A 41393-nucleotide genomic window follows, 5' to 3' on the forward strand; every position below is an offset into this window, starting at 1 on the left:
GTATATGGCGATCGGTGTGCTCGCCGCGCTGCGCGAGGCGGCCGCCACCGGGCGGGGCCGGCGCGTCGAGGTGTCGCTCGCCGAGGCGTGCGCCTCGCTCCTCACCAACCAGGCGATGAATCATCTGATCGGCGGACTCGAGCCGCGTGCGTCGGGCAACACGCACCCGAACGTCGCGCCGTACCAAATCATCGAGGCTCAGGACCGCCCCATCGCCATCGCCGCGACGAGCGACGCCCAGTTTTCGAGCCTGTGCCGGGTCGTAGGTCTGCCGGAGCTCGCCGGGGACCCACGGTTCTCGTCCAACGAGCGGAGGGTGACGAACCGTGAGCAGCTGGAGGGCATCCTCGCCGGCTGCTTGCACAGCCGCGCTGCTCGCGACTGGGTGCCAGAGCTGAACGAGGCGGGGGTCGCCGCCGCGCCCATCAATACCGTCAGCGAGATACTGGCGGATCCCGACACCCGCACCGGCCTCGTCGCCGAACTGCCCGACGGCACCCGTCAGATCCGGACCCCGATCCGGCTTGAACGCGACCCGCTCCCGCTCGCCTCGCCCCCGCCCGAGCTCGGCGAGCACAGCGTCGAGATCCGCGAGAGGCACGAAGCCGCTCGCCGGAATATCGCCGATCTCAGGCGCACTCTCGATCACGAAGGGCCGCTTTATGCGGTGAATGGAGACTCATAGTTCTGCTCAAGGGTTGGCAATAAGCCAATCAGTATGTACTCTGCTAAATTAGATTACTTGGAGAACTGGTCGATCCCGAAGCGGTCTGACGAGCGCGGCGAAAGACCGCCGGGCGGTCTGCCGTGGGTCGGGCGCATATTGAGCACGCGATCGCGAACACACAAGGAGTGGAGGGGCTAGGTGAACTGCGGTCTAGGTGACTCGAACCGACTGCTGAGCGTCTTGGACCTCCGAATCGTGTTAGCACCTGCAGGGTTTCGAACGTCCTACGACGTTGACCGGCGTGACGGGAAGTCGCGTCGAGCATGAGTGCCGTCTTTCTGACTACACCACCCACCTTGGGCTGGCGCGCGTGATGAGGCTGAAGTGAATTGAGCCTCGCGAGCTGTTCTTCACCTGGTGCCCCTGCAAGGGGTGCTCGGTTGGTCGCGATTTTGACCACGGTCGACCAAGTGCTATCGAGTGCCAGCAATGCCTTGATGGCTTTCGTATTGGCGCAGGTATCGTCGGCGGGACAATTTGGGATCATCGCGCTGCTGATCACCATTGTGGCCGGCGGCACGGGATTCAATAGGGGGGCGCTGGGAACACCCCTGCTGCTGACCAGCAATCTGAAGAAACGACAGATAATTGCAGAGTCAGAATATGCCGTCACGTGGTCGCTGTATAACGGCGTTCTCGGCGGAGTTCTGATTCTCACCATGGGCGCAATCTTTCATCACCCGTGGATAGGGCTTGCCTTCGCCATCGGTTTACCTGCCGTGCTGGCACAGGATGTCTTGCGTATGACCGCGATAGGGCTGGGTAGGCCCATCTTAGCTGTAGTGGCCGACGGGCTATGGGTTGCGTCGATGCTCGGCATTTTTGTTGCAAACCTCTTCGGTGTTCGTGAACCGGCTGAATTTTCGATTTATCTGTGGGGATTAAGTGCGCTCATTTCTGCCGCGATATTGGCATTGAACTTGAGCGTTGCGCCACACCACTCCGGGATCCTCGACTGGTGGCGGACCGACTGGGCGGCGAGGGTGCGCTACGGAAGCTTTTACTGCATCGGTCAAATCGGTGCCGTCTTCATCACCCTTGCAGCGGTGTTGACTGCCGGCAGCGTCGCTGCGGCGGGGATCCGAGGAGCGCTTACGCTGTTCGGCCCCATTGCGACGTTGTTATCGGCGATGCCAATGGTGTTCATACCGCATGCAACGCGCACCGGCAATTCTCGCGCCGATCAGTGGCGCCTGCTGAGTAAGACATCGTTGGCGACTTCTGTGCTGACGCTGGTTGCGGCCGGCTGCCTGATGGCTGTGCCGGCGAGGGTGGGGGCGGCGATTCTCGGTGCCAGCTGGCAAGAGACGCTTCTGGTGATTCCCTATATCGGTGTTGCGTGTGCGGCGATGTGCTGGGCGACGGGTTGCTTCACCTATTTCGCAACTCAAAGTGCGAGCAGGACGGTTTTCTGCTTCAACATGCTGCTCGTTGGTCTGCAGGTGGCGACGTGCTTCGCTGCAGGTTTGCTCTTTCGGAGCGCAGTCGCAATCGCCATTTGGCTGGCGTCCTCTACCTGCGTGATTGTGCTGGTCGGGGTGCGGTGGGTGCACCGTTCTATCCACGGTGTCGCCGAGCCTTCTCGCCCATCGAAGATGACCGTTTGATTGGAGGCGCCATGTTACTTGTCCCCGATGGTGTCCGAACTTTTCGCCGCGACGTTCGCACATATGGCCTGATGTGGTGGATGCGTTGGATCTTTCTACACCAAGTCGTAGTGCCGCTCATGAAAGCGTATCTAAGCCCTGGCAAGCCCGCGGGCCTTGTGCGGCTCGGCACCGAGCTCTGCGGCTGGTGGCTTCCCGAGTTCATCCTCCGGCCGGAAGCGATCGCATACTGCGTCGGCGCAGGCGAGGACATTTCGTTTGACCTGGCGCTGCACGATCGGGGAATGCGCGTAGTGACGATCGACCCGACGCCGCGCGCGGTGTCTCATCTGAAGGCTGTAGCACCAAAGAGTGACCGCTTTGCTTTCGTGCCTGTCGGATTGTGGGATACGGCCTCAGAACTGCGGTTCTATCACCCGCGCGACCCAGCAATAGCGGCCTGTTCCATTGTTAATCTCCAGGGTACGTCAGAATACTTCACAGCGAAGGTCGACACATTACGGAAACTAATGGATGACCTTGGCGATAATCACATCGATGTCCTCAAGTTGGACATCGAAGGCGCTGAGCATCGAGTTATCGAATCCTTTATTACAGATGGCATTAGGCCGGTAGTGCTATGCGTGGAGTTCGATCAACCTGTACCCCTTCGTAGGGTGCTGCGGTCGATTCGGCTACTCCAGCAGTCCGGATACCGGCTCGTTCGCATTGAGGATTGGAATTACACCTTTGTATCAGCTGTCACCGGGTGGCCGTCGAGAATTCGTAATAAAAGCGGTTCTGCAAATGTCCAGATACGACATAAAGCTCACGGCGACCGTTCGCCGTTGTGGCACAGCGAGGAGTGAAATGGCCAGATGCCGGAAATGTGTCGGCGAGCGCGCGAAGACCGGAGTGGCAGTCCGGTGAAGCGAGCCCTCATCACGGGGATCACCGGGCAGGACGGGTCCTATCTCGCCGAATTCCTGCTGAGCAAGGGATACGAAGTCCACGGGCTCATCCGTCGAGCCTCGACATTCAACACGTCGCGAATCGATCACCTCTACGTTGATCCGCACGAGGTCGGAGCGCGATTGTTTTTGCACTACGGCGATCTCACCGACGGTGCACGCTTGGTCACTCTGCTGAGCACCATCGAACCCGACGAAGTGTACAACCTTGCGGCGCAGTCGCATGTGCGCGTCAGCTTCGACGAACCGGTGTATACCGGTGACACCACGGGCACGGGATCGATCCGGTTGCTGGAAGCCGTTCGCGTTTCCCGGGTGCAGTGCCGCTTTTATCAGGCGTCATCGTCGGAGATGTTCGGCGCAACACCGCCCCCGCAGAACGAGGAAACACCCTTTTATCCGCGATCACCATACGGCGCGGCGAAGGTGTACTCGTACTGGGTGACACGCAACTATCGAGAAGCGTACGGATTGTTCGCGGTGAACGGCATCTTGTTCAACCACGAATCACCCCGGCGTGGCGAGACTTTTGTGACCCGCAAGATCACGCGCGCGGTGGCACGTATCAAGGCCGGCGTCCAGGCGAACCTGTACATGGGAAATCTGGATGCGGTGCGCGACTGGGGATATGCACCCGAGTACGTCGAAGGAATGTGGCGGACGCTGCAGGCTCCCGAACCTACCGACTTCGTTCTCGCGACCGGGCGCGGTTTCACCGTACGCGAGTTCGCCCAGATCGCCTTTGAACACGTCGGACTTGACTGGCAGAAGTATGTGAAGTTCGACGAACGGTATCTGCGGCCAACCGAGGTGGATTCGCTGATCGGTGACGCATCGAAAGCGGCGCAACTGCTCGGCTGGAAGGCTTCGGTGCACACCGCGGAGCTGGCCCAAATAATGGTGGACGCGGACGTCGCCGCACTCGAGTGTGAGGGCAAGCCGTGGATCGACAGGCCGAATTTTGCCGATCAGCCATGAGGGCATCAGTTGGCTCGCTTGACCGCTCGGCTCCGGTATACATCGCCGGACACCGCGGGTTGGTCGGGTCCGCCCTCCTTCGCAGGTTTCGAGCAGAAGGATTCACAAATCTCCTTGTGCGACCAAGATCCGAACTTGACCTGACGGATCGGGCCGCCACGTTCGACTTCATTCACGAAGCACAGCCCGAAGTCGTCATCGACGCCGCCGCCCGAGTCGGTGGAATTTTGGCAAACAGCACCTACCCCGCCGATTTCTTGTCCGAAAACCTGCAGATCCAGGTCAATCTGCTCGACGCTGCCATGGCTGCCCGGGTACCGCGGCTGTTGTTTCTTGGCTCCTCCTGCATCTACCCGAAGTTCGCCCCCCAGCCGATTCCGGAGAGCGCCCTGCTCACCGGGCCGCTGGAGCCGACGAACGACGCATATGCGATCGCGAAGATCACCGGCATCCTTCAAGTACAGGCGGTCAGGCGTCAATACGGTCTGTCGTGGATCTCTGCGATGCCGACCAACCTGTACGGACCGGGTGACAACTTCTCCGTAACCGGATCACACATGCTGCCCGCACTCATCCGCCGCTACGACGAGGCTAAAGCCAGTGGGTCACCTGAAGTGACGAACTGGGGCACCGGAAAACCACGGCGCGAGTTGCTGCACGTTGACGACTTGGCGAGCGCGTTGTTATTCCTTTTGGAGCATTACGACGGGCCCGATCACATCAACGTCGGTACCGGGATCGACCACAGCATCGAAGAAATCGCGCAGATGGTGGCCGCAGCGGTGGGCTACAACGGCCAAACTCGTTGGGATACCAGTAAACCGGACGGCACGCCGCGAAAACTTCTGAACATTTCCGCCTTGCGTGAGGCGGGATGGCAGCCCGCAATTTCACTGCTCGAGGGCATTGAGACGACATTAGCCTGGTATCGAGCAAACGCCGGCGCGGCACGGAAATGAGCGTAGCCGGCCCGGCAGTTCCGATCGGTGGCGCACTGCTGGCGCGCAAAAGATGCTGCGCTACCCGACTTTTGAGGCCGAAGCCGTTCGGCCGTCCGGGTGTATCCATCCCGGCGCTTTCTGGCTGGAGGGTCGGTTAAGTGCGGATCTGCGTTGTTGGTATCAATTATGAGCCGGAGAAGTCCGGTATCGCCCCGTATACAACTGGAATGGCTGTCGGCCTGGCAGCTCGAGGGCACGATGTCGAGGTTCTCACTGGGCTGCCGCACTACCCGGAATGGCGTGTCGACTTGCCGTACCGCGGGTTATCCGGGACAGCGAAAGTAATGGACGGCGTCGTGGTGCGACGGTTCGCCCACTACGTACCCGCGAACCCGACGACGCGCAGCAGGGTGGTATTCGAGAGCACCTTCGGCGCCCGGGTGGCGTCAGCGCGCTGGGACAAGCCAGAACTCGTCCTCACGGTCAGTCCCTCGTTGATCGCCAGTGCAATGGTCATCACGCGGTCGAAGTTGGCCAAAATTCCGGCGGGCCTAGTCGTGCAAGACCTTTACGGCAAGGGCGTCGTCGAGACGGGCGCCATGTCTACCACTATGGCCGCGCCGGCGGTGCGGTTTGAAAGTGCGGTCCTCAAGCATGCGACGGGCACGGCCGTGGTTCACGACCGCTTCGCGGACGCGGTGGTCAAGATGGGGGTAGACCGCAAGCGAGTCACCGTCATACGAAACTGGGCACACATCGAACCACCAACCAGCGCCGTGGACACTGCGGAAGTGCGCCTGCAGCACGGCTGGCAACCGCAGGAGCGCATCGTTCTGCATTCCGGAAACATGGGCGCGAAGCAGGGTTTGGACAATGTTGTCGCAGCAGCACGACTGGCAGACGATCGTGGACTCAACATCAGGTTCGTGCTCTTGGGCGACGGGAACCAACGAAGGTTACTGCAACAGTCGGCCAAAGGTGTCCAGCGGATCGAATTCAAGGAGCCGCTGAAAGCCGATGATTATCGTCAGGTGCTGGCCTGCGCCGACGTCTTGTTGGTCAACGAGCGCCCGGGCGTCGGTGAGATGGCAGTACCGAGCAAGTTGACGTCCTACTTCTCCGCCGGTCGCCCAGTCCTAGCTGCGACTGACGTCAACGGTGTCACCGCTCAGGAGATCCGCGACGCCGGGGCAGGTGTCGTGGTCCCATCCGGCGATCCTGTGGCTCTGCTCGACACGGCGGTCGATCTAGCCGACGACATCGAAGCCGGCAGCCGACTTGGGATCTCCGGCCAGCAGTACGCTCGCCGCCTACTGAGTTCGGAACGTGCGCTCGACGAATACGAGGACTGGTGCTACCGGTTGAGGGGAAAGCTCGCGGATTGAGCAAACATCGACATTTTCACAAGCATTCTCCGCTCCTAGTCCAGACGAGAATTTGCCGTCTTCAAAAGGGTCTCTGCGGCGTGTCGGTGGCGGCGCAATCCCAGAACTCAATCGTCCTCGCGGGCGGCAAGGCGCTGGAACAGTGCGCGCTTTCCATCCGGTGGCAGCCGCTGCTCGTCGAAGTTTCTCTCGTGGTCTGCGGTCTGCCCTGTGCTGCTATCCCGGATTTACGGATGCGCACAAGTGAATCGAAGACCTTTAGTGTTACAATACCCTGATGTGGTAACGTAGAGTATGTTTGTCGGCCGATTCACCTGCTGGGGCTCGCAGGACTACCGAGGGATTGCTCTGGTTTGGGCAGCAATCGGCGGACGGAGCGGTAGCTCGAAGTGCTGAACGTCGACCTTGAGAAGAGCCGGCTGTACGAGTTTCGGGGCGGCCAAGAGGTTGTCGAGCGTCCGAACCTTAACGCACTCGTCCCAACCTCGTCAGTGGCGGGAAGGCCGACATTTGGCGTTCTCCACCGGGTAGGCGACACACGCAGATAGGGGGTTGCTTATGCTCGATCGCAACGTCTTGAAGCCGTCGGCCGGCCAACGTTTCCGCCCGCGCTCGATTCTTCTGCTGAAATCGTCGGCACTTGCGGTCTGCGTTTTGCTGGCTGTCGTCATCTCGTTAGGGACATTGGGCACAAAAACACTCAGCCGCGCAGAAAACGCGAATGCCTGCCCGGCGCCGCAGGCAGTGGTCGATGACTTCTCTGGTCCCGCAGGTGCCTCGCCCAATCCGCAACTGTGGAGTCACCAGCTGGGCGCCGGTGGCACGGACGGCCAACTGCAGGCGTATACCAACAGTCCGCGCAACGCGTCACTGGATGGCAACGGCAATCTCGCGATCGTCGCAATCAAAGAACCCATTTACATTGCCGGGTTCGGCACGTTCGACTACACCAGCGCCTTCCTCAACACGCACGGACATCTCGACGTCTGCTATGGCACTGTCGCCGCCCGCATCAAGCTACCCGCCGCCGGGCCCGGCCTTCGGCCGGCGTTCTGGCTGCTGGGCTCTGACTTTGCGACGGTGGGTTGGCCGCAGTGCGGTGAAATTGACATTTTGGATACGGCGTTGCCTACTGGCGGATCTTCGATTCACGGTGCCGGTGGGTACGATCTGCCGATCTATGTGCCGTCCGACATGGGTACGGACTGGCATGAATACGCTCTGGATTGGCGGCGCGACGAGATCACCACCAGGATTGACGGAAATGTTTTCGCTTCCTGGACGCCGGAGTCGCTGCCGCCCGGCACAACGTGGACGTTCAACGATCATCCGATGTATGTGATCCTCAACATGGCTGTCGGCTCCTTGGGAGCTATGCCAGACGCTTCGACTCCGTTCCCGGCCACGATGCTGCTCGACTGGGTGCGGTACACCCCCGCAAAATGACGCGGGGCAACGCGGCGGCTGAGTTGGCTGAGCTCGCCACGTCAACCGACTGCCCGGAAGGACGGTGGGAGCTCGTCACCACGAGTACGGCCGCGAGCAGTTGCAGCCAGCCTTGCTACGTCGCGGGGGTGACTTTCGACTGATGAAAAGCGCGACGACTGCGACCGTGGCGTCGAAGGATATTCCGGGCGCTGTGGCGTTCCCGCCGTGGCTGTCGAAGACGGCAGTGGGCTGCTTCCTGGTGGCATCCTTCACGGCGACATGGGGCGGAATTTATGTCGGCGGAATCCAGACGGCAGACATATTTCTTGTTCTTACGTTCATTATCACCCTGGCAATGGTAGTGTTCGGAAATTTGAGATTTGTTATTCCCTGGTGGCTTTGGGCGCCCGGTGTTGCGCTATTTATGTGCTTCACTGCACTGATATACAGCCCTATTCCGGATACTTATTTCGGGCTGCGGTATCAATACGCTTCGATTCTCGCCACCGAGCCGTCGGGCGGCGTCAAGTCGGCGTTCTGGCTTGTCGGCCTGCTGGTCGTGCCGATCGCAGCCATCGCATGTACCGCACTGGATACGAGGGTGCCCAAGTGGATCGTGGCTTGGTTCCTGGCCGGTGTTGCCATTTCCAGCTTGATCGCGCTGACCGATCTCACCAACCTCACCCATGTCTCGCGCGACCTCACCACGACCTTGCGGCCGGGGCATCAGTTCGACAACAACCGGCAAACGGGTTTGACTGACCATCCCAATACGCTCGGCCTAGTCTGCACCATCGCGGTACCGTTCGCCGTCCACTTCATCAGCGAGTCGCGACGTCGCTGGCTGCCGTGTATCGCGCTGGTGCTGCTTTGCGGCGGTGTAGTGGCGTCCGGGTCGCGAGGCGCCCAAGTGGTCTTTCCGGCCGCATTACTCGCCGCGATCCTCGTTTCGCCACATAAGAAGAAGGTCGTGGGATGGTTGGCGGCCTCCATCACCGCGGCGATTCTCGGTGGCTTGACCGCTCTGGCGGAGTTGGCGCCCGGAATTCTCGACAAGCTGTTTCGGTTCGACGAGAACCGTTCCAGCGTTGGTAGTAATGCAGAGCGTACGGAGCTTCATGCACAAGCATGGAACGATTTCAAAAGCTATCCTATTTTTGGGATCGGCATAAAGCACATCACCGAAGCGCACTGTATTTATCTACAAATGCTGTCGACCGGCGGTAGCGTTCTTGTCGCAGGAATGCTCATATATTGGTTCGGCACGTTGCGATCGTGTTGGCTGGCAAAGCGCAGCGGCGAAGCGCTGGGGGCCTATCTGATGTTGTCGGTCATCGTGTTGCTAGTCATTGATGTGCTGGAGAATCATCTTACCGACCGTTTCCTGTACTACACGATAGGTTGCGCGGCGGCCCTCGCGGCCACTACGGGGTCGAGACACCGGCAAGCCACGTGACGGCGGCGGCGGGCTGGCTTCGTTCCGGTTGCCGATCAGCGCCGAGTGAGGACGCGCGGATGCTGTTTGATGACCGGTCTGCGTTCGGCGGGTGCCAGAAGTCGGCGCCCTTGCTGCCGTTGATCGCCGCGCGGATCCTCATCACTGAATCGACTTAGGATCGCGCAAAACCACGGCGCTGAGCGCGATGACACCCGATTGTCCGATCAAGATCGAAGAGACGCCATACGGACCGTGGATTGCTCACCGCCACAACGGTATCATCCCGGACTTCGGCGAGGGCGACTCTGAGTACTACACCGGCTGACGGGTTATCAAGTCTTCCGACCGGAAGCCGCGATCGCGAAGGTATTGCTGGGAAAGTATTTGGCTCCGATTGCCTGAAGGAGCGCTGACTGCGTAGAGAAGTAGCGGTCCACTTCCACGTCGGCAAACCGAGCCTGCAACAACTCGGTTAACGCACCTTCGTCAACGCCCTGTCGGACGACGTGATATTCGACGAGGTCCGACGGGGACTCATCATAAGTCCCTCGCAACCGTCGCCACCGGGTGCGCAGCCCGCGCTTGAGATTGCCCTGCGTCACCCGCCAGGCAAAATACGAGCTCCACGACAAGATTCGCGCCCGTCGGCTCTGGCGCGGATACCACAACGGATCCTGGAACGTCAGCAGGATGCCGCCCGGCCGAAGCACCCGGTCGCACAAATCAGTCACCGTCTTGATGTAGTCAGGAATATGGTGAATCACCGAAATCATCAGGATGAGGTCAAACTGCGTCCCGTCCCGCAGCGGCGCACGTCCGTCCGCATCGTAGATTACTCGGACCTGCGGATTGCTGCCGAACTTGCGCTTCAGCAAGTCATAGCTCGCCTTCGACATTTCCGTGACAGTCGGGGCGCCACCCGCGTCGATGACGGTCTCGGTGAAGTGTCCGTGACCAGCTCCCACTTCCAGAACCGTGCACGACGGTTGTCGCTTGAGCACCTCGGTGACGGCGCAACGGATCTTGCTGTCGAGGCGCTCGCGCAAAGGTTGTCTGAAATGCGGTTGCCCTACGGCGTAGTCGTGCTCTTTACCGTGAAAGCTATCTTGTAGGCGCGCGACCGCCTCTTGCTCTCGATCGCCTAGACTCATCGGGCTCCCGATTCCGTCGCTTGTGATACTACAAATAATTAGTTACCGCGTTCTGGACATAACGCACTCAATTCGTGACAATACATGCAGCTCTTCCCAGTTGAGGTCAATCTCGGTTGGGCGATCGACGGAAAGGCCCATGCCGTCGCGCATCTAGGGAGTTCAGCATGGCAGCGCGATTACCGCTGCCAAGGCGGCCGCTCGGGACACTCGCTGTCGCCAGCCGTGGAACAGAGTTCGCACTGCAGCTTTCTCACCGGCGGGACGAGTCTATGGAGCCCGGACGTCGACCGGGTTTTCGAGCCATCGGGCCACGATCCCTACGGGCAGGCCGAGCACGGCCAGAGCCCCGCGGATCGGTAGCACCCCGTACGTGCTGTTTCGCTTCGTCGATGACAGCTCAGCAGCGATGTGGCCCTGAGGATTCGACGTCGATTTGAGCTCGGGGTGCCTGCGGGGTAGTTGCGCCCTCGGAATCCTTGACCGCTAGCCGCACGTTTCTTGAGTGGCGGCCTTGATCATTGCGAACTCTTGAACAGGGAGATGTACTACCACGCCGCGAGCGATATCGGGTCGTCGCGTGGCACTGCTCGCATGATCAGGGCGCGAGGCCAGTGGGAGACATTGCGAGAAGATGAGGCGCGCACGGGGCAGGTGATAACGCCAACTGACCACGACGATCCGCTTCCAGTGCCGTTCGACGCAAGCGCGCGGGCCTGCAGTGCTTCCCCTCGAGTGGTCGCCGGAACCCGGTGGCGGCATATGACAGCAATGTCTCCGCGGCGACTTGCGCAGCGCTGCATGACCGGATCGTCAGCTGGATTCGGGTCAGACAGCACCAGTGTGCCCGCGGAACCTGACGAGCCACCCTAAGGCCGTATGATTCGCGCCCGTCATGTTCTTCGCAGAGGACGATGACGGCGCCGGCGCGCTGCTGCGGATCAACATAGATCCGTCCCACCACAAATACCCGCTGAGGCCGGCAACGACGGGCACCGCCACGAGGGCGGTGGCCGCGGAGGTAACTACGCGGCTAAAAATCGCTGCTGTGCCGCTGTTGCGCTTGCCCACCGTGTGAGGGTGGCGGCGACCCTGCGTCGCGGGGCCGATCATTCGGGCCACGTTTTTGCGAGACCAAGCGGTGTCGCTGCTCCTCGAGGACACAGTGTGCCTGATCGCCTCAGCATCATGACGCCAGCAGCCAAGCCGGCCAACGGGTCCACAACCGCACGATCAAAGCGGCGGGACGCTGCGGCCATCCCCGGTATCCGATGTATCAGTGCACCACCGCGGCAGGCGCAACACTAACCAGCAGCGAAAAAGGGCTCCCGCTGCACATGCCATCTGCGAGACTGCCAGCTGATCGCAACACCCGACAGCGCCAGCGGGAGAACCTGCACCGTGACCGGCGGCAAGCCATGCATCAAAGACTTGATTGTGACCGAAGGCGCGGTTCTTCCCGGTGTGCCCGCGGCGGCTGGTATCAGCCTCTCTCACGTTTAGGCGGTCGCACGCGCCACAATTCCAGCGGTACGAGCAGGGCCGCACGTTACGCTTATCGTCCGCGATAGCATCTCGTGGCGAACCTGTTACCATAGCTTTGGCACAAAAACGATACTTATAGATGTGTTTTCCTGGAGGAGCAAACCGGCTGTCGTATGATTTACAAGGGGGTAAGGATGCCAACCGTCTCGCATACAGCCACGCGAGACGTCATCACCGTTCTGATCCGTGGCTGGAAGCTCATCGTGGGCTGCGCGATAGCCTTCGGCCTGATTGCGCTGGCCGTGTCTTTGCTGCAGAAGCCGGTATACGAAGCGACCGTCACGCTATACGTGACTTCGGGAACAAACAGTCAAGGCACACCACCCACTCCCTATGAAGATGTGATGGGTGGATTGGGCAGGCTCTCGTCATACAGCAGATTGACCTACTCGGACAAGGTGCTGGCGCGCGCCGTGAAGGCTTTGGACCTCCATATGACGGTGGATCAGGCGAGGAACGCCGTGGGTTCTCATCTCGTGCCCGAGAGCCTGATGTTCACCGTCAGCGCCAGGAATCAGGATCGCGCAACGGCTCAGCGGTTTGCCAGCGCACTGGCCGACTCGATGATCGACACGGTCGCCGGGTTGGAAGCGCCTAATGGGGGCGGTCCGCCGACAACCAGGCTGACCGTAGTGACCCCGGCCACCCTCAATCCTAAGCCGGCGTCGCCGACCACGTTGATGAACGTGACGCTGGCGACCTTCGCGGGCGTGTTGGTCGCTGTGGCTGCCGCACTGGGCCGCGAGCGACTCAACAACACTGTCCGGGACGAGCGGGATATTGAGAAATTCGTCAGCGCGCGGCCACTCGGAAGCATCCCTCATGACAAAACTCTCCGCGCCGGACTGACCATCGACTTCGGCGTCCCGGCCGTCGCGGCGGGCGCATTCCGCCGCCTACGCACTGCATTGTCGGTCGTCCATTCGGAGCGTTCGCTTGCCACGATTTTGGTGACGAGCCCTCGCGAAGGCGACGGGAAATCCACTGTCGCACTCAATCTCGCAGCAGCATTCGCCGGAAGCGGCAGCACAGTAGTCCTAGTGGATGCAGATTTGGGAAACCCGGTGGCGGCAAGACACACGGGGAATGGCGAAGTGCCAGGGCTGATCGACGTTATAAAGAGCGAGGTTCCTCCGCTGCAGCTGTCGGCAATGGCAATCGACAGTTTGAAGGTCATTGGCGCCGGACGTGTCCGCGACGAGGATCCGGCCAGCTTACTGGCCTCCAGCGCGTGTGGGAAGTTTTTCAAGCAACTCAACCAGACTTTCGACTACGTGATCGTGGACTCTCCCTCGCTTCTCGACGGTCCTGAAGCGGAGGCTGTCGCATGTTGGGCTGATGGGGTTCTCCTGGTCGCCAGGCGAGGGAAGTCGAAAATTTCCGACTGTTATGCAGCTGTGACCCAGCTGTCCGACCTCGGCGCCGAACTGGTGGGTGTGGTGTTCAACGACGTGTGCCCACCCAGGGAACGTGAGCGACCAGCGCCACCACGTGCTGTTGGGCTGAGGCGGCGCTAGATCGCCACAACGCCCCCGCTGCCGCGCGTTAGTCCACACGAAACTTTTCGTCGTCAAACGGTATTGCCTGCGTCGTGGTCTTAGGGCGATCCCACCACTGATATTCCTTGATCTCTTTAATGAAACGCGCGGGCGTCCCGCCATAAAGGCCGCAGACCGCCATGTTGTCGCGATCCCTTGCCTTCGGAAGCAACGAACCGGCCGCGAGCACCGATCGCTCGGGCAGATATGAGTCCTTGAGCAGGATGCAGCCGGTCGAGGTCACCGCGTTCCTGCCCAAGACAATCCGACCGGGTTCCGTTTTGTTGTCGGCAAAATCGAGCTCGTGGCTCTGAATGATGCTCTTGATCCCGCCTACGGCTGCGAACGGTCGAAGGATGACCTGCCCGGAACAATCGACATAGTGGCGGTTCGTGAAAACCCCATACTCGCTAATTATTAGCTTGCCCACCAATGGGCTGTATCGCTGATACTCAGGGGCCGCGGTGAACTGATTGAAATTGCCGATGCTGCTCTGTGGGCCCAGCTCAATGCTGGCTAACTGTCGAAAAATGTTGAAGTTCATGATCGCCGCACGGTCGGCGATAGAAAAGGGCCCGCAATTGAGCACAAGGTTGGGCCCGAGGACGACATCGTGTCCGATGTGGTTGCCCAAAGACCTCAATGCCCACAGTTTGAAGCCGCAGCTGGGTAAGAGCCAGGCGATCAACGAGAGCCATTTGTTGGGTCGACGATCTGGCACTCCCGACCTCCTATCCCGCTGGTTCGATGTGACGACCCTATCAGTGCGGGCGCGTAGTGGCGTTCGTAGCGTACGCGGTCATCGAGACCATGCAGGTCGCGGTGTGAAGTCGCTCAAATATCTCCTTTTTCGCGTGCCGGCGAAAGGCGAACCGGCTGGATGATCGGCTTCGGTTGTATAGGCTCACCGCTGTGAGCGGTGTCATCGACAGGTCGTTCATCCAGGAGCACCAACTCGCCTCGGCGTGGCGATCGCGACAACACGAAAGTTGGTGACGATGCGCCTGCTCCAAGTGGCGGGCACGCTCAACCCAGCTTATGGAGGCCCGTGTGTCGTCGTGAATCAACTCACACGCACCCTGACCGATCTGGGCCACTCGGTCGACGTAGTCACGTTGGACCCTGCGTCCGCACCGTGGCTCAACGAACTGCCCGGACCTCCCCGCGGCTTCGGCCCCGCACTCGGAAAATACGGATACTCCAGGCATCTGAGTCGTTGGCTGGAGCGGCACGCGCCTGACTACGACGCCGTGACCGTTCACGGCATCTGGCAATACCAGAGCCGAGCGGTGCACGCGGCGTGCACCAAGGCACGAGTGCCGTATTTCCTTTTTATCCACGGGGCGCTGGATCCATGGTTCAGGGAGCGCTATCCGGGCAAGCACGCCAAGAAGACACTCTACTGGCGCTTTTTCGAGCACCGCACGCTTCGCGATGCCCAGGCCGTGCTCTATACCTGCGAGGAAGAGCGACGCCTGGCCCGGACCTCCTTCACGCCCTACCGGGCAAGGGAGGCCGTTGTCGGATTGGGGATCGAAGAGCCGCCCGGCGACCCTGCGCTGCAGTGTGAGGCTTTCCTGTCGGCGAACCCCCACCTTCGTGACAAGCGCATTCTGCTTTTCCTCGGCAGGCTGCATCCGAAGAAGGGGTGTGACTTGCTGATCGAGGCATTCTCACACCTATGCCATCGCGACGAGAGCCTGCATCTGGTCGTGGCGGGACCTGACGAATCAGAAACGGAGGCGGGGTTGCGGCTACTGGCCGATTCGCTTCAAGTGGCAGACCGCATAACCTGGATCGGAATGCTTAACGAAGATGCCAAGTGGGGCGCCTATCGAGCAGCTGATGCGTTCGTGTTGCCATCGCACTCCGAGAACTTCGGCATCGTCATCGCCGAGGCCCTTGCGTGCGGGCTGCCTGTCCTGATCAGCGACAAAGTGAATATCTGGTGCGAGATTGAGCGCTGCGGAGCGGGTCTTATCGAGGGCGACACCGCCGATGGCGCCACCTCGCTACTGGGCCGCTGGATGAACCTGTCGGACTCCGACCGCGCAGAAATGCGCCGGCGCGCCCGGGCCTGCTTCCTCGACAACTTCGAAGCACGCGGTGCCGCAATGGGATTCGTCAAGTCGATAGCCGCGACGATCGGCAAGGCCGGCGCCGCGTGAGGCGCTCGGCGAAGCTGTTTGCCATCCTGAGGGTGGCGCCGTACCGAGCCGCCCTTTTGCGGCATAGGGTTGCGGCGGCCGTCGAGCACGAGGAGGCGCTGGCGGCGTTGACGCTGCGGACGGTCGTCGACGTCGGCGCCAATCGCGGCCAGTTCGCGCTCTTCGCCCTGCACAGCTTTCCGGCTGCCAGGATCGTTTCGCTGGAGCCTCTCGCAACACCCGCCGCACGGTTCCGCCGCGTCTTTGCCAAGGAGCGGCGCGTCACTCTGCACCATGCTGCACTCGGGCCCGAGACCGGACAGTTCACCATGCACGTGTCGCGTCACGATGACTCGTCGTCTCTGTTGCCCATCACCGCCACCCAAGGACAACTCTTCCGGGGCACCGATGAGGTGCGCACCGAGACGGTCCGAACCGCCCCGCTATCTGAGTTTCTTGACGGCAACTCCATCCAGGAACCGGCGTTGCTGAAACTTGACGTCCAAGGTTACGAGCTTGAGGCGTTGCGCGCGTGCGGAGAACTGCTCGACAAGTTCGCCTACGTCTGCGCGGAAGGCTCGTTCATCGAGTTATACGAAGGGCAGGTGCTTGCCGACGACCTGGTTGCCTGGCTGCGTGAGCACGGGTATGAGCTTGTCCGCGGCTACGGAGCCGTCAGCGACGAGCACGGGCAGACCATCCAGGCCGACATGCTGTTCAAGAGGACTGATGACCGGCAGCGTGGCTCGCCACAGTGATGCCGGGTGGGTCTTTCCTTAATAGATCACTGGACCCGCCCGCTCTGGGCCCAGATTTCGGTGAACCCCACACGGGAATCCGTCGAGCCGTGGTTCGAAAATGCTTCGAATGTGGCGAAGGACCCTGCCCAGTCGGCGATCCGGTGATCCCGCACCATCTGGCGCAGGCCATCTGGTAGCTCGAGGTCTGCTCGCTCGCCGTTGATTCGGACCTGCGTTTTATAGACTCGTGTCCCGTCCTCTTTGAGAGGCACACGAAAATCCTGCGATCGCAACGTTTGTAGCCCACCTGGGACCGCACCATCGAACGGCCATACCCCAAAGCTCCAGAAATTCGGGGTGATGACCAAATGCACCGAAAACGGTGGGTGTAGCGCGGTCCGGGAAACAACCAGTGCCATTGCGCCCGGTGTCCCGCCCCGTGGGGTGAACGTCCAGCGAGCACCAATGGTCGTAATCGGCGCTCCTAGGCTAGCCGATGTGTAATAGCCAGCCGCACGGCCACTGAGCGTCGACTCGTCCGTCAGCTTGCCGCCCACAATTCTCAGTTTCGTGGAGGGGTCATCGGCCGGCTGGACCGTTAGCAAGGCTGGGCCCGGACCGAAGTTCGCGGGTGGCGAACCGTCCGGAAGGACCTGGAAATTCAGCCGCGCCTCACCGACGATGTGCAACTTGCTCACGTGCGACGGCAACTGCGAACTGCGCGTTCCGGCAATAATGAGGTAGGAAAGCATCAGCGCTTGGAGTCTTCGACGATTCAACGTCAAACACCGAGGGACATCAGTTGGCGTGCGCTGCATTCGGCGGTCCTGGCGAAACAGCTGGTATGCATCGACCTCTCGGGTCGTGACCAGGTACTTGATTTGCCCTTGCCGCACAGAGTGACTCGAGCATCATCCGCGCGAGCTTCTTCACCGCGGGCAGATCGAACAAGGTGGCATGCGCACCGCCAAGGCGATGCACGGTCAACGTTCCTTTGTGGAATTCGTCCCAGCCTAATGAATCCGCCTGCGCATCGGCTGCGGAGCCTTCGGTGACGAACAGGTGCATCGGCACCTCATGTCCAAGCTGCTGATAGCGGCATTCGATTTCTGTCGCGCCGCGATAGTCGAAGTCGACCTGTGGCCACAGCTCACCACGCCGAACCAACCGGAGCGCGGTTTCGCCGTACTTTGCCCACCGCTGACGCGCCGGCAGACGTCGTATCCGGCGAAGCCGCCATCGCAGCGTCAGCTGCGTCCACTGCAGTTCCACCATCGGTGGCGCCAGCGCATCGAGGATGCCCAGCCACTCGACTTGCTGGCCGGCGTCGACAGCCTGACGGGCAACTTCGTAGGCCACAAGCCCCCCGAACGAGTAGCCGACCAGTGCAAGTGGACCATCCGGCTGTCGGTTGCGGATCGCCAAAAGGGCTTGGCTGGCATGGTGTTCGATGGTTGAGGATAGGTCAAATCGCCCGCCTGGCTGCTCGGGGATCAACGCGTGTACCGGTTGGGCGGCACCCCACTGCGCCGAAAAGCGCCGCAGGCTCATCGACGACGACACTCCCGGAAAGATGAAATGCAGCGGTAAGGCGGACGGGACTTCGTCGGTCCTGCCAGGGCTTTCGGTATCGAGTAACTCGGCGACTTTTGCAATGGTCGTGTGGTTGTTGGCAAACGACGTAGGCGACAGCGCAACACCGAACGTCCGCTGAACATCGGAGATCAGCCGGGCCGCCAGGAGTGAATGACCGCCCATATCGAAGAAATCGGAGTTGACGTCGGTAACAGGCATGCCCAGCAGATCAGCCCACAACGCGGCTACGCGCCTTTGCGTGTCGGTGCGCGGACGCTGGGCGCCGATGCGGCCCGTTGCCGGCGCGGAGGGTGCCGGCAGTGCGGCTTTGTCCAGTTTCCCGCTCACAGTCTGTGGTAACGCGCTGAGGTGCACAAAAGCGCTGGGAATCATGTGCTCCGGCAGGCGGCGACGTAACCAATTACGTGCCGCGGCGTCGGTTGGGGACCCCGCCTCGCCGACGATGTACGCAACCAACCGCTGTTCGCCATTGGGCGCCTCGCGAGCGACCACTGCGCAGCATCCCACCTTTGGGTGTTCGCACAAGGTGGACTGGATTTCGCCCGGCTCGATGCGAAAACCGCGAATCTTGACCTGGTCGTCGTAGCGGCCCAGGTGTTGTATTCGTCCGTCGGGCAAGAATTTGCCGCGATCGCCTGTGCGGTACATTCGCCCGCCGACATGGAACGGATCGTCTCCGTACCGACGCGCTTGCTCGCCGGGGCGATTGAGATAGCCACGACCCACCGCGACGCCACCGATGGCGATTTCCCCGGGGACACCGACCGGTTGGAGTCGCCCGTGGGGGTCGATGACATACATCCGCACGTTCGGCAATGGCCTACCCACCGTGACGATGTCTGCCTCGGCGAGCCGCGCGACGCTGGCGATGACCGTGGTCTCGGTGGGGCCGTAGGTATTCCAGACCGCTCGGCACCGTCGCAGCAGCGCCCCAGCGAGCCCGTGGGTGAGCGTCTCACCGATAGACGCCGCTATGAGACGACGATCGCCACACCAGCCGGCGGCCACGACGGCCCCCCAGGTGGTTGGTGTCGCCATCATGTAAGTCGCACGGCTGTCTGCAATCAGCCGCGTTAGAGCAGCGGGATTCAGTGCCTGCGCGGCAGTGGCAAGCACCAGGCGTGCTCCGCGCGCCAGCGCACAAAAGATGTCGCCGAGCGCGACGTCGAAGCTAATGGACGCCACCGACAGTACGGTGTCGGAGCCAGTGACGCCGAACTCGCGAAACATGGTCTGCATCAGATTCGCTACGCTGCGATGCTCAATGAGCACTCCCTTCGGGCGACCCGTGGAGCCGGACGTGTAGATCACGTAGGCGAGGTCGGCAGGAGACGCGGTTTTTGACGGGGCAGCGCGGGGCGCGCGCGGCTCCACAGCGCGCAGGTTGATGACGGTGGTCGTGACCGCGTCGCCGCCCGTCGGCAGCTGACGATCGGTCAGAACGATGCTCGCGCCGGCGTCGTTGATGCAAAAGGTGTTCCGGGCGATCGGCTGGCACGGGTCCAGTGGCAGAACTGCAGCGCCCGATTTGAGAATCCCCATGATGGCCGCCACCAGGTCAGGAGTGCGGTCCATGAGCACCGCCACCACCGAGCCGGTCCCGGCGCCCGCCTCCAACAACCGCGATGCGATGACCGCCGCGCGATCGTCCAATTGCCGATACGTCAGCGTCGTGTCGCCGACCTCGACCGCTACCGCGTCCGGCGTGCGTTCGACCTGCGAGCTGATGAGTTCATGCACGCACTCGGAGTGCGACGAAATACAATCTTGGACAGCCAGATTCCGGCTGAGCCGACGTTGGCGCTCGTCCGAGGTAACCATGCCATTCAAAAAGATCGCTCAGGCGATGACGACGCCTTTCGGGCGGCCCGTGGACCCTGACGTGAATTCCATATATCCCCGGCAGGGATTGTTAACGGAGCAGCCAGTGTCGACCCGTCCGACCTCGTCGGCTCTTCAGCGAGCGCTTGCGACCACAGCTCCTTATATGACGGGCGCCCGTCCGGTGACGTCTGCGCGTTAGCGTCCGGACGCTCACCGGTGACCGTTTCCACACGCGCGACTACATCCATCGAGACAGGCCGTGTATTCACGAACGACATATGCTCCTCCGAACGCAAGCAGGCACCCCAAGAACAGGCCACCGGTAATCGCAGTGTTTCTCTAAAGGAGCTATTATACCGCAGGTGTATCTAAGACAACCAGTCACATACGACTAGTCGTAATACGAGCGTGATAGGCGACTTGGAGTTGGTCGACCACTATCACGACAGCTCGGTCGCCACGCCCACGGGAGTCCTGATCTGTTCAGAGCGCATCGCGCCAGCCGGTCCCATTCAAGGTCTCATCCACCACCCAGGCCCCACTTCACGGTGTTCCAGAATCACCTGACAAGTTCCATGCTGCCCCTGATACTCGCCACATCGACCGCCAGTACGCCCAATCCGGCTAACCGCCAACCAAAGCCGTATCCCGAGCTCACCGTGGCACACTCAGCGCATCCCCCCGGGATAGCCCATAATGATCGCTCTAGTCGGGAAAGCCTATGCTGCTAGTTTTGACTCAGCCCCGTTCTCGATTCGCTGAGCTGACGAGGCTATCCGGCGCATCGAAGTACGGGAGCCTACAAGTGAACGACCCGTTCTACAGCATCGCGGCAATGAATGCGCTCTTCTCGTCAATGGCGTGGTGTGCCGCCAAGGCTAATCTGTGGTCGATACTGACAACCTTGACGTTTGCGCTAATTTGGCCGTTCGTCAACGGGTTCCTAGAAGGAAACCTACTTCTCACGATCAGTCACAACCATGGAATAACGGTATCGGACTTGTTATCGGTCCTGGCAGCAGGGATCGCACTTACTCAGACGATTAGGATCCGCCGAGCCATGCGCCGCGATCGGTCCGCGACCGAACAGGGCAAAATTACCGAAAAGCTCTGAGCGACATGCTGGCCGAAGATCGAACTACGAAGTTTCGACGGGCTCCTAGTTTTGGTGCGGTACGAAAGTATAGTTGGAGTCCTCGATGCGAAACACCTGCGCCACGACCGTGGTCGAAATCGCGACGGAGGCGGCACAGTTCGCAAAGGGTCGTTTGCCAGCACGACAACGCTGCTGCGGACGCCGCGTTCGAAGTGTTGATGAACCTAGCTAGTCACCGGATCAAGTTGCGGCGCCTGCATCCTCAGCTCAGATATCAACTGATGCCCCTGTTGCCGGTATCGGGCGACGTTAGCGAGTTTGACATCTTCGTATCCACGCACCATATCCGGTAGTTCGGCGATGCGGACCGCGAGGGCGTGGTTTTCCGGAGCCATGACCACGGCGACAGCGTCCATCCACGCTCGGTACTCCACAATCAACTGCCGTTCCAATCGACGTATTCGGTTGTGGCCGAAGGGATCCAAAAAGCTGCCACGGAGAAACCGCAGGGTGGCGAGCGCCCGAAAGAACGGCCGCACCCATGGCCCCAAGGTGAGCTTCCGATTCATGCCCATCGCCCGCAGGAACGGCGGATGCAGCTTGTAGGACACGCGCGCGTTCGACCCGAATGCCTCGCGCACCCGAGCGTCGACCTCTTGGTCCAGGCAGAGTCGGGACACCTCGTACTCATCCTTATATGCCATGAGCTTGTGCAGATTTCGAGCGACACTCCTGGTCAGGTCGTCAAGGCCGGGCGCCTGCGTTGCTTCTGCGACACGAATCCGCTCGACGAACTCTGCGTAGTGTTGGGCGTATGAGCGACTCTGATAGGCGATCAGATCGGAGACGCGCACCGCGATGTCCTCGGCGAGCGGCGATTTGGGTACTGCCCGAACTATCGCTGCAATGCGACGGGCATCGTGCGATAAGGACTTGGGCCGAGGCTCTTCTCGCAATTGCGCGACGGCGGCGTCCAAATCGGCTGGTGCAGCGACGGCTTGCCGACCACGGCGGAATGCCTGCAGATTCTCTTGCACCTTAATGTCGCTGCCGCGAATGGCTTCCTCGATGTGCTGGGCGCGCAGGGGGAGTCTGCCGGTCTGGTACGCCGCACCCACCAACAGCATGTTCGCGAACTGATCCTGGCCGAACAAGGTGGTGGACAGCTTACGGGCGTCGAGGATGACGGCGTGCTTGGCGCACGTGGCCTCGAGTATCGGCGCTATCGCCTGACTGATTGCCGGGAACGCCGTGTCGGGGTCGACCACCATACGGCCGGTTGGCACCGCCGACGAAGAGATAACCGCAACCGTGCGGTGCGGATCGGCAGCGACCAGGTAGCGAGCCTCGGCCGCGACCAACAAATCGCAACCTAGGTACAGGTCGCATTGGCCCTCGCCGGCGCGGTGCGCCACCGCTGTTGATTGATCGAAGATCTTTATGTCGGAAACCACCGGTCCGCCTTTTTGGGCTAGGCCGGTCTGGTCCAGAGTCCGAACGTAGCGACCTGCAATCGTCGCGGCTGCGGCCAGTGTCTGGGCGACCGTGACGACACCGGATCCGCCGATGCCTGTGATTCGGGTGGTGTGCGGCTCGGCGGCCATTTGAGCCGGTTCGGGGAGATCAGCAGTCTTGAGTCCCCCCAACGCCACTTTGGCGGCGCTCGAGTGGCTGGGCACTATCGTCATGAAGGCCGGGCAATCTCCTTTGAGGCAAGAGAAGTCGAAATTGCACGATGATTGGTCGATCCGGGTCTTCCGACCGAACTCAGTATCCATCGGCTGAACCGACAGGCAATTCGACTTGGCGCCGCAGTCCCCGCAGCCCTCGCACACCCGCTCGTTGATCATGACGCGTTGAACGGGTTGATCTACTTTGCCGCGCTTGCGCTTACGGCGCAGCTCGGTAGCGCATTCCTGATCATGGATGACGACCGTGACACCAGGGGTGGCTGCCAGCGTCCGCTGCGCCTCGTCCAGACGATCACGATGCCAGCAGCGCACTCCACGTGGTAAATCTTTGCGACGGTAGCGTTTCGGGTCGTCGGTGGTGATGATGATCCGCGTGACCCCCTCTGCAAGCAATGCCCGCGCAAGATCTTTCACGGTGAGTGCGCCTTCGGGCTGCTGACCACCCGTCATCGCGACCGCGGAGTTGTAGAGGATTTTGTAGGTGATGTGAGAGCCAGCTGCGACGGCGGCGCGCACCGCGAGGCTGCCGGAATGATGAAAAGTGCCATCTCCCATGTTCTGGATCAAATGGGACTGGCGGACAAAGGGACTCATTCCGATCCACTGCGCGCCCTCGCCGCCCATCTGAGTCAGCCCGGTGACGCTGCCGACCTGTTTCTCGTCCATGAGTGTGACGAGACCGTGGCACCCGATGCCCGCGCCCACCAACGAGCCATCAGGCACTTTCGTCGACGAATTGTGCGGACACCCCGAACAGAAATAAGGGCTGCGAGTTATCAAGGGAAGCGCCAGCAGCGATTTCGTTGATTTGCGCCGGTCGAGCCACTCCCGGATAGAAGGAAGCTCACTGTGGCCCAGCAGAATTTCCGCAAGCACCGGAGCGATCGTGTCGGCGGTGAGTTCGCCGTTGATTGGGAAGACCGGGCCGTCCTCGATATTCCGCTTGCCGACGATCAACGGGCCGCCCTGACCGTGACCGTAAAGCAGGTCGCGGGCCGCGGTTTCAATGAAGGGCCGTTTGTCCTCCACCACGATGATTTTTTGCAGTCCTGTGGCGAAGGCATTCAGCGTGCGCGGCTCAATGGGGTCGATCATCGCCAGCTGAAGCAGGCGAACTCCGTGTTGCGCCACCTCTATATCGTCAAGACCCATCCGCCGCAAAGCCTCGCGGACGTGTAGGAACGTGGGTCCGCTGGCGATGATCCCGATTTGGTCGACCGCACCGTGCGCGGTGACGATGTCGAGTCTGTTTCGCGCGGCGTAGTCGAGTGCAGCCTGACGACGTTCGCCGTCGCGACTGCGTTCCAGAACTCCGAGCATTGGTTGCAACAACTTTGCCGTCACTACGTGGTCTACCGCGCGTACGGGTCCCACGGGGATTACGCGGCCGGGGGCGACATCGACCGTCATAGAGCCATCGGCAACGTCGGTCGATATCTTGAGCGCCACCCATAGGCCGCTGGCTCGTGACATGGCCGCGGCATGCACGCCAAGGTCCAGGATCTGTTGAGGGTCCGCGGGGTACAGCGTGGGAATGCCCAGATCGGCGAGCAACCGTTCGGATGCGCCGGGCACCGTCGATGACTTCGCTGATGCGTCGTCACCGACGAAGAGAAGAGCTCCGCCGTTGGCGGGCACGCCCATAAGAACGTTATGCCGGAACGCATCCGACGCCCGATCCAATCCTGGCGATTTTCCGTACCAGAACCCGATGACGCCGTCGACCGTGCATCCCTGCGACGCCGACGCGAGCTGGCTCCCCTGAACGGCCGTAGCTGCAAGCTCTTCGTTGACGCCCGGCTGGAAGATGATGCCGTACTCGTCCAGTAGGGCTCGGTGGCGGTCGAGCTCCATGTCGTATCCGCCCAGGGGCGAACCTTCGTAGCCGGATATGAAACCGACGGTGTTGCGGCCTACCCGCCGCTCGGCGCGCATAATCTCCACCGGTAGGCGTGCCAGAGCTTGTAAGCCTGTTAGCCGCACGAGGTCTGCCTGCGTCGGCGGCTTCAGATCGGCCATGGTCGGCGTCGACAACGTGCCCCCTCAGGGAAAAGATTTGGCTCTGTTTCAACTATCAATCAGTGTTCGTCTCGCCGGCTTCGTCGAAACGGGCAACAAATCGAAGCGCTGGCGAAGAAACGCGGCAAGGCGCAGCGGGATTGCAATAAGACTCAATAGGGCGAACGGCACATATTCGACGAACAAGAGCCAATGCCGTACGTTCAGGTAGAGTGCGCCCAGCACAAAATCCCGGCCGAAGGCGATCAGGATGTAAGTCGTGGCCAGGAAGAGCACTGGCCGCCACAGACGTCCCAGGTTGCGCGTTCCGATTCCGAAGGACAGCAGCACCAGCAGATAGGTGCCGAACAGTGCGGCCAGGAAGAACAACAAGATGCCGCCCTGCAGCGGAATCTGGACGATGACGACGCCCAGCCAGACGACCAACCCGATATGGGCCTGAAGCGCGGCGGCGAAGGCCAGGCCCAAGACTCGCGCCCGGCGCGCCAGCCCGGCAAACGCTGGGCCGAACAGGATGGCCATCGCGCCGCCGACATAGGAAAGCCAGAAGAAAAGAAACGACCAGCGCGCCGTATAGCGCACTGCCTGCCCGATGCCGTCGGGACCGGTGCCGTAACCAGCCAGAACAGCCACGGCAAGCGCGAGTGCGCCGCCGAGCGCGCCGACCATCCAAGCCCATGCCGGATCATGTCTGCGCGTCATCGCGCGCCCGCTGCCCCGGCTTTGCCGCCGCAGACTACGAGAACGACGGCCATTGCGTGGCAATCGGCGTGCGAAAGCGACAAAGACGAGCTGAGCCAGCCTTGGTGTTGTGCCCGCTCGGCGAGCGCTCCGCTCAGACGAAGCAGCGGCAGCGGACCATCCCGCGTCACCTCGATTTCGCGCCAGGGAAATGGCATGTCGGGTTCTGCGAAAGCCTTGATCACTGCCTCCTTGGCCGCGAACCGGGCCGCCAGTCTGTGCACCTGGCTGCGGCCTCGGCAGTCGCTGATTTCGCTCGCCGTGAAAACCTTGCGCAGGTACCGGTCTCCGAAAGCCGCCAGCGAGTCCTGGACATCCTCAATGGCCACGACATCGCATCCGACGCGGACGCGGTGCCCGTCAACCGTGCCGGGCAAGGTGATCATGTACTCGCCGTAATCGTCGCGGTGACACCGCATTTCCTGCACCGTTACGACTCTCTCCGGCGAGCCGACTGCTATCGCACGTGACATCACGCAGACGTCTTGATTAGGCCTTCGACTACCTGCGCGATGTTGTGTACGGAAGCAAAGGTGCACTTCTTGAGCACTTCATCGGGAAACTCGACGTCGAATGCAGCCTCGAGCGCAAGCATGACGTCCACCGACGCATGGGACGTCAGGCCGAGCTCGTAGAGGTCGGCTTGATCGTCCACCTCATGTGGATCGACGGCCATACGGCCATGAGCGGCTAAGACGTCACGAATCTGGGTCTGTATCACACGCTTTCCTCATATCTCTGCTGTCGGTCTACTCGTTAGCCGGTGTGTTGGGTCCTGCGAAGACTCCGTGGGCGGAACGTAGCTCCCGGTCGCCTTGAGCCGCTTGCGAGCGGCGCGGCGGTAACCGTAGAAGTCCGACATAAATGCCGTGCTGCCGTACAGCCAGTCCAAGGGTTCTCGCATGTCGTCCGCATAGCCGATGGAGTAGGAGCCGCGCTGATAGCCCATCAGTCTGAGCAGCCCCTCGGGAAGAGTGCGCGCGATCTCGGGCGGGCAGGCCAGATACTGGTTTTCCTCCTGCCGCAGCCAGCCGAGCGAATAGCCCACATTCATCCCGATCCGGCTGGTCTCGGTGGTGTTGGCGCCCGCGCCGTGGAATATCGAGCCCAGGTACACCAGGACCGAACCCTTGGTCATGACGGCCGGGGACGACAGGGCGGGTTCAACCTCGTCGGGATCGTCCTCCCACTGGTGGCTGCCCACCACCATCCGTGTCGCACCCATCTCTTCGGTGAAGTCGGTCACGGCCCACATGGTGGCCACCTCCGCTTCGAAGCCCCTCGGGAACTGGTAGCGATCGAACGACCACTGATCCCGATGGATCATCTGCGCCGGCGCACCGGGTGCGATTGTGACCAGCTGGGTCAGATCGATCTGGAAGGTGCTGGCGTGGTCGCCCAACACGAGGTCAAGCGTGTCGATGATCGTAGGGTCGGTGATGAGTGAGCGAGCGGTTGGCGAACGGGCGATCAGAGCTCCGATGCGTTGGTTAGTTGCGCCCAGGAAGTCGGTGTTGCCTCCGCCGGTGGCTGCGAGGTACGGCTCGAGTTCGGCCCGTATCTGATCCATCGTTTTGGGTGGTGCAAGGTCTGCGATGACCACACACCCGTCTTCGTTGAGCACCTTCGCGATGTCTGCCGCCGAAGGACGCGAACCGACTGTCCGTACTGCCATAGGCATATCTCATACAGTACGGGATTATATAAGGATAGTTCAATGACTATCGGTCGGTTTAAGTACGGGCTTCCATGCTGAGCAGGGGTGTCACGACAGATGCTCCCGTTCCGATTTGGCGTCCCGGCCGCGGTTGCGCCAACCATGTCGGCGTGGCGGGACCGGGCCCGTATGGCCGAGCGTCTGGGTGACTCGACCCGGTACGTTTGTGACCATCTTGACGCCCAGTTCGAGCCTCTGGTAGCCCACGACCGCGGTCGCCGAGGCGACCTCGGGTCACGTCGTGTTGAACAACGACCTCCGCCACCCCGGTGGGCGAGAATACCGAGCGTGCAGCACCTACAAGAAGGCGTGACCGAGCGCGGCGTGCTCGGTGCGGTGCTCGACCACGCCGATCGAGCCCCGGATCGGCCCGCTGTCACGGACCTGGATCGCGCTTTGACCAGGGGCGAGTTGCGCGCCGCAGCTGGGAGAGTGGCCGCTGGCTTGCTTCAGAAAGGCGTCCAGCCCGGGGATCGGGTTGCCCTGCTGATCGGCAATTCTGCGGACTTCGTGGTGGCGGCATTAGGCTGTCTGTGGGCGGGGGTCGCGTTCGTTCCGCTGGCGATCACCGATCCAGATCTCCGCCGTGCGCAGATCGTGGCTGACTGCCGGCCCGCACAGGTGATCACCGCAGGCTCGGACCAAGCGGCGCCATCGGGACTTCCCGTCGGCACGGGCTGGACCTCCCTTTCGGCGTTGAGCGTCGCAGATGGGCGCACGCCACCACCCGTAGCGGGCCCCATCTCATACATCATTTACACGTCGGGGACGACCGGTGTCCCCAAGGGCGTGCAGATTTCCCCGGAGGCCTTTTTGACCGCAGTCGAAGCATGCGCCGACGCCGTCGGACTCACCGCGGACGACCGGGGCCTATGCGTTTCGCCCGTGCACTTTGACGGGTCCTTCTCTGCCATCTTTCCTCCGCTCGTGCGCGGCGTCCCCCTGGTCATCCCCGACCGGGAAGCCCTCCTGTTCCCAAGCAGGTTCTTCTCGATTGTTGTCAGCCAGGGGATCACGGTGACCAGCTTCTCTCCCAGCTACCTCCGGTTGCTCCGGGCCAGCGGCCGCCTGGCGCGGTTGGCTGAATCACCGCTCAGAGTGATAGCCCTGGGCGGCGAAGCGCCGTCCACAGCCGATATCAGGGCGGTGTGGGCCGCCAGTCCGGGACTGCGGGTGGTGAACCGGTACGGCCCGACCGAGACGACCATCGCCGTCGCCCATCTGGAACTGACGCCCGAGTTGCTCGACGCGGGGATGGTACCGATCGGTCATCCTCATCCCGGGAGCTCGTTCCACCTCGTTGATGAGCACGGAAGGCTAGTGGATCGTCCTGGAGTGGTCGGCGAATTGTACATCGGCGGGTTGCAGCTCATGGCTGGATATCTGAACGACCCGGCGCTGAGCGCAGCTGTGCTGCGGACGGACGTCATCGAAGGAACCACCCTCTACCGCACTGGTGACCTCGTCTTCCGCGATGACCGGGGCAACTACGTATACGTGGGGCGTTCGGACAGCGTCATCAAGCGACATGGTGTGAGGATGTCGCTGGTCGAGGTGACCGAGGCGCTCGGTGGTATCCGCGGGGTCGCATCCGCGGCGTGCACGACCTTCGACCTGGAGGGCGATGTGGGGGTCGTCGCATTCGTGGTGCCGGACGGCGAGCTAACCCCTGTCGCCGTCCGCAAGGCCGCCAGCGAACGGCTCCCGGAAACGATGCTGCCCGATCAATTCGTCTTAGTGGCCGACTTGCCATTGACCTCTTCCAGCAAGGTCGACGAGCGACGGCTACTGAAGGAGGCTGGCTTGTCTCCGCCGAACGAAGGGGCCTGAGCCGTCAGTGTCGTTGCAACTCAGTTACATAGAGATCGACTCGCTATGCCGAGTCCTTCCACGAGAACCTGCTTGTCTCGTCAATGCCTAGATGGAAATACCCATCCGGCACCATTAGGAATCGGATGTGCGACGTCTGCGGGTGCGCCCCGCCCGGGCTTTATGCGGCGGCACTTGGCGGGCATACCGACCATCACGTTAACTACCCTCTTACATACTAAGCGATTTACTGATAAGCTAGAGCAGACTGTTAGTCCAATATCCATCCATACACCTGGGGATGTCACCCCCGCGATCTGCGGCACATGCCCGCACCTTGGTGCCATCCGGCGGCACGGGCGCGTGCTGCGTCGACGTGTTCCGGGCACGTGCGGTGTCTGGCAACGCCTAACCCCGAATGAAAGGACGTGACCACCGATGAACACCTACGCCAACCGACGCCACCGCTACGGCGACTGGCGCGACATGACCGTAGAAGAACTGCCCGAGTGGCTGCGCCTCCAACTCAGGTCATGGTGGCGCCACGTGACACTCATGGACCTATACGACGACCACCAAACGAAGGGTGGGCTCCACCCACGACGAGGCAGAACGGCTGGAGCTGCTGGCGGTAGCGAATCGCCGAAGACACTTCAAAGAACGGCGCTAGGTTACATCGCCTAAGCCGATGGTGAACTCGGTCGTCATCGACTTGACCAGCGACAGATTGCCGCGTCTCAGAAACTCGGCCGGATACTCGACGTTAGGACAGGTACCACGCCAGACCGTCTCAACGTGACGGATGACTCTCCGATGATCCTTAACCGCGCCGTGAACGGGTATTGATGCGCGTCGAAGGCATCGACAAGGCGGGCAGAATGAATTGACCCCGTCGGTCGCTGGATGCGCCATTTCTCGCCGTTGAAGCGGCAGTCGTGATCATCAACCCGGCCGACATACTGGACAACATGTACATCCCCGCCCATTTCGCCGCCGACGAGCAGGCCGTCGACGACGTGCTCACTCACCATGGTGCCGCTGACCTGATCACTGCAACACCCGAGGGCGTAGTCGCTACTACGCTGCCGTTCGTCTATGACCCGGGCATGAGGACCCTTCGTGGTCATCTCGCCCGCAGCAATGACCAGTGGCGGCGCCCGGTAATTGGCGAGGTTCTGGTCATCGCGCGGGGACCAGATGCGTACATTTCCCCGGGCTGGTACCCGAGCAAAGCGGAGCACGGACGTGTGGTGCCCACCTGGAACTAAGTCACTGCGCACGTCTATGGGCCACTCGCGGTGCACGATGACCCGGCCTGGGTCGAACAGAATGTGCGTGATCTAACCGGACGCCATGAGGCTGGGCGACCGCAATCATGGTCCGTCGACGACGCACCGCCACAGTTCATCGAGGGTCTACTGCGCGCCATTGTGGGAGTGGAATTGCTGATCACCCGCATCGAGGCCAAGTTCAAGCTCAGCCAGAACCAAACAGCCGCTGACGTTGATGGCGTGATCTCAGGATTAATCACCAACGGGCACGAGACACCGCCCAAGCGGTGCAGCGAGCGCGACGGGCATGAGATCGATTGCGCTTTAATGACTCCCCGCACGCACCTCCCAAACTCGCGTTGCCGCGTCACCTGAGGACAAGTGGGCTGGTTCCGGTTCAAGCTTTCACAAGCAGTTCATGGCGGGGCACGTGCGTGCGGTAAGAATCGCCGGTCGTGGCGTGCTGCCTCGGCTACGATCGCCGGGTGCAAGCGGGGGCAACTGACGCGACGTCGGGGGGAGATTACGAGCAGCTGGTCCGGCGCCAGCGTGCTGAATTGCAGGATGCGTACTTAAAGGGGGTGCGCCGGCTGCGGTGGGACGCAGGGCGTCTCGCCGCAGAACGCGAACGGCGTCTTCGGGAGCTGCTGGTGTGGGCCGCCGATCGTTCGCCGTTCTGGCGGGAACGACTGGCAGGCCGCGATCTGCCGAGTTTCACGGAGTCCGACCTCCCCTCTCTGCCGGTCCTGACCAGAGCCGAGATGATGGCGGAGTTCGACAGGGTAGTCACGGTCCCGGGGTTAACGCTTGCCCGGGTTCAACAACACGTCGATCAGTTGGACGGAGACGGCTACCTGGACGACGAGTACCGGGCAATCGTCACGTCTGGATATACAGGAACCGAAGCAGTCCATGTCTACGGCTGGGACGCGTTCGTCACCTTCGTGATGCAGGGCTCGCGCTGGACCGGGCGACGCGGCGAAGCCCCGGATGCGGTGCTGGCCCAGGCCTTCTCGACCAGCGCGCGGCACGAGTCGGGGATATTTCACGCCTTCAGCACCTTCGAAAGCGGAGGGCCGGCATCGCACTGCTTCGGCGGCACGCAACCCCTGGATGACATTGTCGAAGGCCTCAACAACGCGCGTCCGGCGGTGCAGGCCCTCCAGGCGTGGCCGAGCCTTATGCGGGAGCTGGCTTTGGAGGCGATTAAAGGACGCCTCACCATCAAGCCAGCCTGGGTCAGCGTCGCGGGCGAGGTCTGCACCGAGCCGGTGCGAGCGGCAGTCCGCGCAGCATGGGGATTCGAGCCCTCGGAGTTTTGGGGCTGCTCAGAGGGGACGTATGCCTTTCCATGCGGCGTCGGAGAAGGCATGCATGTCGCCGACGATCTGGTGATTCTCGAGCCGGCGGATGCCGATGGCAACGTCGTGCCATACGGGCAACCCGCGGAACGGCTGCTGTTGACCAATCTGTTCAACCTGACGCAGCCGCTGATCCGCTACGACCTCGTCGACGCAGTGACGATGTCCGACGAGCCGTGTCCGTGCGGTTGTGCTCATCGGCGCATCACCGCGGTCAACGGTCGTATCGACGGCGTGTTCGAGTATGAAAGTGGTGCTGTGGTGCCCCGGGCGGCCTTCGAGCAGACTGTGCTTGCCACGCCCGGCGTCGCGAACTTCTTCGTGGGCAAGACGCAACGTGGTGTCGACGTGTCCGTGGTGACCGACGGTTCATGCGGCCTTCAGCATCTGCGGACGGAACTGATCGACGTGCTACGCCGGCACGGCGCGCCGGAGTCGGACGTCGGTGTGCAAGAGGTCGGTTCTATAGACCGACTGTGGTCGGGAAAGTCCAAGCAGTTCGACGCCAGCTGATCTAGCGAACTGCTCGCGAGGACGTCCACCGACTGGGCGTGGTACCTGTGGGCGGTGAGTGGAGGTAGGCCATCAGTCGACGTGATTCGCCGTGTACTTGCAGAACACGCAGGCGGGTCACCGGGGGTGGGTGGCTGGTACTCTGTCTAATCCTTGCAGGGGCACCGGGGAAGAACATGTCGGGAGGCTCAATTCGCTTCCGATCCCATTACGCGCGAATAGGCTTGGAATTCCCCGCATCGTCGGTGCCGGTTGGACGTTAAGGACATTGGCTAGTAGCGACGGACTAACGTCTAGGACATCGACCTTCTTGCGCGACGGATCTGGCGAGATACCAGCGCCGTAGGCCAGCAAGATCCCCTCTGCAATGTGGTAGGCGGTGTTGCCTCCGCCGACTATTCGGCGCGCTGCCAGCCCGAGTTCGGCTGGCGTCCCGACCAATTCGCTGTCGGCCCCCAACGGCCTATAACGCAATCGGGTGTGTTGACCAGAATCCGCATCGAGATTGGTCGATGACGGTTGCGGCAGCAACGTGCGCCTCGTAAAGGTTGCGGTCTTCCCCTCCCGCCTGCAAGGAAAGACGGGGGAGCTGAACAGCTGCTGCCCGTCGTCGGTTCTTATCGACTCCACCGGTGTGATCGCCTCTCGCGCTGCCGCCTCATCAGCGAAGACGAGCGAAATGCCGGGGAACATCGCCAGGCCTGACTCAGCGGATTGCAAACCGAGTCGGGATAGGAGTTTTGCGGGATTCTCGAGGACAAACAGGTCTCGATCACTGAATGCTCCCGTCGGTATTGGGCCCTGGCCCATGCTCGCCGCAACCACCAACATCGACTGGGGATTGGCAGCAAGATATTTCCGAATACGACCCAACTGCCGATCGGTGTAATCCATCGCGGTCATGATGAAACCGCCGTACACGTCGTCGGTAACGTATTCGTAGGACTCCGTGTAGTCCGGCATGGCGTCGCCCCAATAGCGGTGCATCATGGCGGCCACATGGTTGGTGAAAAAGATGCTGAGGCGAGGCCGATACTTGCGATGCAGACGCCAATACAGGTCGAAGGCGGGAAGAACCTGGAGCGCCGGTCGCCGGGCCTTGTAACGGCTATCGCGTTTCTCGCTGACGAGGTGGGCGGCGAGGGTATGGGCAGATCCAGGCGTAAGGCCGCGCCGAGCAAGGTCAAGACTCTCGGCGAGTAGTGCCTTTCGTTTCAGCGGCGCGTCCAATGAGAAACGGAGCCCGACGTTCATCGCAAGATTGAATCGTTGGAATTTCTGTAGCGATGCAGGATAAGTCCTGCTGTCTTGACTGAAGGTGTCAGGAATATAGAAACCACCACTACGGAACTGTCGCGCTGGCCAGCTTTGCATAGGGCCAAAGATTCCCACGCTCAGACCCGCTCGATCTGCGACGTCCCAGATCGGGTCGCCACGAAACGTGGCAGGGTCTTGACCTATGTCGAAGGAGTTGTGGTCATAAGTCGACATGTGCAACGTGGGCCATGTCCGCCACGGACTCAGGTGTGCTGAATCGTCGTGATGTGTCGTCAAGCACTGCCCCCCACTCACCAGTGCGGCCATGTGGGAGCCGGGTCGCCGCTCGATGTAATAGTCGACTACACGCCACGGGACCTCATTAAGCTCATAGAGGATGACGTCCCTCTTAGGTCCCCGCAGCGTGTCCTCCCCCTTGGTCATCACTTCCCCTTCCCTATAGAAGCCGGGTCAAAGGTCGTGTTTCCATCCACCCCGGCGAACACCCGCTCAAGCGAGCATGGAGTCCGTTCGGAGCGAGAACCTTGCCTTTCGGGCAAGGTTGTCGAACATCTGAACCTCTTTTTGTGTTCCGATCGCGCGCTCAATATGCTCCCGATCCACGACAGACCGCGCCGATGGTCTTCGCCGCGGTCGCCAAATCGCTTAGCATCGACCAGTTCCCGACGTAGGACAGTTCCAGCCGAACCGAGTTGTCCCGGTCGTCGCGGCCATACTCCCGGCGGCTACCGCACAGCCGATGGTTTGTAGTTCTCCCGCCGACGACACCGGCTCCCCCGGCAGTGCGGTCACGAACGACATGTGCTCCTCCTAAGGGAAGCAGGCCGACGCAGATGCGGCCAGGATTACCGCGGCGCCTCTGGTGCCAGCTGAGACTGCCGACGCACCTGCAAAGCCATAATACATACTATTTGGCGTCATACGCGCAAGAACCGAACTTCCAGTCATGAATTGTATGCTATGCATGCGTAGGCCCGGGATGGCTGGGGTAGAGCAGACTGCAGACCGCTCGAAGATTCCGACGCAGAGAGCGGCCCCAAAGGGTCAGGGCACCAGTTCGTGCCGCCGTAGCCACCCGAGCCTGCACCGCCGCGGCCCGACCGGTCCCACAAACTGCGGTGCCGACCTGTCGGTAGTGACCGACGGTTCATGCGACCGCCAGCATCTGCGGATGGAACTGATCGACGTGCTCCGCGGGCACGGCGGACTGGATTCGGACGACGGTGTGCAAGAGGTCGGTTCTATAGACCGACTGTGGTCGGGAAAGTCGAAGCAGTTCGACGCAAGGTGATCTCGCGAGGTGCTCGTGGGGTGACGTCCACCGACTGGGCGTGGTACCCCGGGGGCGGTGAGGGGAGATGGGGCATCGTCGACGTGATTCGCCGTGTGCTCGCACAACACGCTCCTTTAGCGGTGGATCCGAATACTGTTGCCAGTACATACGATCCATCACCTGTCGGGAATGGCTCGTGGCGGGCGAAGAAGCGCAGGATGACGCAACAGGTCGGCACGGTCGCGGGCGTTGCGGTCAGCGACCCTCGCGTCGCAAAGCCGTTTCAACGTCCGCTTCGGCGCTAACGAGGTCAGCCAAAGCAGCTGCCACGACTCATTTGGCGTCTCCCGCAGAGTCCTCAGCGCCTGCTTGATGGCGGCGCGGACGTCATGCAGATCCGTCGTAACCCGGGTCGGGTCGACGCTGACGCACGCGAACGACATTGCGTTCGCACGGGTATCACCCTCCGTCCGCTCGCTCATGGGGAGTTGCAAGGTGACGGCGCCGTCACCGGCACGTCGGCGCCCCATGCGCTCCCCGAGTTTCGCAGCCAACCCGGCCACCAGCGCGTTACTCGTTCCGCCAAGAGCCTTCGCACGGGCATCCCAAACATCGAGGTCGATGTAAATCGTGACACCCGGCACGACGATAGGGTCATCGTGGTCGCCTGCACGAAGCGCGATGGGTCGCGATGCTGGTGATCGGGCACTAGCATGCCAAAGACGGCGGCGGTGTTTTGCCGCTGCTACAAGCGCCCGGGCAACCTCAGGCGTGTCCCGCGCTGCCTGGCGCGCATCCTGAACCACCGCGGGCAGTCGCGTCCGGGAATGCGGTGCTGGATAGCCAAGATTGCGCGTGTTGCCTAGGACCGCATCAAGTACCGCGACGTGGAGCCCGAGGCCGTCGACCAGGTAGTGGGAAATCACCAGGCTGACAGCGGTCGAGCCGTCCATAAGTGGAAGGACGCCGAGACGCCAGCCTGGCCCACATTCGGGATCAGTAGGTAGTTGTGCGCGTTCATCGGCCCAGTCGCTAAGTTCAGCGCGTGGACGGGCGCATTCGGCGATATCGATGTCTGACGGCCCCCGGTCTGAGACCCACCGATGCCGGGCGAAGGGCAGCGGAGAACGCTCGATGCGCCGTCCCAACAGGCCGTATCCGAGATTGTGGTGAAACGTTTCAGCCCATCGAAGTCGATAGCGCGCTCATACACCCACACAAATTGGAGGACTAGGTTCCTGCCGGTAGCGCGATGCTCCGCGAACATGGCATGGTCGATGAACGCCAGCTGATTGTCTGGCCGCCCATCGCCGTTGGTTGCGCGGCTCTCAAAGACCCTGCGTGCCGGGGCGTATCCGGACTGGCACTGATCAGCCTCCGACGACGCCGATCGATTCGCCCGTCACGCCCTTTGGAGCGTACGCCTCGTCACGGAGGGCGACCCTGGCTCTGCCCACCATGGCCTTGTCCAGGGCCTGGTCGATGTCGGCGATGACGTCGTCGATGTGCTCGATGCCGATAGACAGGCGGATCGTCTCCGGCCGGATACCGGCCTTCACCAGCTCCTCGTCGGACAGCTGGCGGTGGGTGGTGGAGGCCGGATGGATGGCCAGGGTCTTGGCGTCGCCCAGGTTGAGCAGCCGCTTGACGAGCTGGAGCGCATCGAAGAAGGCCAGTCCCGCGTCGTAGCCTCCCTCGGCCCCGAAGGTGACGATGGACGGCACGCGCCCGTGCAGGTAGCGCTCGACCAGGTGGTGGTAGGGATGGTCGGGGAACCCGGCAAAGCTCACCCAGGCCACGCGGGAGTCAGCGGCCAGGTAGTCGGCCACGGCCCGGGCGTTGGCCTCGTGCCGCTCGAGCCGCACGGCCATTGTCTCCAGGCCCTGGAGGAGCAGGAAGGCGCTGAACGGGGAGAGGGTGGCGCCGCTGTTGCGCAGCTGGGTGGAGCGGGTCCGCACGGTGAAGGGCCGCTCGGGGAAGTCACGGGCGAAGACGACGCCGTGGAAGGCGGGCTCAGGCTGGTTGAACATCGGGAAGCGGTCGGGATGGTCGCCCCAAGGGAACCGGCCGCCGTCCACGATGGCCCCACCGAGGGTGGTGCCATGGCCGCCCACGAACTTGGTCAGCGAGTGGACGACCACATCGGCCCCGTGCTGGAAGGGCTTGAGTACCAGCGGCGTGGCCACCGTGTTGTCCGCGATGAGCGGCACGCCGGCCGCATGGGCCACGGCGGCCACGGCCTCGAGGTCCACGATGTTGCCGGCCGGGTTGCCGATCGTCTCGCAGAACACGGCGCGGGTGTTCGCGTCGATGAGGGGGGCGATGGACTCGGCTCGATCGTCGACGGCGAAGCGGGCTTCGATGCCCAGGGTAGGTAGCACGTGGGCGAAGTAGGTGAAAGTGGCCCCGTAGAGCTGGGGGGCCACCACGATGTTCGAGCCGGCGCCGGCCACAGTCAGGATGGCGTAGCTGACGGCGGCCATGCCCGAAGCCACCACCAGGGCTGCCGTCCCCCCTTCGAGGGCGCAGATGCGCTGCTCGAGGACGTCGCAGGTCGGGTTGTTGAGCCGGTTGTAGTGAAAGCCGGGTGTCTCCAGGTCGAGCACGGCGCCAGCGTGGGCGGCGTCGATGAAGTCGTGGGCCACCGTCTGGTATATGGGCACGGCCACGGCCCGCGTCCCGTCGGGTGTGTAGCCACCGTGGATGGCGATCGTTTCATCGTGCATGGTCTCAGGCGACGCTCCTCTTCGGGATGGTGGCCAACAGGTTGGCGTACAGACGTAGGGCCGCACCCCGCCACGGCCAGGGGGCGCGGGCGCCGACCTGGTGGAAGGGGAAGGCGGCCACCAGGGCCGGGTCCCGCTCGCCGCCCACCACCCGGTCGTGCAGCTGGCGGAGCCGGTCCCAGTCCGGGCCGGCCACGCAGTCGCGCGGGAGGCAGGGTAGTTCGTCGCGCTCGTGGCTGGCGTAGCGCCGCACGTCTCGGACGTACTCGCGCACGAGGCTCGACGGATCGTACTCGGGATGGCCCTGGAACAGCACGACCTGGGACCGGCCCACCGTCTTCGTGATCACGCTCCACCCCACCTCCTCCGACTGCAAGGCCACCGCGTAGCCGGCGGCGGCCACCGCCTCTGCGGGCACGGCGTTGAGCCGCGAGTGGGGCAGGACGACGGGACTGTCGAACCCGGCGGCCAGAGGGTGGGTCGGGTCGGCGTGCTGGGGGAAGACACCCGTGCACTTGACCGGCAGGGTGGTCCGTTCGATGCCGTCGAAGACGGCCAGGGCGGCGTGGGCCGACAGGCAGGACAGCACCATGACCGGCACGTTCTCGCTTCCCCACCGCAGCAGGGCGCGCAGATCCGACCAGTAGGGCTCTTCCTCGATGCGGGACTCGGTCGGGTTGGAGCCGGTCACCACCAGCAGGTCTGGGGGGTCGGAGGTGATGTCCTCGAGAGGACGATACTCAGCGGCGATACGGGCCCGGATCCGCTCGCCCCGTGGCACGCCGGCCATCGTGTGGCGGGTCACGACGACCGTCTCAAAGCGGGACCCAGCGTTCAGAAGGCCCACGAACTGTCGCTCGGTGGCGCCGAAGGCGGCGTCAGGCATGTTGTTGACCAGGGCGCACCGCACCGGTCCCTCGGCGGCGTCCGGCGCCGCCCCCGGGTCGAGTGCCCTGGCGAGTCGAACGTCCACCGTCATCTCAATGCCTCACGTCGGTGTAAGTGACCGTGACGTGCTGGTGGAGGAGCCGGTAGGCGGCCTGCAACTGCTCCTCGTCGTCGGCCGAGCCGACCACGGCCACGATGTGGTTGCCGGAGCCGTCCCGCCAGTCGAGGGCGGCCCCCGGGCGCTGGTGGACGCTCACCGTGTCCACCCCGGCGTGGTCGCTGAAGTCGTTGATGCCATCGATGGCCGTCACAGTGGCCCTGACGGTCGGCGGCTGGAGGAAGAAGCGGTAGCCGATGCGGTCGGTGGGCACGGGCCCGTCGACGGACACCGGCTCGCCCAGGGCCACCCGCAGGGTGAGGTCGAGCAGCCTGACGCCGGCGGCCCGCTCCAGCATCTCGGGCACACCGCCGCCCATCCGTCCGTTGACCTCGATGATGCGGGGCCCGTCGGGTGTGAACTTGACCTCAGTGTGCAGGCACCCGGTCTGTACCCCGAGCGCGTCGATGGCCCGAGTGGCCAGGTCCAGGACGGCCGAGCGGCTCCCGGCGCCGAGGGCGGCGGGGATGAAGAACCCGGTTTCACGGAAGTTCTCGGCCGGCGGGAAGCGGCCGGTCAGGGCCAGGTGGCTGATGGCGCCGTCGGCCACCACGCTCTCGACTGACACATAGCCGGCGTAGGGGTCGTCGGCCCGGGCTGGATCGTCGGCCAGGTAACCCTCGAGAACCATGTCGGGGCGGCCCGGGCCGAGGGTGTCGAGCACCTTCGCGAGTTCGGCACCGTCGCGGACCAGGAAGGTGTAGCGGCTGCCCTGGGCCGAGCGGGGCTTGAGGACGGCGGGCCACCCCACTTCGGCCTCGACGGCCGAGAGCTCGGCCCCGGACTGCTCGGGGCCGACGAGGTGACAAGGGGGAACGTCGAGGCCGGCGTCGGCCAGGGCCCGGCGCTGACGGGCCTTGTCGGTGAGGGCGGCTGAGGTCGCCGGGCTGTGGAAGGGGAGGCCCAGCTTCTCGGCCACCCCAGCCAGTTCGACCATGCCGGCGTCGAGGTAGGTGGTCATGCCGTCGGGCTCCCAGTCGGCCAGCGTCTTGACCCTCCGCTCGGCGCTCATGCCCTCGAGGTCGACGACGGCGCCGAACCGGTTGAGGAGATCGGCCATCTCGCCCATCCCCGGCGCGGCCGTGAAGATGATCCACAGCAGGTCGCAGAGGCCGGCGGCTGCTTCGGCCAGCTGCATCACTGGAACGCAACGCGGCCCGTAGCTCACCGCCACCAACGGCCGCGCCCTTCCGGTCGTGGAGTCCATCATTTGCTCAGCCGATGACGGCCTCGACGCAGTCGCGAGCGTCGTAGACGGACTGGAGGCGGCTGGGGGGCCGTCCAATGACGGCCTCGACGCAGTCCTGGGCGTCGTAGACGGCCCGGAGGCGGCTGCGCGGCGAGGGCAGGTAGTGGGTGAAGTAGCGCACCCCCTCGGTAAGCACGCCCAGCACGGAGAGGTTGGGCTGGACCCGGCCTTCGGTGTCATAGGGATGGAAGTCCTCATTGATGGCGACGCTGCCGACGGGCGTGTCACCGTAGCTGAGCTGGGTCAGCCTTCCCTTGGCGTAGAGACGCTTGAGCAGGGGGGAGCTGGACCGGGCCAGCGAGGGCAGGTCGAGATGGCCCCGCACCACCCCGTCGACTCTCACGGCCGTCGGCTCGTCGAGGGCCGTGGAGCTCAGGCGGACGCCGTCGGGGCAGGCGGCCAGCTCCGGGTTCGGTCCGAGCGGGATGCGCACCACCCCGGCGTCGAGCAGCCCCAGCAGCTGCTGGGAGCGCATGGGTGGCGGGCCCGCCTCCAGGCGGTTGATGTGGCCTCGGACGTTGGACTGGAAGTCGACATAGGAGTCGAGGGAGAGACCCCCGAACTCGATGACCGAACGCAGCTGGTCCCGGAGGATGCGCAGCACCTCCTCGGCCGCCTTGACCGGGCTCCCCCCGGGTCGCAGGGCCTCGGTGAGATCGGCCTCGATCATGTCGTAGACCTGGCCTTGGTAGTCAGCGGCCGACGTGTAGTGGCGGTCTGACCCGGCGAAGAGGTGGGTGGACGGGTCGAAGCGCCCGTAGCGCGGCTCGAGACCGTCGACGACCTTCTCGTAGTGCCCGTCGGCCCAGCCTTGGCGGAGGACGGTGCGGACCTCGGTCGACTCGACGTCGCCCCCGGCCAGCAAGGCGGCTTGGATGTAGTAGCGCGCCTGCATCTCGGCGAAGATGAGCGGGAGAAGCTCGGCCCGGAAGTCCACGTGGCGCCGCACCGGCGACCCGCCCGGATTGGTCAGCGCCGCGAACTCCTCGTGGGTGCACACCACCGGCTGGTACTGCCCGTAGGGGTCGACGCCGGTGGCCGACTTGGCGCAGTACGGCGCGCCCGAGCGCGAGTAGAGGGTGATGGTCGGCTCCCGGCCTGAGGGCACGTACCGCTTGCGATCGGCCCGGTCGCACCGGTCCTCGAAGGTCCCGCCTCGTCCGATGGTGAGGGCGGTGAGGACGTCGTAGGCGACCAGGCCCATGCCGGCCACGGCCACCGAGGATCCGGCCGGAGCGCTCTGGTCGAGGTACTCGATGGGGTAGGGGCGCAGGTAGTGCACGCCCCCGCCGGCCCCGGGCTCGTCGTTCCAGGTGTGCCCCGACGTCAGCACCACGTGGTCGACGGTGAGGGTGATGCCATTGTCGAGCAGCACCGCCTCGCGCCCCTGGAGGGCCGGCGAGATGTCGACGGCCGCCGCGTAGTGGCGGATGATCTCAAGGTTGGGCGGGGCTTCGGCCACTAGCCTGTCGTAGAACCAGACCAGATACTCGCCCATCAACCGCCGGGGCAGGTAGTCGGTGGGCAAGATGGGGTCACCCCCGGCGCCGATGCGGCACTCGTAACCCACCCAGCGATAGCCGCAGCCCACAGCCCACTGGTGCAGGCC

29 protein-coding genes and 2 pseudogenes (1 of these 31 running past the window's edge) are annotated in these 41393 nt (G+C 62.7%); 16 read left to right on the forward strand and 15 right to left on the reverse strand.

What is annotated here, in order from left to right:
- The 8 genes from ACFE99_RS02920 to ACFE99_RS02955 form a co-directional block, all read left to right on the forward strand.
- The coding region (locus ACFE99_RS02920; RefSeq protein ID WP_375482258.1) for a CoA transferase at nt 1-685 on the forward strand (685 nt) is incomplete at its 5' end.
- A gap of 422 nt (nt 686-1107) precedes the next feature.
- Nucleotides 1108-2334: a hypothetical protein gene (locus ACFE99_RS02925; RefSeq protein WP_375482260.1), complete on the forward strand. Its 1227-nt coding sequence runs from the start codon at nt 1108-1110 to the stop codon at nt 2332-2334.
- A gap of 119 nt (nt 2335-2453) precedes the next feature.
- Complete coding sequence (locus ACFE99_RS02930; RefSeq protein ID WP_375482317.1) at nt 2454-3182, forward strand: FkbM family methyltransferase; 729 nt, start codon at nt 2454-2456, stop codon at nt 3180-3182.
- 57 nt (nt 3183-3239) lie between these two features.
- Entirely contained in the window at nt 3240-4262 is a 1023-nt protein-coding gene (gmd, locus tag ACFE99_RS02935; RefSeq protein ID WP_375482262.1) for a GDP-mannose 4,6-dehydratase, read from the forward strand.
- Entirely contained in the window at nt 4259-5221 is a 963-nt protein-coding gene (locus ACFE99_RS02940) for a GDP-L-fucose synthase family protein (protein WP_375482264.1), read from the forward strand. The genes gmd and ACFE99_RS02940 overlap by 4 nt, the downstream gene beginning before the upstream one ends.
- Nucleotides 5222-5361: 140 nt before the next feature.
- Entirely contained in the window at nt 5362-6588 is a 1227-nt protein-coding gene (locus ACFE99_RS02945; RefSeq protein ID WP_375482266.1) for a glycosyltransferase, read from the forward strand.
- A gap of 558 nt (nt 6589-7146) precedes the next feature.
- Complete coding sequence (locus tag ACFE99_RS02950) at nt 7147-8034, forward strand: glycoside hydrolase family 16 protein (RefSeq protein ID WP_375482268.1); 888 nt, start codon at nt 7147-7149, stop codon at nt 8032-8034.
- A gap of 142 nt (nt 8035-8176) precedes the next feature.
- Complete coding sequence (locus ACFE99_RS02955; RefSeq protein ID WP_375482270.1) at nt 8177-9472, forward strand: O-antigen ligase family protein; 1296 nt, start codon at nt 8177-8179, stop codon at nt 9470-9472.
- 314 nt (nt 9473-9786) lie between these two features.
- On the opposite strand, the gene ACFE99_RS02960 is transcribed toward ACFE99_RS02955, so the two are convergent.
- Nucleotides 9787-10605, reverse strand: a complete 819-nt coding sequence (locus ACFE99_RS02960) for a methyltransferase (protein ID WP_375482272.1) — start codon at nt 10603-10605, stop codon at nt 9787-9789.
- A gap of 895 nt (nt 10606-11500) precedes the next feature.
- Here ACFE99_RS02960 and ACFE99_RS02965 point away from each other — a divergent pair.
- Nucleotides 11501-11683, forward strand: a complete 183-nt coding sequence (locus ACFE99_RS02965) for a hypothetical protein (RefSeq protein WP_375482274.1) — start codon at nt 11501-11503, stop codon at nt 11681-11683.
- A gap of 601 nt (nt 11684-12284) precedes the next feature.
- Nucleotides 12285-13667, forward strand: a complete 1383-nt coding sequence (locus tag ACFE99_RS02970) for a Wzz/FepE/Etk N-terminal domain-containing protein (RefSeq protein WP_375482276.1) — start codon at nt 12285-12287, stop codon at nt 13665-13667.
- 28 nt (nt 13668-13695) lie between these two features.
- On the opposite strand, the gene ACFE99_RS02975 is transcribed toward ACFE99_RS02970, so the two are convergent.
- Nucleotides 13696-14409: a hypothetical protein gene (locus tag ACFE99_RS02975; protein ID WP_375482278.1), complete on the reverse strand. Its 714-nt coding sequence runs from the start codon at nt 14407-14409 to the stop codon at nt 13696-13698.
- 277 nt (nt 14410-14686) lie between these two features.
- On the opposite strand from ACFE99_RS02975, the gene ACFE99_RS02980 reads away from it, so the two are divergent.
- Together ACFE99_RS02980 and ACFE99_RS02985 are read left to right on the forward strand one after the other, a co-directional pair.
- Nucleotides 14687-15856, forward strand: a complete 1170-nt coding sequence (locus ACFE99_RS02980; RefSeq protein WP_375482280.1) for a glycosyltransferase — start codon at nt 14687-14689, stop codon at nt 15854-15856.
- Nucleotides 15857-15888: 32 nt separating this feature from the next.
- Nucleotides 15889-16593 (forward strand): FkbM family methyltransferase, encoded by a 705-nt coding sequence (locus tag ACFE99_RS02985; protein WP_375482282.1) that lies wholly within the window; start codon nt 15889-15891, stop codon nt 16591-16593.
- Between the two features lie 26 nt (nt 16594-16619).
- Here ACFE99_RS02985 and ACFE99_RS02990 read toward each other — a convergent pair whose 3' ends face one another.
- Both ACFE99_RS02990 and ACFE99_RS02995 read right to left on the reverse strand, forming a co-directional pair.
- A complete protein-coding gene (locus ACFE99_RS02990; protein WP_375482284.1) occupies nt 16620-17327 on the reverse strand; it encodes a hypothetical protein in 708 nt (235 codons plus the stop codon).
- 46 nt (nt 17328-17373) lie between these two features.
- Nucleotides 17374-19911 carry an amino acid adenylation domain-containing protein gene (locus ACFE99_RS02995; RefSeq protein ID WP_375482286.1) on the reverse strand — a complete coding sequence of 846 codons (2538 nt, stop codon included), beginning with the start codon at nt 19909-19911 and terminating at the stop codon, nt 17374-17376.
- 889 nt (nt 19912-20800) lie between these two features.
- On the opposite strand from ACFE99_RS02995, the gene ACFE99_RS03000 reads away from it, so the two are divergent.
- Nucleotides 20801-21109, forward strand: a complete 309-nt coding sequence (locus tag ACFE99_RS03000) for a hypothetical protein (protein WP_375482288.1) — start codon at nt 20801-20803, stop codon at nt 21107-21109.
- A 206-nt stretch (nt 21110-21315) separates the two neighbouring features.
- Here ACFE99_RS03000 and ACFE99_RS03005 read toward each other — a convergent pair whose 3' ends face one another.
- Genes ACFE99_RS03005 through ACFE99_RS03025 form a run of 5 tightly spaced genes read right to left on the reverse strand, consistent with a single transcriptional unit; the run spans nt 21316 to nt 27217 of the window.
- Nucleotides 21316-24816, reverse strand: coding sequence for an indolepyruvate ferredoxin oxidoreductase family protein (locus ACFE99_RS03005; protein WP_375482290.1), 3501 nt, complete (start codon nt 24814-24816; stop codon nt 21316-21318).
- A gap of 33 nt (nt 24817-24849) precedes the next feature.
- Nucleotides 24850-25470, reverse strand: a complete 621-nt coding sequence (locus ACFE99_RS03010) for a hypothetical protein (protein ID WP_375482292.1) — start codon at nt 25468-25470, stop codon at nt 24850-24852.
- Nucleotides 25471-25499: 29 nt separating this feature from the next.
- On the reverse strand, nt 25500-25961 hold the full coding sequence (locus ACFE99_RS03015) for a holo-ACP synthase (protein WP_375482294.1): 462 nt from the start codon (nt 25959-25961) through the stop codon (nt 25500-25502).
- Between the two features lie 53 nt (nt 25962-26014).
- Nucleotides 26015-26263, reverse strand: coding sequence for an acyl carrier protein (locus tag ACFE99_RS03020; RefSeq protein WP_375482296.1), 249 nt, complete (start codon nt 26261-26263; stop codon nt 26015-26017).
- A gap of 9 nt (nt 26264-26272) precedes the next feature.
- Nucleotides 26273-27217 (reverse strand): phytanoyl-CoA dioxygenase family protein, encoded by a 945-nt coding sequence (locus ACFE99_RS03025; protein WP_375482298.1) that lies wholly within the window; start codon nt 27215-27217, stop codon nt 26273-26275.
- A 351-nt stretch (nt 27218-27568) separates the two neighbouring features.
- Between ACFE99_RS03025 and ACFE99_RS03030 the strand changes: the two genes are divergently transcribed.
- The 3 genes and pseudogenes from ACFE99_RS03030 to ACFE99_RS03040 all read left to right on the forward strand — a co-directional run bounded on the left by ACFE99_RS03030 (nt 27569) and on the right by ACFE99_RS03040 (nt 32213).
- Nucleotides 27569-29089 carry an amino acid adenylation domain-containing protein gene (locus ACFE99_RS03030; RefSeq protein ID WP_375482300.1) on the forward strand — a complete coding sequence of 507 codons (1521 nt, stop codon included), beginning with the start codon at nt 27569-27571 and terminating at the stop codon, nt 29087-29089.
- Between the two features lie 947 nt (nt 29090-30036).
- Nucleotides 30037-30714: pseudogene (locus ACFE99_RS03035) on the forward strand (FMN-binding negative transcriptional regulator).
- A gap of 110 nt (nt 30715-30824) precedes the next feature.
- Nucleotides 30825-32213: a hypothetical protein gene (locus ACFE99_RS03040; protein WP_375482302.1), complete on the forward strand. Its 1389-nt coding sequence runs from the start codon at nt 30825-30827 to the stop codon at nt 32211-32213.
- 117 nt (nt 32214-32330) lie between these two features.
- Here ACFE99_RS03040 and ACFE99_RS03045 read toward each other — a convergent pair whose 3' ends face one another.
- From ACFE99_RS03045 to ACFE99_RS03070, 6 genes and pseudogenes are all read right to left on the reverse strand, one after another.
- A complete protein-coding gene (locus tag ACFE99_RS03045) occupies nt 32331-33467 on the reverse strand; it encodes a hypothetical protein (protein ID WP_375482304.1) in 1137 nt (378 codons plus the stop codon).
- 1551 nt (nt 33468-35018) lie between these two features.
- A pseudogene (locus ACFE99_RS03050) lies at nt 35019-36031 on the reverse strand (hypothetical protein); the annotation flags it as partial.
- Between the two features lie 103 nt (nt 36032-36134).
- Nucleotides 36135-37490 (reverse strand): O-acetylhomoserine aminocarboxypropyltransferase/cysteine synthase family protein, encoded by a 1356-nt coding sequence (locus tag ACFE99_RS03055; protein WP_375482306.1) that lies wholly within the window; start codon nt 37488-37490, stop codon nt 36135-36137.
- A gap of 4 nt (nt 37491-37494) precedes the next feature.
- Nucleotides 37495-38469 (reverse strand): homoserine O-succinyltransferase, encoded by a 975-nt coding sequence (locus tag ACFE99_RS03060; RefSeq protein WP_375482309.1) that lies wholly within the window; start codon nt 38467-38469, stop codon nt 37495-37497.
- A gap of 1 nt (nt 38470) precedes the next feature.
- On the reverse strand, nt 38471-39673 hold the full coding sequence (locus ACFE99_RS03065; RefSeq protein WP_375482311.1) for a hypothetical protein: 1203 nt from the start codon (nt 39671-39673) through the stop codon (nt 38471-38473).
- A gap of 76 nt (nt 39674-39749) precedes the next feature.
- On the reverse strand, nt 39750-41393 hold the 3' portion of the coding sequence (locus ACFE99_RS03070) for an FAD/NAD(P)-binding protein (protein WP_375482313.1). Its footprint extends 249 nt past the window's final position; only the last 1644 of its 1893 coding nucleotides appear in the window; its start codon lies off the right edge, out of view; its stop codon occupies nt 39750-39752.

Origin of the sequence: uncultured Mycobacterium sp. (genome assembly GCF_964249325.1) — a bacterium.
GTDB lineage: Bacteria > Actinomycetota > Actinomycetes > Mycobacteriales > Mycobacteriaceae > Mycobacterium.

Excerpts from the sequence above, each read along its gene's own strand:
- ACFE99_RS02930 (WP_375482317.1), top strand. The coding sequence starts at position 2,454 with ATGAAAGCGTATCTAAGCCCTGGCAAGCCCGCGGGCCTTGTGCGGCTC.
- ACFE99_RS02940 (WP_375482264.1), top strand. The coding sequence starts at position 4,259 with ATGAGGGCATCAGTTGGCTCGCTTGACCGCTCGGCTCCGGTATACATC.
- ACFE99_RS02950 (WP_375482268.1), top strand. The coding sequence starts at position 7,147 with ATGCTCGATCGCAACGTCTTGAAGCCGTCGGCCGGCCAACGTTTCCGC.
- ACFE99_RS02955 (WP_375482270.1), top strand. The coding sequence starts at position 8,177 with ATGAAAAGCGCGACGACTGCGACCGTGGCGTCGAAGGATATTCCGGGC.
- ACFE99_RS02960 (WP_375482272.1), bottom strand. The coding sequence starts at position 10,605 with ATGAGTCTAGGCGATCGAGAGCAAGAGGCGGTCGCGCGCCTACAAGAT.
- ACFE99_RS02965 (WP_375482274.1), top strand. The coding sequence starts at position 11,501 with ATGTTCTTCGCAGAGGACGATGACGGCGCCGGCGCGCTGCTGCGGATC.
- ACFE99_RS02970 (WP_375482276.1), top strand. The coding sequence starts at position 12,285 with ATGCCAACCGTCTCGCATACAGCCACGCGAGACGTCATCACCGTTCTG.
- ACFE99_RS02980 (WP_375482280.1), top strand. The coding sequence starts at position 14,687 with ATGCGCCTGCTCCAAGTGGCGGGCACGCTCAACCCAGCTTATGGAGGC.
- ACFE99_RS02990 (WP_375482284.1), bottom strand. The coding sequence starts at position 17,327 with ATGCTTTCCTACCTCATTATTGCCGGAACGCGCAGTTCGCAGTTGCCG.
- ACFE99_RS03010 (WP_375482292.1), bottom strand. The coding sequence starts at position 25,470 with ATGGTCGGCGCGCTCGGCGGCGCACTCGCGCTTGCCGTGGCTGTTCTG.
- ACFE99_RS03015 (WP_375482294.1), bottom strand. The coding sequence starts at position 25,961 with ATGCGGTGTCACCGCGACGATTACGGCGAGTACATGATCACCTTGCCC.
- ACFE99_RS03025 (WP_375482298.1), bottom strand. The coding sequence starts at position 27,217 with ATGGCAGTACGGACAGTCGGTTCGCGTCCTTCGGCGGCAGACATCGCG.
- ACFE99_RS03045 (WP_375482304.1), bottom strand. The coding sequence starts at position 33,467 with ATGAACGTCGGGCTCCGTTTCTCATTGGACGCGCCGCTGAAACGAAAG.
- ACFE99_RS03055 (WP_375482306.1), bottom strand. The coding sequence starts at position 37,490 with ATGCACGATGAAACGATCGCCATCCACGGTGGCTACACACCCGACGGG.
- ACFE99_RS03060 (WP_375482309.1), bottom strand. The coding sequence starts at position 38,469 with ATGACGGTGGACGTTCGACTCGCCAGGGCACTCGACCCGGGGGCGGCG.
- ACFE99_RS03065 (WP_375482311.1), bottom strand. The coding sequence starts at position 39,673 with ATGCAGCTGGCCGAAGCAGCCGCCGGCCTCTGCGACCTGCTGTGGATC.